Genomic DNA, 55,574 nt, shown 5'->3' with positions numbered 1-55,574 from the left:
CGGCATCGCCTACAGCGCCGGGCAGTTCCTGCTGTCGTCCGGGACGCCCGGCAAGCGCCGCGCGATGCCGCACGCCCGCGTGCTGATGCACCAGGGCTCCGCCGGCATCGGCGGCGCCGCCGTCGACATCGAACTGCAGGCCAACGACCTGCGCCACACCCGCGACACGGTGCTCGGGCTGATCGCCGAGGACACCGGCCAGCCCCTGGAGCGGGTCTTCGAGGACTCGCTGCACGACCGCTGGTACACCGCGACAGAGGCGCTCGAATACGGGTTCATCGACGCGATCGTCGACGCCTACGACGACGTCGTGCCGCCCCGCCGCCGCCCGGTCGGGCTCGGCGCGCCCTCCGGAGGATCCGCCCGATGAGCAGCTACACCATTCCGAACGTCATCGCGCGGGACTCGCGCGGCGAACGCATCATGGACGTCTACTCGCACCTGCTGACGGAGCGGATCATCTACCTCGGCACCGCCATCGACGCCGGGGTCGCGAACGCGCTCGTCGCACAGCTGATCCACTTGGAGGCGGACAACCCCGACGGCGACATCCAGCTGTACATCAACTGCGAAGGCGGCGACCCGAGCGCGATGCTCGCCGTGTACGACACGCTGCGCTACATCCGCCCGCAGATCGCGACGACCTGCGTGGGGCAGGCCGTCGCCGTCGGCGCGGTGCTCCTCGCCGCGGGCGCGCCCGGCAAGCGCGCCGCGCTGCCGCACACCCGCGTCGTCCTGCACCAGCCGATGGGCCAGGGCCGCGGCGCGATCCCCGACCTCATCCTCCAGGCGGACGAGGTCGTCCGCGTCCGCGCGGACATCGAGGGCATCCTGTCCCGGCACACCGGGCAGGACGTCGCGACGCTGCGCGCCGACACCGACCGCGACCGCGTCTTCACCGCGAAGACGGCGAAGGAGTACGGCCTCATCGACCACGTGATCGAGGAACGGCGGCCGATCCCCGTGTAGCGGCTAGGCCGCCAGGGCGTAGGCGGCCATGCAGGTCGGTCCGGCCGGCGCCGTCCGCACCGGCGCCGGCGCCACGGCCACGAGGCTCGTCGCGACGTCCAGCGCGAGGTCGGCGAGCGTCACGTCCAGGGCGCCGGCGACCGCGGCGATCATCTCGCTCGACGGCTCCTTGATGCCGCGTTCCATCTCGGAGAGGTACTGCGGGGAGACCCCGGCGCGGCGCGCGGTCTCCGTCAGGATCTCGCCGCGCTCGGTGCGCCGGCGCCGCAGGCACCGGCCGAGCGCGTCGCGCCACAGCGGCTCCGCCGGCCGGCGCGGCGCGGTCGGCTCGTGCGGCGTCTCGCCGGCGGGCATGAGCGGTCGGGTCGTCTCGGCCATGCGCACACGGTAACCCGGCGCCGCCGCCGGACACCACGCGTTCCGCCCACCGCAGAAGCGGACAACCCCGGCGCGGCGGACTCAGGGGGAGAAGGCCGGGCCGGTTCCGCCGTCCAGATGGCGGACGACCTGCTCGGCCGTCTCCTGGAGGTCGACGAGCGGACGGCGGACGTAGCGGGTCGCGGACGCCCACCAGCAGAAGTGCCGCCGATGGACCCAGACGTTCAGGCCGGGCAGGGCGACGACCGAGACGCCGCGCTCGTCGCTGCTCCGCGTCCCCCGGAACCCGCGCCGCGTCACGCAGAGCAGGAGGCACTGCGCGGCCGTCCCCGGATGCACCCTGACCGTCCGGCCCGGCCAGGCGAGGGGAAGCGGAAGCAGGAACCAGACGGCCTTGCCCGAGACGGCCCTCTCAGCGACCCGCGACCGCGTCGCCGCACACCCCCACCCGGCGGTGAACTCCTCAAGAATCGCAAGCCCCTTGCCGCGCTCGTCGAGGAGGCCGGCCCCGGACGCATACGGCATTGACGTCCGAGCGCAGTCGAACACCGAGACGACGAGTTGAGGGGACGGGACCATCCGCGCCCACACCCACAGTTCCGGCGGCGCGTGCGGCCGGTCGTGCGGCGCGGGATGCCCGTAACGGAGCGCGTTGGTCGCGGTCTCGGAGACGGCGAGCTTCCCGTCCTCGATCACGTCCCGCCCCAGCCCGAGCCCGGCCAGCGTCCGCTGAAGGTACGCCCGCGCCGCCGCCGGCCCACTCTCATCACTAGGAAGCCGCCAGACACACACCCCGCCCACCCCGAGGTTCGCCGCACCCTCAACCACCATCGGATCCCGCCTTCTGCAGGTTCTACGGTCGCCGACAGCGACCCGAAGTCACTGTCAGTGTCATCTCGGTCACATAGTGCGCTGCTAGCCTCCGTATCCGCAACAGTTTCAGGGAAGAAGTCAGAGATCATTTTGGCGATCTTCCGGCGATCCGCTTGTCGGCCGACTACGGACCGGGCATGCTCGGTCACATGCCAGCCAGGCCCCCGACCATTCGCGAACGCCGCCTCGCCGCTGAGCTGCGCAGGCTGCGAGAGAACACCACGCCGTTGAACCTCGAAGAGGCCGCCGGGCGGCTCGCGTGGAGCAAGACCAAGCTGTCCCGGATCGAGAACGCCCTTCGCCGGGTCACGCCGACCGAGGTGCAGCAGATGCTCGACCTCTACGGGGTGGCCGGTCCACGCTCCGACGCTCTCGTCGGCTTCTCGCGGACGACGCGACAGCGCGGTTGGTGGGACAGCTACGAGAACAGCCTGCCCACCGACTATGCGACGTACATGGGCCTGGAAGCCGAGGCCGAATGGCTCAACTCCTACACGTTGGGCCTGGTCCACGGTCTGATGCAGACCGACGACTACACCTACCACGTGACCAAGTCGATCTTGATGCGCTTCTCTCCTACCTCGGAGGTCGAGAGGCGCGTTTCGGCTCGCATGGCGCGGCAGAAGGCATGGCTGGAGCGCGAGCAGCCCGCCAGGTTGTGGACGATTCTGGACGAGACGGCGCTCACGCGCGCCATGGGCGGCCCCAATGTGATGCGCGCTCAGTACCGTCGCATCATCGAACTGGCCGACCTCCCGCATGTGATGTTCCAGATCATGCCCGTGGCCGCCGGTGGGCACCCCGGTGTCGTGGGCAGCTTCGCGATCATGGGATTTCCTGAACGCTTCACTCCGAACGTCGTCTACGTCGAGAACATGACAAGCGCCCTGTACATCGAGGACGAGAAGGAGGTGCACACCTACTCTTTGGCGTTCGAGCAGATGGGGGCCATGGCTCTGAGCCCGGAGGAGTCACTGGCTATGCTCGAACGGCTTGCACGGCAATAGGTATCAGGAGGGGCATAGTGTCCGATCTCCCCCTCGACCGGGCGATCTTTCGGAAGAGCAGTCACAGCGAAGGAGCCAACGGCTGTGTCGAGGCGTGCGTTTCCGGCTCTCACCGCCTCGTCCGGGACTCCAAGAACCCCGACGGCGGCTTTCTCAGCCTGGGGCCGGGTGCGTGGGCGGCCTTGGTGTCGGAGATCAAGCAGGGGACGTACGACTTCGACGAAGCGCGCTGAGACGAGCATCAGATCGCCGAGCTGTGGCGGCTGGGCGTTCGTCCACCGGACGCCTGGTGGCGGCGACGACCGGAGCCGCGCCTGTTGAACGCCGGCCTGGTGTCTAGGGGGCCGGGGTTGTGCGGCGGTGCAGGTGAAGGGTCAGGGCGAGCAGGCCGAGCGGGGTGCCCACGGCCAGGGCGCCGACCGCCTTGTGCTCCCGGGCGGAGACCGCCGCGGCGCATCCGGACGTGCCGAGTTCGTCGGGTCCGGCGTCGGAGCCGTACTGCCGCTTGTTGAACGCCTCCCGGTCGAAGAGCGCGGGTACACCGCACGACATCGGCTGCTGGAAGCTTCCGTCGTTGTCGAAGGACGGCGGGAGGAGCATCAGGCCGAGCGCCAGGAGGAAGCCGCCCACCGCCGGAACCGCGCAGACCCAAGCACAAATGAGCAGGTCTCGGTTGGTCCGGGGCATGTTGGTGTCGGTCACGCCGGGAGACGTTATCGCGACGTACGCGAACGGCATCGCGGTGGTCCGGTCTCCCCGTCCAAGACCATGGCTTGAGCTGAACGGCTCCGCCGCCTCACCGAGCGAGACGACGTCTCAGGCGACCTTGGTGATCTTGCATTCGATGCCGCCGTGCCCGATCGGGGCTTGCGCCGCGGTGGTTCCTCTGAAGGCGTTCGTGCCCTGAACCTCGAAGGTCTGAAGGCCGATCCGCTGCCGAGACGCCGCGTCCAGAACCTCGACGGTGACCGAGTAGCGCGTCGCGTTGCCCGTGATCGTGCCGCTGATCGTCACCGTGCTCTTCGAACCGGTCGTGTTCACCTGGCATTCGACGTGGGTGCTGTAGCTCTTCGGGCCAAGGCTGGACTGGGCGCTCCCCTTTTGCGCACCGGTCAGGTAGAGAACGGCGAGCAGTCCCAGGAGCCCTGCCGAACCCAAGGCGATGAACAAGAAGGTCTTCCACCTGGGGCGCCGACGCGGGCCGTAGTCGTCATCGGCCATGGTCCACTCGTGAGTCGGCATCGCTGTCCCGTCACCCTGATCGATCCTGCTGCGCGAAGTCTGCGCAGGTCAGCATATAGGTCAGTACGTGTGACTTGATCTTGTTGGTCCGGTATCCGGCGCTGGTGGCCGCGTCACCGTGGCCCGCCCAAGGACGGCGCCCAAGTGTTGTTCATCTTTGCGGCCTGCCTCGCCGTGAGCGTCGTGGGCGTCGGCGGATACCTCGTTTTCCGGGCCGTGAACAAGCCCGCGCACAACGGCCTGATCGCGGCCATCCTGGATCCGAGCGACTCGCCATCGACGAAAGCCGAAATCCAACGGCGCGTGGTGTCGATGCCGCAGGTCGCAGTGGACTACGACGCTTCACCCGAGGAACTGCCTCGGTGGTTCAAGGGCCGGCACCCGTGGGGCGACATGCACCCTGAGGCGTATCTGGTGAAACTGCGCCCGGGCGCCGATCGCGACACCCTCAAGGCGCACCTCCGCGAATTGCCCGGCGTCTACATGGTCACGGACGTCCCCGACACTGGCCGAACCATCGGCGTCTGAGCACAGCGCCTGCCGGAGGAGTCGGTCAGGTACAGAACGATCTCGTCGGTTCTTCGGTGGTCGGGGGTCCTCGCTGAAGGTGTGGGCGATCGGTCATCGGGCCGACTTATCTCGTGTGGCATGACCGCCGAACGGTGGGTCAGGGGGCTGAATATGAGGTGGGTCGATTGCCTGGCGGGGGTGTCGTGCGAGGATCGTTTGTTCTTCCGGGTGGTGGGTTGGGCATTGTTCTTTCGTGGCTCTATCTGCGGCCCCTGAATGATGGTTTTTTGGTGCCGTAATGCCTGGTCGGGGTAGGGGGCGCTGGTGGAGCGGCCAGATTTTCGTGGCATTTCGGTGATGTTGGGAAAGGGGATCCGGGGCGACGATCGGCATGGCAGAAATCTCCCGATGCGTCACCTTTGGGGTAGCCGTGCAGAAGCTTCCGGAATTCCCGTTCCCGGCCGATCATGCCCTCCGGCCGTCGCCGCTGCTCGCGGACGTGCGGGCCGGTGGTGCGCCCGTCCGGGTCCGGCTCGGGTACGGGGCTCCGGCGTGGCTCGTCACGCGGTACGAGGACGCCCGCACCGTCCTGAGCAGTCCCGTGTTCGGACGCGACCACGAGCGCGCCGGCATCCCGGCCGACCGCATCGCCGGGATGACGCCGGCCGACCCGACCAGCCGGACGCTGCTCAGCGAGGACCCGCCCGACCACACCCGGCTGCGCCGGTTCGTGTACCGGACGTTCACGCCGCGAAGGGTGGAGGAGCTGCGGCCGGGCACCGAGCGGATCGCCGCGCGGCTGCTCGACGCGATGATCGCGGCGGGCTCTCCGGCGGACCTCGTCGAGGGGTTCGGGCTGCCGCTGCCGATCCAGGTCATCTGCGACCTGCTCGGCGTCCCGGTCGCCGACCGGGCCCGGTTCACCGCATGGGCGGACTCGCTGCTCAGCACCGCCGACCGGCCCGTGGCGGAGATCGGCGCCGACATCGACGAGATGAACGGCTACCTGGCGGAGCTGGCGGCGGAGCGGGAGCGGCATCCGACGGGCGACCTGATCGGGTCGCTGGTGCGCGAGCGGATCGAGGGCGACCGCCTCAGCGAGGAGGAGGTGAACAACCTCGTCCGCGCCATGCTGATCGCCGGGTTCGAGACGACCGCCTCGCAGGTCCCGAACTTCGTCTTCCTGCTGCTGGAGAGCGGCGACTACGCGCGGATCGCGGCCGATCCGGGGCTGGTGCCCACGGCGGTCGAGGAGCTGCTGCGGTGCGTGCCGCTGATCGCCCAGGGGTCGCTGACGCGGTTCGTCCTGGAGGAGGTCGAGCTCGGCGGCGTCCTGCTGAAGCCGGGGGACCAGGTCCTGGTGGAGCTGGCCGCCGCCAACCGGGACGCGGCGGCGTTCCCCGAGGCCGACACGATGGACATCGCGCGCGAGGGCAACCCGCACATCGCGTTCGGGCACGGGCTGCACCGGTGCCTGGGCGCGGCGCTCGCCAGGATGGAACTGCAGGTCGCGCTGTCCGCGCTGGTCACGCGGCTGCCCGGGTTGCGTCTCGCGGTGCCGGCCGGAGAGGTGCCGTGGCATGCCGAGCGGTTCGTCCGGCGGCCGAAGGAGCTGCCCGTCGGCTGGTGAGCCTCAGCGGCGGCCCGGGGTCGTCGGGTTCTTGGTCTCGGCGCCGTGGGCGAAGCCGCCGGAGTCGTCGGCCGTCCGGTGCGGAGGCGGCTGGGTGTTGAGCCGGGGAAGCGCGCGGCGCAGCTGGTCCAGCAGCAGGTCGGCGAGGTCGTGGCTGAAGCCGTTGCGGACGACGATGCGCAGCACGGCGAGGTCCTGCCGGTTCGCCGGGAAGGTGTAGGCGGGGACGAGCCAGCCGTGCTCGCGGAGCGCGGCGGAGACGTCGAAGACGTTGAACTCGGCGCCGTCCCCGGCCCGCACGGCGAAGACCGGGATGTCGGACCCGTCGGTGAGCAGCTCGAACGGCCCGAGCTTGGCGATCTCCGCGGCGAGCCGCTTGGCGACGTCGCGGCAGGTCTGCTGGACGCGGCGGTACCCCTCGAAGCCGAGCCGCAGGAAGTTGTAGTACTGCGCGATGACCTGCGCGCCGGGGCGGGAGAAGTTCAGCGCGAACGTCGGCATGTCGCCGCCGAGGTAGTTGACGTGGAAGACCAGGTCGTCCGGGAGGGCTTCCCGGTCGCGCCACAGGGCCCAGCCGACGCCCGGCATGACCAGGCCGTACTTGTGCCCGGACGTGTTGATCGACGCGACGCGGGGCAGCCGGAAGTCCCAGGTCAGGTCCGGGTCGAGGAACGGGGCGATCATCCCTCCGGACGCCCCGTCCACATGGACGGGGACGTCGATCCCGGTGCGCTCGTGCAGGTCGTCGAGCGCCGCGCAGATCTCGGCGACCGGCTCGTAGCTGCCGTCGAACGTGGACCCGAGGATGGCGACGACCCCGATGGTGTTCTCGTCGCACAGCGCAACGGCCTCGGCGGCGCCGAGGTGGTAGCGGTCGCCCTCCATCGGCACGTAGCGGGGCTCGACCTCGAAGTAGTCGGCGAACTTCTCCCAGCAGATCTGGACGTTGATCCCCATCACGATGTTGGGCCGGCCCTTCAGGCCCTTCTTCTGCCAGCGGCGCTTCAGGGCGAGGCCGCCGAGCATCGCCGCCTCGCTGGACCCCGTCGTGGAGCAGCCGACGGCGTGCTTGGGGTCCGGGGCGTGCCATAGCCGGGCGAGCATGTGGACGCAGCGCATCTCCAGCTCCGCCGTCTGCGGGTACTCGTCCTTGTCGATCATGTTCTTCTCGGCGCACTCGGCCATCAGCCGCAGCGCCTCCGGCTCGGCCCACGTGGAGACGAACGTGGCGAGGTTCAGCCGCGCGTTGCCGTCCAGCATCAGCTCGTCGTGGACGAGCTGGTAGGCGGTGCCGGGCTCCATCTCGCGGCGCGGCAGCGCGTACCGGGGCACGTTGACGGGCTCCCGGCTGAAGATGGGGTTGACCTGCAGGTCACGGTCGCCGCGGCCGTCGTGCCGGGGATGTTCGAGCGCCATGGTCGCCTCCTCTCCGAGCCGTCCTCGGGAGGCGGTACCCGCCCGCCCCGGGACCACACCGGGGCGGGCCGCGGGCGCTAGGTGTTGAGGCCGTTCTCCAGGATCTCGAAGGCCTTGTCGACGGTCTCCGCCAGCGAGCCGAACGCGCCGGCGTGCCGCCGGGCGACGTCGGCGGCGGCCTGGAAGCCGCAGGTGGCGGCGGACGCGATCACGTGCGGGCGCATGTCGGTGGCGGGGTCCAGGTCCATCCGCTCGGCGATGATCGCGGTGAGCAGCTGCTGCTTCTTCTGCGCGTGCTCCAGGCTGCCCGCCATCAGGGCCGGGCTGTCGCTCATCATGCTGAACATGCACTGGAAGCGCTCGGGGTCGAAGCCGAGCTCGCCGCGCTCGCAGGCGCTGGCGATCTCCACCACGGTGCGCCGCAGCGCGGTCATGATCGGCTCGTCCGGGGGGCGCTCGGCCAGCGCCGCCATCACGGCGCGGGTCTGCTCCTCCTGGAAGGTGAGCGCGACGTCCTCTTTCGAGGCGAAGTAGCGGAAGAACGTGCGGGACGAGACGTCCACGGCGTCGGCGATCTCCTCGACGGTGGTCGCGTCGAACCCCTTCTCGGCGAAGAGGGTGAACGCGGCGTCGACGAGCGCCTCACGGGTGCGCTGCTTCTTGCGTTCGCGCCGGCCCGGGGGCTGGGGTCCGGGGCCCGCGGGGGCGGTGCCCGGGCGGGTCTCGGGGGCGGTCGCGGTCATGTGCGAAGTGTAACGACGCGCGGACCCGACGCCAAGTGACGGCGGCCGACTGTTGTCGTGATCTGAATCATGTCCGTGTATGACCAGAGGCATTTGACGACAAGTGTCATCCCATGACAGTTTGGAGCCCTCAACGTCGCTACGGAGGCCCGTCCATGTCCCAGCCCCACGGCGCCGAGGTGCTCGACCCCGGCGCGTCCCGCCGCATCCGGCCCCGCGACCAGGCGCGCGGCCGCCCCGCCCGCCCCGGCCACGGGCATCCCTGGCTCACCCTCGTCGCCGTCGCGCTCGGCGTGATGATGGTCGGCCTGGACGCCACCGTCGTCTCCATCGCCAACCCCGCGATCGCCAAGGACCTCGGCGCGTCGCTGTCCGGCCTGCAGTGGGTGACCAACGCCTACCTGCTCGCCCTCGCCGTCACGCTGATCCCGGCCGGCAAGATCGCCGACCGGTTCGGCCGCAAGCGCACCTTCCTCGCCGGCGTGGTCGGCTTCGCCGTCGCCTCGCTGGCGATCGGGCTGTCCGGCGGGCTCGGCATGGTGATCTTCTGGCGGGTCGTGCAGGGCTTCGCGGGGGCGCTCCTGCAGCCCGCGAGCCTCGCCATCCTGCGCAACACCTTCCCCGCCGACAGGCTCAACGCCGCCATCGGCATCTGGGGCTCCACCGTCGGCATCTCCATCGCGGGCGGCCCGATCGTCGCCGGCCTGCTCGTCGAGAACGTCAACTGGGAGTCGGTGTTCTTCCTCAACGCCCCGCTCGGCCTGGTCGCGCTGCTGGTCGGCCTGTGGGTGATCCGCGAGTCCAAGGCCGAGGAGGCGTCCGGCTCCTTCGACCTGCCCGGCGTCGCACTGCTGACCGGCGCGCTGTTCGCGCTGGTCTGGGGCCTGATCAAGGCCGGCGAGCACGGGTTCGGGCACGCCACCCCGCTGGTGTCGTTCGCCGTGTCCGTCGTGCTGTTCGCCGCGTTCGTCTGGAACGAGCTGCGCGTCGAGCGCCCGCTGCTGCCGCTGTCGCTGTTCCGCTCGGTGTCGCTGTCGGCCGCGACCGGGCTGATCGTCCTCGGCTTCTTCGGGATGTTCGGGACGATCTTCTTCATCACCCTCTACCTGCAGCAGGTGCACGGGATGAGCCCGGTCGAGGCCGGCGTCCGGATGCTGCCGATGACCGGGATCTTCATCGTCGCCTCGCCGATCGCGGGCGCGCTCACCAGCCGGTTCGGGCCGCGGCTGCCCCTCGCCCTCGGCATGGGGTTCACCGCGGCCGCGCTGTTCGGCCTGTCCCGCGTCGGCGTGGACGCCCCGTACGTGCAGCTGTGGCCGTGGTTCGTCCTCGTCGGGCTGGCGTTCGGGATGGTCATCGTCGCCGGCACCGAGGCCATCGTCGGCAACGCCCCGGCGCACCTCGCCGGCGTCGCCGGCGGCCTCCAGCAGACCGCGTCGCAGCTCGGCGGCGTCCTCGGCACCTCCGTCCTCGGCGTCCTGCTGTCGACGAAGGTCGGGGACGTCCTGGTCGGGCGGCTCACCGAGTCCGGCGTCCCCGGCGGCGCCGCGCAGAAGCTGTCCGGCACCGGCGGGCTGGTCGCCCAGGGCGTCGCGCCCGTCCCGCCCGGCACGCCGGAGCCCGCCGCGAAGGCCATCACCACCGGCAGCCACCTGGCGTTCATGGACGGCTTCCAGACCTCGCTGACGGTCGCCGGCGCGGTCGCCGTCGTCGCGGTGCTCGCGGCCCTGCTCGTCCGCCGCGGCAGCACCCCGGTGGACGCTGCCGCCGCCGTCTGACCTGCACCGATGACCCGCGGTGCGCCGTCCCACCTGTCGCCCAGGGACGGCGCACCGCGTCGCCGTGCCGAACCCCGGCGCCCTCGCGGGCATCGAACCAGGTGCCCGCGGCGCCCGTACCCGCGGGCAAGGAGGGACCTTGGAGAAGCCGTCGTTTTCCTGTGAGCTTCAGGGGTATCGGGCCGCTGACACCACTGGAGCACCTAGGCTTGCCGGGATGATGGGCGGGTTTATCAAGCGGTATCCGATGCCGTTGACGTTCCTGGGCCTGTTCGCGGCGATGTGGCTGGTGCAGGTCTTCCTGCTGCCGCCCGCGGCCCAGCGCGCCGTCGTGGCCTGGACCAGCACCAACCTGTCGAACCTCGCGGTCGACCCGGTCGGCACGATGGTCGCCTCGGCGTTCGTCGCCGAGGGGTCGCAGGCCGCGCTGCTGGTCGTCGCGGTCCTCGGGCTGTTCCCGGTGGTCCGCCGGTTCGGCAACCTGCGCGCGATCGTGCTGGTCGCGGTCTCGCACGTCACCGGCACGCTGATCAGCCAGGGCATCGCGTTCGTGCGGCTGGAGGCCGGCCTGCTGTCGGACTCGGTCCGGACGATCTCCGACGTCGGCCCGTCCTATGTGCTGTGCGCCGCGCTCGTCGCGGCGATCCTCTACGGCCGGGGCCGGATCCGCCGGCTGCTGGCCTTCGCCGCCTGGGCGTCGCTGCTGCCGTTCCTGTTCGAGGGCCTGTTCTCGCTGGAGGTCGCCGCCGTCGGGCACCTGGTGGCCATGCTGAGCGGCGCGCTCATCGGCGGCGTCCTGCTGCTGCGCGAACGGCGGCGCACCGTCGGGATCACGCCCGTCGCCGACGTCATCGAGGCCGCCGAGGCGAAGGCCGTGCATGCCGTCCAGGACGTCCAGGACTCCCTCAAACCGAACCCCGCCCCGTCCGAGGCCTGACGGAGCAGAAGCTCCGTTACGGCGTGGCGGCGTCCGGCGCAACGGACGTCCGCGCGGCCGCGGCAAGCGCGGCGAGCCCGAGCAGATCCGCGACGGCCCACACCGCGGCCCGCGGCAGGAGCCGGTGCTTGGTGCCGAGGAGGGGACGGGCCACGTCGCCCGCGTCGTGCGGCAGGTAGACCATCGCGATCCGGGTCCCGCCGGACGCCGGGCAGGCGCCGGTGGCGCGCAGTTCGCCACTGGTGCCGTCGGGCTTGATCACATAGCACTGCAGGTAGCGGGTGCCGTGCGTGCCGGTCTGCTCGTCCTGGTAGTCGACGCTCCCGGTGCCCTGCCTGCCGAGGACGAGCATCCCGGCGTAGGCGGCGCCCAGAGCGCCCACGACCAGCAGGGCCCATCCGCCGACGAACAGCCGCCGGGTCGTCCGGGCGACCGCGCGCCCGCCCAGCGCCATCCGGCGCAGCAGCAGCCAGTAGGCGAGCGCCAGCGCGAGCGCGCCGGCGACCATGCCCAGCCCGACGTCGAAGAAGGCCAGGCCGGTCGTGGTGCCGATGGCCAGCACGAACGTCAGCGTCCAGGCGAGTCGCCGCAGCGCCCTGCCGGGCGGCGGCGCCGGCTCCGTGCCCTCCACCGGCGGCGCGGGTCAGCCCTGGCCGGGGTCGGGCGTCGGGTTGGACGTGGGGCTCGGCGCGGGCGTGCCGGTCGAGGGCGGGTCGGACGGGGTGGCCGGCGGCGTGGTCGGGTCCGTCGAGCCGTCGTCCGGCGGGGTCGTCGGGCTGCCGCCGGTGTCCGGGGGAGTGGTCGGGGTGCCCGAGTCCGGCGGTGTCGTCGGCGACGAGTCGCCGGGCTTGGACGGCGTGCCGGTCCCCGGAGCGCCGTCATGCGACGGCGAGGTGTCCGCGGGCGTCTTGCCGGGAGTGCCCGGCGCGGCCGGGGTGCCGGGCGTGCTGCCGTGCCCGGGGGTGCCGTCGGCGGGCTGCGGCGTGCCGTCGAACGCGCCGGTCACCGGGTTCTTCGACGAGCCGGGGGTGTTGTCGCCGGTCGAGCGCTCGGTGCCGGTGAGGCCGGGCGGCGGGTTCTCGGACACCTTGGTCGTCTTCGCCGACGCCGGGTCGGTGCGTCCGCTGCCCGCGGTGGGCACGAGCGAGGCGGCGCCGCCGCCCTTCGCGGCGGGCCAGGACACCAGCAGGCCGATGACGGCGGCCGCGGACGCGGCGACGCCCGCGACCGCGCCGAGGCCCTTGGACCACACGCCGCGCTTCGGCCGCGGCCTGAGGTCGGCGTCGCCGATGACGACGAGCGGGCTCGGGGCCGCGACGGTCGGCAGCGGCCGGTCGGCCTCCGCCTCGCACGCGGCGAGCACCTGGTCGCGCAGCCAGCCGGGCGCGTGCGCCGGGGCGCGCTTGGCGAGCAGCTGCGGCAGCCGGCCCTTCTCGAACGCGGCGATGAGCTCCAGCTCCGGACCGGCGGCGCCGCGCATCAGCGTGTCGAGGACGGCGCGCTCCAGCCGGGACCGGGCGGCGTTCACCAGCTGGACGACGGTGTCGGGCGCGAGGCCGAGGAGGCGCGCGATGTCGCGGACCTCCAGCCACTCGCCGGCCCACAGCAGCAGGGCCTCGCGGTGGTCGGTGCGCAGGCCGCCCGCGGCGCGCAGCAGCGGGTCGGGGTCGGCGTAGGGCAGCCCGCCGGACGGGGCGGCGAAGGCGCCGCGCTCCGCGCAGGCCGTGCGGGACAGGGAGTAGAGCCAGAGCACGCTGTCGCCCCGCGGCGGCTGGTGCACCGCCGCGGCGAAGGTGTCGCCGACCGCCGCCGCCGCGAGCTGGTCGCCGACGAGCGACCAGCAGTAGGCGTACAGGCGGGCGGCGTGCGCGTCATAGAGCGAGCCCAGGTCGCCGCGCATGTGACCTCCCGGTCGTCTCGCTGCTGGCACCGGCCTGCACGAATCCGTGCATACCGGTAGGTAGCGGGACTCTAGCGCCTCCCGTCAACCGGTGAGAAGCCAGGGTGTGAAACATCATGTCGAATAGTACGGAAAGTAATCACTTTGATGGCGGACGGTCATGTTCACCCAGATTTAAGGAAGTTCCCGAAAATTCGCGGATTCCTGATCCGGTTCAGCAGGGAAGGATTCGAACCCGTGATCGAATTCTGTCGGGGAGGTCGCGTGCCACGGCTCACCGAGGACGGCGTCTACCAGCACATTTACGGCGTCTGCTTCAAGACCGGCCCGCCCGGGACGGTCGGCGCGGAGACGGAGTGGTTCGTCGTCGACGCCGCCGACCGCGCCGCGCACGTTCCCGCGCGGCGGGTCCGGATGCTCGTCGACGAGGCCGGGCCGCCGCCCGGCGGGAGCGCCGTCACCTACGAGCCCGGCGGGCAGCTGGAATTGAGCTCGGCGCCGTTCCACGGCGTTTCCGAACTGCATTCGGCGCTCGCCGGGGACATCGCGCACGTGCGGGACGCGCTCGCGCCGGCCGGGCTGGACCTGGTCGGCCACGGCGTCGACCCCGTCCGGCGGCCCCGCTTTCAGGCCGAGCACCCCCGCTACGGGTGCATGCGCGACTACTTCAGCGCGGGCGGTTTCGCCGACGCCGGGCTGGCGATGATGTGCTCGACCGCGTCCGTCCAGGTCTGCCTCGACATCGGGGCCGACCGCGCCGACGCGGCCCGCCGCTGGCGGCTCACGCACGCGCTCGGGCCCGTGCTGATCGCCGCGTTCGCCAACTCGCCGGTCAAGGCCGGCCGACGCACCGGCCTGCGCTCGTCCCGGCAGGCCATCTGGACCGAGCTGGACCCGTGCCGCACCCTGCCGGTGCTGCGCGACGGCGCGGACGGCGACCCCGCCGAGGCGTGGACGCGGTACGCGCTGGACGCCCGGGTCATGCTGGTCAAGACCGCGTCCGGCGAATGGGTCTCCGACCCGGGCATGTCCTTCAAGGAGTGGCTCGACAAGGGCGAGCCCGGCCAGGCGGACCTCGACTACCACCTGTCCACGCTGTTCCCGCCGGTCCGGCCGCGCGGCTGGCTGGAACTGCGGATGATCGACGCGCTGCCGGCCCGGTACTGGCCGGTGCCCGTCGCCGTCACGGCCGCGCTGCTGGACGACCCGGCCGCGTCCCGCACCGCCGAGGAGGCGGCCGAACCGGTGGCCCGGCTGTGGGCGGAGGCGGCCCGCGACGGGCTCGCCGACGCCTCGCTGGCCGCCGCCGCGCGCGCCTGCTTCACCGCGGCGCTGGACGCGCTGCCGCGGATGGGCGCGGCCGGGCTCGTCCCGCTGGTGGAGGAGTACGCGCGCCGCTACGTCGAGCGCGGGCGCACCCCCGCCGACGACGGCCCCGTGCACGACACGGCCCTGCACGACATGGCCGTGCACGGCGCTCCCACCACGACGTCCGAGGAGGACCCGACATGGCCCCGCTGAGCTCCCCGGGCCCGCTCGCCGAACAGGGCGAGGACGCGCTGAAGGACCTGATCGCCGACGAGCTCGGCGGGGTCCGCGCCCGCAGTTTCGGCCTGACGACCGACGTCCTCGACGGGGACGGCCTCACCTCGCAGGTGTCGCCGCTGATGTCGCCGCTGGTCTGGGACCTGGCGCACGTCGGCAACTACGAGGAGCTGTGGCTGCTGCGGGCCGCCGCGGGCGCCGAGCCGATGCGCCCGGAGATCGACGGCCTGTACGACGCGTTCGAGCATCCGCGCGCCGAGCGGCCGTCGCTGCCGCTGCTGCCGCCGGACGAGGCGCGCGCCTACATCGGCGCGGTGCGCGCCAAGGTGCTTGACGCGCTCCCGTCCGTGCGGTTCGACACCGCGAACCCGCTCACGTCGGGCGGGTTCGTATACGGGATGGTCGTCCAGCACGAGCACATGCACGACGAGACGATGCTGGCGACGCATCAGCTCCGCAAGGGTGCTCCGGCCTTGCTCGACCCTGTGGCGGAGCCTCTGCAGAAGCCCGCCGCGGCGGACGGACGCGACGAGGTGCTCATTCCTGCCGGCCCGTTCGAGATGGGCACGTCGGACGACCCATGGGCCTACGACAACGAGCGTCCGGGCCACATGGTCGACGTGCCCGCCTACTACATCGACGTGGAGCCCGTCACCAACGCCGCCTATCTCGCCTTCATGGAGGCGGGCGGATACGACGAACCGCGCTGGTGGACCCCGGCGGGCTGGGAATGGCGCAGCACCACCGGCAAGCGCGCGCCCGCGTTCTGGACGAAGGAAGGAGGGCAGTGGCTGCGGCGCAGGTTCGGGCGTACCGAGCCCGTTCCGCCGCACGAACCCGTCCAGCATGTGTGCTGGTACGAGGCGGACGCCTACGCGCGATGGGCCGGCAAGCGCCTCCCCACGGAAGCCGAGTGGGAGAAGGCCGCGCGCTGGGACCCGGTCCTACAGCGCTCCAGGGCGTTCCCCTGGGGCGACGTCTATGAGGAGGGCCGCGCCAACCTCGGTCAGCGGATGCTGCGCCCGTCCGATGCGGGCTCCTACCCGTCCGGTGCGTCGGCCTACGGGGTCCGGCGGCTCATCGGCGACGTGTGGGAGTGGACGTCGTCGGACTTCCACGGCTACCCGGGCTTCCGCTCGTTCCCCTACAAGGAGTACTCCGAAGTGTTCTTCGGTCCCGACTACAAGGTTCTGCGGGGCGGCTCGTGGGCGACGCACCCGCTCGCCATACGCGGCTCCTTCCGCAACTGGGACTATCCCATACGGCGGCAGATCTTCTCCGGGTTCCGCTGCGCGCGTTCCGCGGTTGCCGGGGGGCGTGGGGGGGGCGTCCCCCCACAGGGCGCATGTGGGTGAGGTCTGAGTGTGCCGCCATCTCGGTTACATCGGCCCCGAGCGGACGCTGCACTCGCTCGTCTACGAGGGGGAGTACTCCCTTGAGCACCAGGCGTACGCGCCGCGCATGACGCAGGGGAACCTGCTGAACGCCGACGGGTACGGCGCCGGCTGGTACCAGGACGGCGCGCCCGTCCGGTTCCGGCGGGCCCAGCCGCTCTGGACCGACCAGTCGTTCCGCGAGATCGCGGGCGCCGTCCGCGCGTCCTGCGCCGTCGCGGCGATCCGCTCGGCGACCATCGGGTTCCCCGTGGACGAGTCGTGCGCGCAGCCGTTCCGCGAAGGCCCCTGGCTGTTCAGCCACAACGGCAAGGTCGAGGGGTTCGCCGGCGTGGAGGCCAAGCTCCGCGAGCTGGCCGGGGACCTCGCCGGCGTCCCCGACGCCCGCGCCCCGCTCGACTCGGCGCCGCTGTTCGCGCTCGCCGTCCGGAACTGGCGCGGCGGCGCGTCCCTCGGCGACGGCCTCGCCGCCGTCGTCGGCGCCGTCACCGGCCTCACCGGCGGCCGCTACAACCTGCTCGCCTCCGACGGGACGGCGCTCGCCGCCACCACCTGGGGCGACTCGCTGTTCGTCCGCGAGGACGCGGACGCCATCCGGATCGTCTCCGAACCGCTGGACGACCGTCCCGGCTGGCGGCCCGTCCCGGACCGCTCGCTCGTCACCGCCGGACCGCAGTCCGGCGTTCGTATAGACCCGCTGTAGGAGGACCACGTGGACCGGTTCCTGACCGCCGACGACCTCGCCAAGACGCTCCGACAGGACGTCCGGGAGGGGCTCACCGGCACGCCGAAGACCCTGCCGCCCAAGTGGTTCTACGACGAGCGCGGCAGCGCGCTCTTCGAAGAGATCACCAAGCTGGAGGAGTACTACCCGACCCGCCGCGAGCGCGAGATCCTCACCGCGCGCGCGCCCGAGATCGCCGCCGTCACCGGAGCCCGCACGCTGCTGGAGCTGGGCGCCGGGTCGGGGGAGAAGACCCGGCTGCTGCTCGGCGCCCTCGACAAGACGCTGCGCGCCTACGTCCCGGTGGACGTCAGCGGCGACTTCCTGGAGGAGGCCGCCGCCGGGATCGCCGCCGACCATCCCGGCCTCACCGTCCGGACGGTCGTTGCCGACTACGAGCAGCACCTGCACCTGCTGCCCGCCGGAGAGCGCCGGCTGATCGCCTTCCTCGGCGGGACGATCGGCAACATGCCGCCCGCCGCCCGCATCGGCTTCCTCGGCGGGCTGCGCGCCACCATGGACGACGGCGACTTCCTGCTGCTCGGCGCCGACCTCGTCAAGGACCCCGGGCGGCTCGTCCGCGCCTACGACGACGCGGCGGGCGTCACCGCCGAGTTCGACAAGAACGTCCTGCACGTCATCGACCGGGAGCTGGACGCCGACTTCGACGCGGACGCGTTCGAGCACGTCGCGGTCTGGAACGGGGCCGAGGAGTGGATCGAGATGCGGCTGCGCTCCACCCGCGACCAGGACGTCCGCGTCGGCGGCCTCGACCTGGACGTGCACTTCGCGGCGGGCGAGGAGATGCGCACCGAGATCTCCGCGAAGTTCCGCCGCGAGCGGCTCGCGTCGGAACTGGGCGCCGCCGGGATGGAGATCGCCGAGTTCTGGACCGACGAGGCGGGCGACTTCTCCCTGACGCTCGCACGTCCGGCCCGATGACGATCGGTGCCCCTGTGGGGGGACGGCCCCCCACAGGCCCGGTCAGGCGGACTTGCGGAGCGGGTGCGCGAGGCCGAGGCGCTTGACGTCCGCGGCGAGGCGGGTCGCCACGTAGCGGTGGCCCGCCTCGTCCGGGTGCGTCCCGTCGCGCTTGATGTACTGCGGCGCGTTGCCGCGGTGCGTCAGCCGGTTCCCGGTGATCCACCGCTCCGCCAGCGGGTCGATGAACGGGACCGCCATCTGCGTCGCCAGGTTCCGCAGCGCGTTGCGGACGCCGAGCTCGTTGGGCGGCGGCGTGTCGTTGCCCCACAGCGGGCCCATCAGCACGATGTGCGTGCCGGGCCAGCGCTGCCGCGCCCGCTCCAGCAGCGTCCGCGCCGCCGCCGCGACCCGGGGCGGCGGCACCCGCCAGTCGTTGTGCCCGCCCGACACGATCAGCAGGTCGGGCGCCGGCCGCCAGCCGAGCTGGCTCTCGAACAGCTGGAGGAACGCCTCCCCGCCGACGGTCTTGACGAACCCGGTGCCGGCCCGGCCCTCCACGACGACCTGCCAGCCCATCAGCCGGCCGGTCGCCGACGCGTACGTCGTCTCCGGCTGGACGCCGCGGTCGCCGACCGTGTAGCTGTCGCCGAGGAAGAACACCACCGACGCCCGCTGGGCCGCGTTCTGCGGGCCCTTCTGGGGCCCCGCCTTCTGGGGGGCCGCCTTCGGCGCCGGGGCGTCCGCGCGGGCCTCCCGGTTCCCGGGCCCGGCCGTGCCGCCGCATCCGGCCAGCAGGGGCACGCCGAGCAGGCCAAGGCACAGCAGAAGGGTCGCCGCGCCGCGTCGGGCGCGGCGAGATGTCATGGAGGACCACCAAAAGTCGGGTGAGATGCACCGGTATCTTACTGACCCCCTCCTTCCCCGTGCGCCCGTCGCGCGCAATCCGCCCGCCCCGCGGCCGCATCCGCCGTTCACCCCGCCCTCACGCGGACCTCACGCCGCGTCCGGCGCCGCGCAACCCGTCCCCGAGAGGGTTCCGCGGTGACCCGACACCGGCGGCTCCGCGAACTCGACCTGCTCCGCTTCCTGGCGGCGGCTGCCGTCGTGCTGTACCACTTCACGGGGTTCGGCGGGGCGGGCCCGTGGCCGGAGCACGCGCGCGAGGTGTTCCCCGCGCTCGGCGCGGTCACCCGGTACGGGTACCTCGGCGTCGACCTGTTCTTCGTCATCAGCGGGTTCGTGATCCTGATGAGCGCGTGGGGGCGCTCGCCGGGCGAGTTCGGCGTGTCCCGGCTGGTGCGGCTCATGCCCGCGTACTGGGCGAGCGTCCTGCTCGGCGCGGTCGTGTACACGGTGTTCCGGCAGGGGCACGGCGTCCCGGGCCTGGTGGTGCCGAACCTGACGATGCTCCAGGGCGGCCTCGGCGTCCAGAACGTGGACGCCGTCTACTGGACGCTCTGGGTGGAGATGCACTTCTACGTGCTGGCGGCGGTGCTGGCCTGGATCGGCATCACCTACCGGTCCTGCCTGGTGTTCATGGCGGTCTGGCTGTTCGGCGGGGTCTTCGCCGACGAGGCCGGCAGCAAGCTGCTGCAGATCATGCTGGTGCCGACGTGGAGCCCGTACTTCATCGCGGGCATGGCGCTGTTCATGATCCACCGGTTCGGGCCGACGCTGCTGCTGTGGGGATACGTCGCGGTGTCGTACCTGCTGGCGCTGCACTGGGGCGGGTGGCGCGCGGACGGCGCGTTCAAGGGCTCGGCCCACCTGCCCGTCGCGGCGGCCGTCACCGGCATCTTCGTGGTGATGATCCTCGTCGCGACGGGCCGGCTGCACTGGGTGCGGTGGCGCGGGCTGACCGTCCTGGGGGCGCTGACGTACCCGCTCTACCTCGTCCATTCGCAGCTCGCGCTGCCGTTGCTGGACGCGCTCTATCCAAGGGTGAACCGGTGGGTCGCGCTCGCGGCAGTCATCGCGGCGTCCCTGGCGCTCGCGTACGCGGTGCACCGCCTCGTGGAACGGCCCGGTGCGGCGTGGATGCGGGCGAAGCTGATGGCGTCGCTGGAGCCGATGCGGGCCGCCAAGCCTGGTTCGGCTGCGGACGCGGCGGCCGCCGACGTGCCCGCCCCGCGCGCCCCCGAAGCAGAGCCGGAACTCGCCACCCGCTGATCATTCGGCACCAACGGGCCCTATCTTGGTCGGTCATGGCCATAGGGGTGGACGCCGCGGTGGTGCTGACGACTGCGATCGGCCTTGCGTTCGTACCGCGGCTGGTGCGGAGCGGCGATTCGGGCGGAGGAGCGGGGCGCGCCTGGGCCCGTCCAGAGGTGTTCCTCTGCCTGGTGGTACTGCTCGTCTACCTCAACCAGGTGCTCTTCACCGTGTACATACTGCGCGTGCACGCCGGGGGCACCTCGTTCATAGCGCGGTACGTGCCCGAAGGATGGTTCGCGCTCGCGGACGGGTCGGCCATGCGTTCCCTGGCCGCGCACTTCCCGCACCCCGAACTTCTGGCGCCGTCCATGCTGCGCGTGCCGGCCTTTCTTGAACTGCCGTTCGGGCTGCTCTCCTACGTGACGGTGCTGCGCTGGCTCGATCGCGGGCTCTACAAGCGCGTCGCCACCTCATGGACGGTGTGGGCCGCGTCCCTCTCCTACACGTTCGCCTTCTGCGCGGTGGAGTGGATCCTGGACACCCCTTACGCAGTGGACGACATCGTCATCCGCGCATGCACCGGCCTGGTGACGCCACTGCTCATCCGATGGCTCGCCCGCCAGGACACCGACGCGCCCGCCATCGCGTCGTTCGCGCAAATGCTGCTCTTCGCCGTCTCGGTATGGGCACTGGGCCAACTGGTGCTGACCGTCTACGACACCGCCCTCCTCTACAACCTCGGGCATCTCGGCGGACGCCTCCCCGGCGCGGTGGTCACGGCGGCGATCCTGGTGGCGGCCCGTTGGCAGGCCGCACGCACGTCCCCAGGCGGTGCGTCCGGTCTCGCGCTGAACAGCATCGGCACCGGGCTGCGCTGGGCGCTCGCCCTGTTCTTCGTCGCGGCACTGCCCATCCGGTACGGCGTGAACTTCGGTACACCGCTCATCGCGGGCGTGGCGGGCCTGCTCATCTGCGTGGCGGCCGGCGTGCACGCGCTCCGGGAAGGGCTGGCCGGTGCCGGGACGCGCCGCACGATCCTCTGGGCACTCCAGATCGCCGCGGCACTGCCCGCCGGGGGAGCGGCCGGGGTCGCGGCCGTCTGGCTGGTCACGGACACCTACTACGAAGCCGGTGTGCTCCGCGCCGCCGCGCTCTGCTTCGCCGTCGCCGTCGCCGTGTGCGCGCTGACCGACCGGTGGATCGACCGCCGCGTCGTGACGTCTCCGGAAACCGCCGCACCCGAGGTGTGACGTTTCCGGAGCCGGGTGCGCTGAAGGGAATGTGGGTGGCCGTCCGATGTGAGCGGGCATCGGACGGCCACCCTCCTCCGGCGGGCCCGCTTCCCCCGATCGGGCCCGCCGGGGCTGTATTTATGCAATCCCGGCCCAGAGGGCTCGCCTGGCGGCTCGCCCTCTGACCGTGCTTGGGCGAGCGCGACCTCGCTTCGCGAGCTTCCCGTCGGGGGCTCGCCTTCGGCTTCGCCCCCGACGGTCAGATAACGCGCTCGCGTGACGGCTCAGGTAGGTGAGCCGGTTCCAAAGTGGTGATTCCGGCTGACGGCGCGTGTGTGATGGCTCAGGCCGGGGCGTCTTGGGGGCGTAGTTCGTCTGTGTAGCCGACGGGGAGGCGGCGCATGACGCCGGAGTCGTCGATGGAGTACTGGCCCATCCGGCTCAGCGGCGGCGAGTAGGCGTGGATGGAGACGCTGGCGTCCGCAACCCCGGTGAGCCGGTGGATGTGGTCCGGGCCGAAGCAGAACGAGGGGCCTTCGGCGACGACGGTGCTGGCGTGCGCGCCGCCGATGCGCGGGTTGCTCTCCTCGATCGCCCCGCTGACGACCCGGACCGCGCCCGAGGACACGTCGTGGTCGTGCCAGCCGGTGTCGTCGTCCGGCGTCCAGCACAGCACCCAGACGTCGACGTGCTCGTCCCGGTGGAGCGAGGCGTAGTGCCGGCGGCCGTCGCCGGGGAACTCGACGTGCCGCCGCCACAGGTCGGGCCGCTCCGCGAGGTCGTCCACGAGCGCGCGCAGCTCGCGCTTGCCGAGGGTGCGGGCGGGCAGGTCCGCGAAGCCGGGGGTGCGGGGCACGACAGCGTGGGACACGGGTCGCTCCTCTCCTTTTCGTGACGGGGCCGGGACGGTCCGGTGAGCAGGGGTGACGTTCCACTGAACCGCATCAGTTAACCGTTTCAGTGAAACGGTTCAGCAACCGTCCCGTCAAGTGGGGTCCCCCGTTCTGTCAGCGGGGCGGTCTAGGGTTGGAGAGATGTCGGAGAGGCGCAAACGCGCGACCATCCGTGAAGTGGCCCAGGCGACCGGCCTGTCGCCCGCCGCCGTCTCGTACGCGCTGCGCGGCATCCAGACCTCGGAGGAGACCCAGGAGCGGGTCAGGGCGGCCGCCGAGGAGCTCGGCTACGAGGCGCACCCCATCGCCCGCGCGCTGGCCAGCGGCCGCACCGACCAGGTCGGGCTGCTGTGCGGCTCGCTGGAGGACTACTGGCAGCAGTCCCTCGCCACCGGCATCGGCCGGGCGCTGCTCGCCCGCGACCGCTACGCGCTGATCGTCGACGCCGGCGGCGACCCCGAGCGGGAGCTGGCGCTCGCCCGCCGGCTGCGCGACCAGCGGGTCGACGGGCTGATCGTGCAGCCGCTCGACCCGTCCGCGCCGTTCTGGGCGGAGCTGTCGGAGACGGTGCCGGTGGTGTCGATCGGCGACGCCCTGCACGGCGGGCGGTCGCAGGGCGAGGTCGTGTTCGACAACCGGCGCGGCGTCACGCTCGCGCTGGAGCACCTGCGCGGCCTCGGCCACGAGCGCGTCACCGTGTTCACCCCGACCGCCGCGAGCACCCCCGACCGGCCCGCCGACGTGCACGTCAACGCCGAGGCCGAGCGGCTCGGACTGCGCGTCGACGTGGTCGTGGTGCCGCAGTCGCTCGCCGAGTCCACCGAGGTCGCGCTGCGCGTGCTCGGCGGCCCCGACCGCCCGTCGGCGGTGTTCTCCTTCGCCGACTCCATCGCCTACGGGGTGTACGCCGCCACCCGCGAGCTGGGCCTCGACGTCCCGGGCGACGTCGCGGTCTGCGGCTACGACGACCATCCGATGTCGGCGCTGCTCACGCCGCCGCTGACGTCCGTCGACTGGGACATCGACGGCATCGTGCACGCGGCGGTCCGGCTGGTCGTCGACGTCATCGACGGCAAGCCGCGCAAGCGCCGCGTGGTGCGCGAGCCGTCGCTGCGCGTCCGCACCTCCACCGGCGGCCCGCCCTCCTAGGGATGCAGGGACGCCAGCCTGGGGAGCAGGTCGGCGGCTACGGCGATGTCGGCGTCCAGCGGGCGGTCCTCCACGCGCGGGTCCAGGACGGCCTCGGCCAGGTCGAGCGCCGACCGCAGCGGCCCGCCGGAGGGGGCGCGGCCCTGCATCCGCAGCGCCCGGACGGCCGCGACCAGCTCGCAGCCGAGGCCGAGCCGGTAGGCGGCGACGGCGTCGGTGGTCGCGCGCGCCGACTGGGTGGAGAAGCCGGCGTGCTCCTCGACGCCGCGCGACAGCACGGCGCTGCCGAGCGCGGCGGGGGTGGCGAGCCGGCGCACGTCGGCGAGGCACGAGTGCGCGACGTACTCCAGGATCATGATCCCTGAGGACGCCTCGGTCGCGCCCTGGAAGGGGTAGAGGCCGGTGAACGACGGCTCGGCGAGGGTGCCGAGCCGCGCGGCGGCGAGCGCCATCGTCTGGAACAGTGCGGCGCGGGCGGCGTCGAGTGCGAGCCCGACGTAGGCGGTGTGGAAGTTGCCGTTGTGCCAGACCGTCCGCCCGGCGACGTCCACGAGGGGGTTCTCGGCGGCCGCGTTGATCTCCCGCGTGACGACCTGCTCGGCGTACCCGGCGGCCTCCAGCGCCGGGCCGTGGACCTGCGGGAACGCCCGGTACCCGTACGGGTCCTGGATGCGCATCGGGGCGGGCCGGTCGAAGGCGAGCAGGGTGCGCATCGCGTCGGCGGCCTCGCGCTGGCCGGGGTGCGGGCACGCGTCCTGCACGGGCGGCGCGTACGGCTCCTCCGACGCCCGGACGGCGAAGTGCGACAGCGCGGCGACGACCGTCGAGGCGCGCAGCATCCGCCGCAGGTCCGCCACCGCGAGGGCGGCCTCGCCGAGCGTCGCGGCGTTGGAGCTGATGAAGGCGAGGGCGTCGGCGGACTGGAGCCGGTAGCCGGGGCCGCGTTCGGGCACCCCGTCCGGTCCGGCCAGCCAGGACCGCTCGCCGAGCAGGCAGAGGGCGGTCGACGCCAGCGCGGTCAGGTCGCCGGTGCCGATCGCCCCGTACACCGGGACGGGCGGGAGGAGCCCCAGGTTGAGGACGTCCGCCAGCGCCTGGAGCGCTCCAGGCTCGACGCCCGAGCCGCCCGCGGCGATCTGGTTCAGCCGGACGGTCAGCATCGCGCGGACGATCTCCGGCGCGACCAGCGGCCCCGCCCCGGCCGCGTGGCTGCGCAGCAGCCGCAGCCCGTGCGCGTCGGCGTCCTCCCACTCCACGTCCACGACGCGGTTGGCGCCGACCCCGGTGGTGCGCCCGTAGACCGGCTGCGCGCCGGCGACCTCGCGGGCCACCTTCCAGGCCGCGCGAGCCCGCTCGGCCCCCTCCGGGGCTATGGCGACCATCACATCCTCGCGGGCCGCGACCGCCACCTGGGGACAGGTCAGCGAGGCGCCGTCGATAACGATTCGGCTGTGCTCCACGGGGCTACGCTACTTTCCCCAGATTTCAGGTAGTTATCCTCAAGAACCGACGTTCCGGGCAAGGCGGGACTCTGACGAGACGGTACACATTGGTTACGGTTGGGGAGAAGGCGGAAGTCGATCATCGGCGTTGCGACGCCCAACGAGGACGTGAATCGTTTGATCACCTTTGAGGGCGTGACCAAGCGCTACCCGGACGGCACCGTCGCCCTGGACGACGTGAGCCTGGAGTGCCCGACCGGCCGCATCACCGTGTTCGTGGGCACCTCCGGCGGCGGCAAGACCACCGCGCTGCGCACCATCAACCGCATGGTCGAGCCCACCGGCGGGCGCGTGCTCATCGACGGCGGCGACGTCCGCGAGCGCAGGCCCGCCGAGCTGCGGCGCGGCATCGGCTACGTCATCCAGCACGCCGGGCTGTTCCCGCACCGCACCATCGAGGACAACATCGCCACCGTCCCGTACCTGCTGCGCTGGAACAAGAAGAAGGCCCGCGCCACCGCGCACGAGCTGATGGAGCGCGTCGGCCTCGACCCGTCGATGGCCCGCCGCTACCCGTTCCAGCTGTCCGGCGGCCAGCAGCAGCGCGTCGGCGTCGCCCGCGCGCTCGCCGCCGACCCGCCGATCATGCTGATGGACGAGCCGTTCAGCGCCGTCGACCCGGTCGTGCGCGGCGAGCTGCAGGACGAGTTCCTGCGGCTGCAGGACGAGCTGCACAAGACCATCGTGTTCGTCACGCACGACATCGACGAGGCGATCAAGCTCGGCGACCGCGTCGCGGTGTTCCAGACGGGCGGGAAGCTCGTCCAGGTCGACGCGCCCGAAGACCTCCTGGCCCGGCCCGCCGACGACTTCGTCGCCGGGTTCATCGGGCACGACCGCGGCATCCGGCGGCTGTCGTTCGTCCCCGCGTCCGGCGCGCCGCTCACCGAGCGCGACGTGCTGGCCGCCGACGCCCCCGTCGAGCGCGCGCGCGAAGCCGGCGACGGCTGGGTCCTGGTCGTCGACGGCGACCGGCGCCCGCTCGGCTGGGCCGCGACCGGCGTGCTGCCGTCCTCCGGCACCGTCGGCGATGCGGCGCTCGCGCCGATCGGGCACACCTTCACCGTCGAGAGCGACTCCGTCCGGGCCGCGCTCGACGCCGCGATCCTGTCCCCGTCCGGCCGCGCGGTCGGCGTGGACGGCGACGGCCGCCTCGTCGGCGTCGCCGACCAGCACGACCTGACCGCCGCCATCGCCACCTCCGGCGCCGGCGTAGCCGCCGAACCCGCCGACACGCCGCCGGCGGAGCCGGTGAAGGGCGGTGCCGGCGACTGATGGACATCGACTGGGGCTGGATCGGCGACCACACCGGCACCCTCGGCGACCACGCCGTCATCCACATCCGGCTGGCGCTGCTCCCGGTGCTGTTCGGGCTGCTCATCTCGCTGCCGCTCGGCGTGCTGTGCCGGCGCTGGCAGTGGATGTTCCCGCCCGTGCTGACCGTCGCGAACATCCTGTACGCGATCCCGTCGCTCGCCCTCTACATGGTGTTCGTCCAGTACACCGGGCTGACCGAGGCGACGGTGATGATCCCGCTGACGCTCTACAGCCTGTCGGTGCTCGTCCCGAACGTGGTGGACGGCCTCGGCTCGGTGTCCGAGCCGGTCCGGCAGGCGGCCACCGCGATGGGCTTCGGCCCGCTGCGCCGGCTGCTGCAGGTCGAGCTGCCGATCGCGGTGCCGATCGTCATCGCCGGCGTCCGCGTCGCGGCGGTGTCCTCGATCAGCCTCGTCGCCGTCGGCCAGCTCATCGGCCAGGGCGGGCTCGGCTACGACATCCTGCGCGGCTACCAGCTGACCTTCCAGACCCAGATGGTCGCCGCGTCCGTGCTGATCGTCCTGCTGGCACTGGTCACCGACGCCGTCCTGGTCGTCGTCCAGCGGCTGCTCACCCCGTGGGCCCGGGCGCGAGGAGCCTCATGAACAAGCTGTGGAACCAGATCGACCTGTCCTGGACGTGGCTGACCGCGTCCGCGCACTGGCACGGCGACGAGGGCATCACGCACCGGCTGCTCCAGCACCTGTTCTACAGCTTCGTGCCGCTGCTGGCCGCGGCGCTGATCGGCCTCGCCTTCGGCCTGATCGCCGGGCACACCGGCCGCGGCGGCTTCGTCGCGATCAGCCTCGCCAACGTCGCCCGCGCGATCCCCACCCTCGGCCTGGTGCTGATCCTCGCCGTGGTCGAGTTCAGCATCGTGCCCGTGCTGATCGCGCTGGTGGCGCTGGCGATCCCGCCGATCCTGGTCAACACCTACGAGGGCGTCCGCAACGTCGACGAGGACGCCAAGGACGCCGCCCGCGGCATGGGCATGACCGGCTGGGGTGTGCTGTGGCGCGCCGAGGTGCCGATGGCGCTGCCGCTGATCCTGCTGGGCCTGCGGACCGCGGCGATCCAGGTCGTCGCCACCGCCACCATCGCGGCCATCCCGGGGTACGGCGGCCTCGGCCGGTTCATCGTCGACGGCCTGGCCCGCAACGACTACCAGCTGGTCGTCGGCGGGACCGTCCTGGTGGTGCTGCTCGCGCTGATCGTCCAGGTCGTCTTCGCGGCGCTGCGCCGCCTCGTCGTCTCACCGGGCCTGCTCGGCTCCGCCCGTTCCTCCTGACCCTTTCAACAGAAGGAAATCCCACCATGAAGCACATCATCCGTGGCGCGGCCGTCGGCCTCGTGGCCGCACTGGCGCTGTCCGCCTGCGGCGGCGGGGGCGGCGACGACAAGAACCCGCTGTCCGGCGGCGGCGGCGGTAAGGGCACCATCACCGTCGGCGGCGCGAACTTCCCCGAGAGCGGCCTCATCGGCGAGATCTACGCGCAGGCGCTGGAGGCCAAGGGCCTCAAGGTGACCCGCAAGTTCAACATCGGCGCCCGCGAGGTCTACTACGACCAGGTCGTCAAGGGCGGCATCGGCGTGATGCCCGAGTACAACGGCGCGCTGCTGACCACCTCGGTCGACAAGACCAGCACCGCCTCCACGACCGACGAGGTCAACGCCGCCCTCAAGGCAAAGCTGCCCTCCTCGGTGGAGATCCTGAACTCGGCGCAGGCGGAGGACAAGGACTCGGTCACCGTCAACCCGCAGACCGCGTCCAAGTACCACCTGAAGAGCATCGCCGACCTCAAGCCGGTCGCGAAGCAGCTGACGATCGCCGGCCCGTCGGAGTTCAAGACCCGCCAGCAGGGCCTCGTCGGCCTGCAGAAGGTCTACGGCCTGGAGTTCAAGAAGTTCCAGCCGTTCGACGCGGGCGCGCAGGCGACCCTGGTCAAGCTGCTCACCGAGGACAAGGTGCAGGCCGCCGACCTGTTCACCACCGACCCGACCATCGTGCAGAAGAAGCTCGTCGTGCTGGAGGACCCGCAGCACGTCTTCAGCGCGCAGAACGTGACGCCGCTGGTCAACAAGTCGGCGATGAACGCGCAGGCGACGGCGGCGCTCAACGGCGTCTCCGCGAAGCTCACCACCCAGGACCTCCTGGACATGATGAAGCGCATCGCCATCGACAAGGACGACCAGGAGAAGGTCGCCAAGGACTGGCTGACCAAGAACGGCCTCGCCTGACCCTCGTGGAACGCGCCGCGCCCCGGACGAGCACGTCGTCCGGGGCGCGGCGCGTTCACCGGGCGGCAGGCGCCGCCCGCACGCTCAGATCGACGTCTTCCGGCACTCGTTGGAGGAGAAGTTCGACACGCACACCTCGCCGATCGGGCCGGCGGTCATCTTGGAGACGTAGCCGGGCGTCCATTTCTTCCACCGGGAGATCTTGCCGCAGCCGCTCGAATTCGTGAACGTCTTGTGGCCCAGCCCCGGGACCGTGATGGTCATCTTGACGCTGTGCGCGTCGCAGCCGGTGTCCTTCAGCCCGATGTTGGTGATGTAGAAGTACTTGCGGCCCCAGTTCAGGTCGCCCCACCCGTGCACGGTGTTGTGACCGGTCTTCAGCGGGTCGGCGTAGAGGTCGAAGTGCCTGGTGTAGGCGTTGGCGACCCCCGACATGAGCGCGATCCCGAGAACCGCCGTCCCCGCTGCTCCGGCCGCGCGCATTCCCCATCGTGACATCTCGTTCTCCTTTGAGACGGGATAACCGATGGGTGGAGAGTGCCATTCGGCGGTACATTTTCGGTATATCGGGAAGTGCTGGCGCCAATTCCTGAATCAGCCGGCGGCGGCGGGCCGGAGGCGGGCGAGCACCTCGCGGCGGCCCCGGGCGGTCAACCCCAGCGCGGTGGCGGCGTCGATGCCGATCACTCCGGTGAGCAGGCCCAGGACGGCGCGCGGCGGCCCCTCCAGGACGAGATCGGGATCGGCGGCGCGGCCCGCGCGGGCGCGGACCTCCCCGCCGCCGATCTCGATCACGGCCTGCTCGCCGGACGCGACGAGCTGGACGACCGCCGGCGGCGCGCCGGGGTCGGCGTCGGCGGCGAACCAGGCGGAGGCGCAGGCGAGCCAGCGCGCCTGGAACGCGTCGTCCGGGCGTTCGGCGTCCATGAGCCGCAGCCCCCACTGCCCGAGCGCCTTCAGCACCGGCTCCAGCGCGAGGCCGTCGCCGGTCAGCGAGTACAGGACGGTCGCGATGGGCGGCGGCGCGTCCTCGCGGCCGATCAGCCCGGCTTCCTCGAGGTCCTTGAGGCGGGCCGACAGGAGGTTGGTCGCGACGCCGGGCAGCCCGTTCTTGAGGTCGGTGAACCGGCACGGGCCTTGCAGGAGCAGTTCGCGGACGATCAGCAGCGTCCAGCGGTCTCCGATGACGTCGAGGGCCCGGGCGATCGAGCAGTACTGGCCATAGCTGCGCACCCGCCGAGCCTAACGCAGCCTGGTTTACTCTAGAAACCAGCGAGTTGAAAATTTAAACTAGCGAGATGACCTACGACGAGACCGGCGTCGAGCGGACGATCGCCCGCCTCCGGCGCGAGCACCCCGGCGCGGCGGGCGACCTCGACCAGTTCCACATCGGCGGCGCCGACGCGGTCGGCATGCTCATCGACGGCCTCGCCCTCACCGAGGGCGACACCGTCCTGGACGTCGGTTCGGGACTCGGCGGCCCGGCCCGGCAGATCGCCCGCCGCACCGGAAGCCACGTGACCGGCATCGACATCACCCCCGCGTACGTCGCCACCGCCCGCGACCTGACCGCCGGCACCGGGCTGGACGACCTCGTCCGGTTCGAGGCCGGCGACATCGCCGCGTTCGCCCCTGACCGCCCCTTCCGAGCCGCGATCACCATGCACGTCCAGATGAACATCGAGGACAAGACGGAGTGGTTCTCCCACATCGCCCGCTGCCTCGCCCCCGGCGCGCGCCTGGCCGTCTGGGAGGTCTGCGGATCGGCGGACCTGCCCTGGCCGATGCCGTGGTCGCTCGACGGCACCGACAGCTTCGTGGTCCCGGCCGACGCGCTGCACGCGTCGATCGAGCAGGCCGGCTTCACCACCACCGCATGGACCGACGAGACACCCTGGGTCCGGGCCTGGATCGAGAAGACCTTCGCCGACGGCCCGCCCGACGGCCCGTCGTTGCCGATGCTCCTGCACGACGGCTACACCCGCGTCATCAACTTCGCCGCCGCGCTCACCGACGGCACCCTCGAAATCCGGCGAGGCACCTTCACCCGTGCCGCCTGACCCGTGCCGCTTGACCAGGGCCGGCGGGTCACGCCGGGGCGTGCCGTCGCCGTCCGGTCAGGAGGGCGCCGATGACGACGAGGGCCAGGCCGCATCCCGCGGCGACCAGCGGGAGGTTCGTCGGGATGCCCAGGTAGGTGGTGATTCCGAGGATGCGCGACAGGCCCCAGGGCAGCAGCGCCATCTGGTCGTTCCAGAGCGTCAGGGCGCGTTCCAGGCCGAGGGCGGCGACGAGCGCGCCGAGGACCGTCAGCGGGGCGCCGGCGCCGATCAGCGTCACGCCGGCCGCGCGGCGCCGGGGCAGGCCGCTGCCGCGGGCGGTGAGCAGCGCGACCGTGAGCACCCACAGGAACGCGGCGAACGCGACGGTGATGTAGAACGAGCGCGGTCCCGGTTCGGCCCAGAAGTCGTACCAGTACCGTCCCGGGCCGCGTCCGGCGAGCGCGAGCAGCAGGATCACCGTCCGCAGCAGCGCGGCGCCGCCGACCGCCGCGCTCAGCGCGAACCGGTCGCGGCGGCGGGTGAGGAACCGCAGCGCGGCGGCGTACAGCGCCCAGGCGCCGAGGACGAGGACGAGGTGGGCGGGCGCCGCGAACCAGGTGTAGGCGGCGCGGCTGAGCACGAGCGCGGCGGTGGGCAGGAGCCAGACCAGGGCGCGGTCCGTCCGTCCCGCCGGGACGACGTCGCCGGCCCGCCATGGACGCGTCATTCCGAGCCAGAGTGCGCGCAGGGCCGCCGAACCGGGGGCGCCGCGCAGCAGCCGCTGACCGGGCGACGTGCCAAGCGCGAACGCGAGCAGGAGGGCGAGGAGCAGCGCGCGCGCGAGCCACGCCATCGCGGGGTCGCGGTCCGCGCGGTGCATGCCGATGTCCGCCGCGGTGAAGTTGTACGCGGGGAGGGCGACGTCGTGGCCGTAGCGCCGCTGGTGGGCGCGCGCGTCGTGGCGGAACTGCTTCTCCGCCGCCTTCCAGCGGGCCTTCGCCGTGCCGGAGCCGGTGTCGAGCCATTGGACGTGCCGCAGCGCCATCGTCCGGTACGAGCCGAGCGTGGTGAACAGGTCGGCCTCGTAGGCCAGCGCGTCGGCGAACCGCTGCCGCAGCGCGGGGTCCCGCCAGGACGACGGGGGAGTGGCGTCGATGAGCGCCCGCATCCGGTGCGCCGTCTCGACGGCGGTCCGGCCCTCGGCGATCGCCGTCTCGAGCCGGGGCCGGGCGACCCGGTAGATCGTGTCGAGCGCCGCGCCGTCGCCGGTGACGATGTCCCACTCGAAGATCCACATCATCGGGGGCGGTTCGAGCCCGAGCGCCTTGACCCTGTGGTCGGCGTAGGGGCCGATGTAGAGGCCGTTCGTCACCGCGCTCCGCGACGACGCCATGACCTGCCCGATCGCCGCGACGGTCGCCGGGTCGCCGGAGAAGGTCCGCCGGATCCAGTCGCGGGTGGCCGCCGCCGTGTCGGTGTCCGGGTCCCATGCCAGGCGCGCGGTCACGTAGACGTTGACGTCCCACATCTGCCAGAACCCGGTGCGCAGGTAGAGGGTCATGGGGCCCGCGTGCAGCGGGCCGCCGTCCTGCGTCCAGTCCCAGACGCCGACGATGTTCGGGTTCGCGGCGAGCAGCGTCCGCAAGGCCCGCTGTTCGAGGTCGCCGAGATCGTTCGGCAGCGCGCCGAAGCCCTCGAACTCCCGCCGCGACTGGAACTCCACGATCCGCCGCTGGCCCCCGGTCGCGAGCGTCGTGTTGAACGGCAGCCCGCTGTAGAAGTCGCCCAGGCTGTACTTGGTGGAGACGATCAGGTGCCGGTCGTCGATGCCGTCCAGGACCTTGTGGTATGAGGCCGGGTTGGTGTGCATGTCGCCGACGGCGCCGACCCCGACGCTCCAGGTACGGAAGACGATGTCGCGGCCGTCGGCGTCCGCCTGGCCGAGCAGCGCCTTGAGCATCGCGCGGACCTGCGGGACGGTGGTCACCTCGATCTCCGAGCGGTAGTCCCAGCCGGCGAGCTTGTAGTCGCCGCCGCCCTCGCCGATCCTGATCATCACGCCGTCCGCGTACGGCAGCCCGGTGAACAGCTCGTGCAGGCCCGCCCGGTACACCGACCACAGCCGGGGACTCGCGGTGTCGATATGGCCGAGATAGCGCTTCAACGGTGGTGACAGCGCCAGCATGTCGGTCTGGAAATACACTTTCATGCCCATGTCGTGGGCGTACCGCCAGACCGGCCCGAAAGCCGCCCGCATCGCCTGCGCCCGGGCGATGTGCGAATCGCCCGCGCGGTACACGGCGTGCCCGCCGCCCACCCCGCTGAAGGTGACGTACTCCAGGAAACCCGGGACGACGACACCGTTGTAGCCGTACGCCGGCGCGTGGTCGACGAATTGGCGGAACTGCGCGCCGATGCGCTGGGCCGCCGCGGCGTCCACCCACGGCGCGCCTTTCAGCAGGGCCGGCCCGACCGCGTCGGTGTTCAGCCCGTAATCGGTGCCCTTCGCGAACGCGGCGCGGCCGGCCTCCAGGCCCACCGCGCCGTGGTCGGTCAGCCGCAGCGGCAGCCTCGGCGCGACGACGCGCCCGTCGTCGCCGGCGGGCAGCACGTCCGTGCCGGAACGGATCCGGTCGGCGACCGCGTACAGGCCGTTGGCCGCTCCGGCGGCGTCCGCCGCGTCCAGCGACAGCCCGCCGCCGCGGCTCCGCAGCCGGAACGCCTGGTCCCGGACGGCGTCCGCCGCGCCGGGCAGCGAGCGGACGATGCCCACCGCGAGGACCGCGCCACCGCCGGCTCTCCCGCCGATGCGCGGTTCCGGGAGCCCGCGTCCGGCCAGGGCCGTCGCCACCGAATCGGCGGCGAGCGCCAGGCGCTTGCGTTCGATGCCGGTTCCGGCGGTCGGCAGCGACAGCGCGTCCAGTCTCGGCGCCGCGGCGAGCCCGGCCCGCGGCGCGGCGTGCGCGCCTTCCGCCGGCGCCGCCGCGGGCACGGCCTTCAACCCGAGCGCGCCGCCGACCGCCGCCGCGACGAGCGCGCCGACGACGAGGACGACCAGCGCCGCCGCCAGGAAGGGCCACCGCAGGGCCCGTACGTCGACACCCTCAGCCGGCACGCCGCAATCGTAGATCAATCACCCGAGGCCGGGGCGATTCCCGGTGCCTCCGGTCGGACTCGAACCGACACTTCGACTCTTTTAAGGAGTTCGCCTCTACCTTTGGGCTACGGAGGCCGGGCCATGCCGAATGGCGCCTCCGTCCGCCGACGGCTGCACCGGGTGCCCGCGCAATTGCGCACCGTCGTCGGCAAGGCTCCTTTCTGCGGATTTCCGGTCGAGCATGGAAATCGACATGCCCTATGGCTCGGTAATACTACGCATATTCGCCATGGGGCAGAAAGGGATTGGCGCGGGCCGGGCCCGGCCGCTCGTGGTCAGCCCGCGACCTTGTCCAGGAAGGCGTGCAGGTTGGCCTGCGTGCGGGCGACCTTCTCGTCCAGGGTCAGGGACTCGTCGAGGCCGCCGCCCACCGCGGCCTGCTTCTTCCCGCGCACGTAGAGCGAGCAGGCGAGGTCGGTGCACAGGTACCGGCCGACGGTGTTGCCCTGCTTTCCGGCCTCGCCCGTCCGGCGCGCGGTCATCAGCGCGACGCCGCCGCCGGTCCGCGTGGTCAGGCACAGCGAGCACAGGCTCCGCGAGGTGAAGCCGCGCGGTGCGCCGCCGGACGTGCCGCGCAGCGCGATCCCGACGGGCCGGCCGCCGCGTTCGGCGACCAGGTAGGCGCGCTCGGGCGCCCCGGGATCTCGCCAGCCGAGGAAGTCCAGATCGTCCCAGGTGAGGTCGGCGAGGTCCTTGGGCAGGCCGAGCCGCTTGGCCTCGCCCTTGGAGCAGTTGATGAAGGACGTGCGGATGTCGTGGTCGGTGAGGGGTCCCATCCTCGCGACGCTAGCTTCCCTAGAGCTATTAGGCAAATCCTTAATCCTCCTAGGCCGACTGCCGCCGGCCGGGCCCGGCGCGCGGCCGGGCGGATATGATCGGAGTAGATCGTGAGCGTGGCTAAGCATCTTGGGGGGAACGCGAACTGCTGTCGGACAACGCGCGGACGAACGGCACGGGCCTGCTGCGGCGGCTGGAGCGGCGGGCACTGGCGAAGGATCTCGGGCTGGCGCGCCTGCAGGCGGCGCGGCGCATGCTGGTGGGCCTTCCGGCGGGCATGGCCGCCGGATACGGCGTCGCGGGCGCCCTCGGTGAACCGGCGTTCATCGGGCTGATGCTCGGCGCGCTGCCCGCCATGCTGACCTCGCTGCTGATCGCCGACAACGGCGCCGCGCGCGCGACGATCAGGTCCGTGGTGGTCTATGCGCCGTTCATCGCCGCGCTCTACCTGAGCATGACCCTGCACCCGCACCGGTTCCTGGGCCTGGCGGCCCTCGTCCCGGTGCTGTTCGCGCAGTTCTACGCGGCGCGCTTCGCGCCGTGGGGCAACGACGCGGGCGCCGTCCTGTTCGCCGGGTACCTGTGCGGGCTGCTGCTGCCGATGCCGCTCACCGAGTTCGGGCCGATGGCCGCGATCGCCGCGGCGGGCCTGGCCGCGGCGACCGCCGCCCGGCTCGCGCTGTGCCGCCCCGCGCCCGCCAAGGCGCTAGCGCGGATCCAGCGGGCGTTCCTCGCCTGCGCCGCCGACGTCACCTCCGCCGCCGCGGACCTGCTGGACGCCGGCGCCGGCACCGGGCCGGAGCGGGAGCGCGCGCTGCGCCGGCTCCGCCGCCGCCAGGCCCGGCTGAACGAGGCCGCGCTGGTCGCCGACGGGCTGCTCGCCCAGCCCGGCACCACCGGAGAGGCCGAGCGCCTGCACCGGCTGCTGTTCGAGACGGAACTGGTGGTGCAGGCCGTCGCCCGGGCCGTCCGCGAGCTGGACGGGCACGCCCCGCCCGGCGACCTGCGCCGCCGCGTCACCGGCGCGCTCCGCGCCCACGCCATGGGAGGCCCGGGCGCGGAGTTCGACGAGCGCGCCCCCCGCGACCTGGTCGGCTGGCTCGACCGGCGGCGGGCGAGCGGCCCGCCCGCCGACGTCGGGACGTCCTCGCTCGTCCACCACCTGGCCGTGCTGCTGACCGACCTGTCCCGGACGTCCCGCACCTGGGTGGACGCCGGACGGGCCGCGCCGGGCAAGGGAGACGGGGCGCCGTTCCAGTCGCCGGTCGTGCTGAGCGCCGGGCACGCCGTGCTCGGCTCCGGGCCGGTGGCGGAGCGGATCCTCGCCTCCGGCGGGGCGTGGCGCCGGCTCCGGGTCTCCCCGCACCTGCGGACCGCCCTGCAGGTGGCGGTCGCGATCTCGATCGCGGTGCCGGTCGGCGACCTGATCAGCGGCCGGCGCTTCTACTGGGCCGCGATCGGCGTCATGATCATCTTCACCGGGACCAACACCACCTACGAGCGGGTCCGCAAGACCGGGCAGCGCGCGCTCGGCACCGTCGCCGGCGGCGCGCTCGGCATCGCGTCCTTCGAGCTGCTCGGCGCCGCGCACCCGTGGATCAGCCTGCTGCTGGTCGTCGCCGGGCTGACCGTCGGCGCCTACTCGATCGCCTCGCACTACACGTGGTGGGTGATCGGGCTGGTCGTCGCGCTCGTCCAGCTGTACGCGTTCACGACCGGCTTCCACACCTCGCTGATCCTGCTGCGCCTCGCCGAGAACATGGTCGGCGCCCTCACGGCCGTGCTGGTCGGGCTGGTGCTGCTGCCCGTCGGCACCCGCAGCATGATCGACGAGGCGGTCCGCGGGCACCTGTCCGCCGTCCGCGACCTGGTCGCGGACGCGGGCGCCCCGCCGCCGGACGCCGCGGACGTCCGGCTGAGCAGTGCCTCCCGCGCCGTCGACCAGGCGCTGTTCCGGCTGAACGCGGTCCTGCGGCCGATCGTCCGCCGCCCGACCGGCGGGTCCGGGCACGCGGACGCCGAGACGCTGATGACGCTGACCACCGTCACCGGCTACGCCCGCGAGATCGCCGCCGCCGCCGTGGCCATGCCGCCGGAGGCCGAGCGGACCCTGCAGGCGGTCACCGCCCGGATGGCGCTCTCGCTGGAGGCCCTCATCGGCGCGTTCGCGGGCGAGACCGGCGGCGTGTGGCGCCGCTCGGTCGAGGCCATCGACCGCCTCGACCAGGCCCTCGTCCACGATCTCGACGCCGTCGCCCTGCGGCAGCGCCTGCAGTTCCTCGCCCTGGCCGACGACGCCCTCGCGACGCTCGCCGAGCACCGCGGCATGCGCGTCATGGGCATGGAGTACGCGAAGGTCGCCCCGGAGCGCCGCCTCCAGCTCGCCTCGCTCCGCTCCCGCCACCGCCTCGCCACCGCCTCGCGGCCGCCGGCTGACCCGGCCCCGGCGGCTGCCGGCCGGGCCGCGGCGTCCGGCGCTGTAAGCGGCCTGTAATCGCATGATCGTAATCTTCCGCCCGGAGCGCGGAACGGCCGCGCGGCGGCGGCGAAGGGCGGGAGTGCCGGGTGGCGGAGGCGGCGGAGAGCAAGAAGGGCGGCGACGACCTGCCGGACACGCCGTCGGCGAAGGGCCTGCAGGTCCTGATGGGGATCTGCGCCCTGGTGGGCGGGCTGCCCGCCCTCGTCGGGCTCGGCGGCCTGATCTTCACGTTCTTCTTCGGGCACGACTTCTACCGGTGGCTGGTCCTCTTCCTCGGCGGGATGATCGGCGTCGTGGCCGCCATGGGCCTGCAAGGGCAGGCCACCACCGCGGTGCCCACGCATGCGTGGCGCGAACCGGGCGGTGCGGTCCCGCTCGTCCTGCGGAGGGTCACGGCGCTGGCCGCGATCGTCCTGGCGGCCGCGGGGCCGTCGCTGTTCCTCCTGAAGCTCGTCGGCTGGCTGAGCACCGACACGAGCGACGCCTACTACCACGCGCCGGTCGTGACGGTGTCGATCAGCGGCGAGTGCAGCACGAGAGTCGGCGGTTCGCCGCAGGACTTCACCGACAAGGTGTCCTGCGGCTCGGCGAGCTGGACCGTCGGCGGGAAGCAGGTCAACGGGAAGATCGAGGGCACGGTGCTGGAGATCGTGGGGAAGGTCGGACTGGACGGGGCGACGCACAAGGACTCGGCGAAGGCGCACGTGCGGGGGACGATCGCCTACACGCTCCACGCCGTCCACAAGCCGCATTCGTGCGCGCGGCTCGACGGGCTCCCTGCCTGGGCGTGGGCGGGGCTTCCGGTGGGCGTCCTGGGCTTCATCGGCATCGGCAGGATGCGCTGGTCGCCCGAGGCGCCGCACGGGCCGTTCGAGGACTGAGTCAGGAGGGCGGGCGGCCGGTCAGCCGGGTGGTGAGGGCGGCGGCCGCCGTCCGGGCCTGGGACGCGAGGTCGGGCCAGGCCTCGGGCGGGTGCCGGTCGCGGCGGAACGTCAGCGCGACCGCGGCGGTGGGGTGGCCGGTGTGGTCGAACGCGCAGGCGGCGATGCTGGCGAAGCCCTCGGTGATGTAGCCGTCCTCGGCCGACCAGCCGCGCCGGGCGTCCTCGGCGAGCACGCTGCGCAGCTCGCGCAGCGAGGCGGGGCCGCGGCCCGTGCGGTTCACGAACCGGCCCGGGAACAGGGCCCTGACCTGCGCCGGAGGCAGGTGCGCCAGCAGTGAAAGGCCGCTGGCGGTGAGGTGGGCGGGCATCCGGACGCCGACGTCGGTGACGAGGGTGGCGTGCCGGGGCGGCTGCTCCTTGAGCAGGTAGAGGGTCTCGGCGCCGTGCAGGACGCCGAGCTGGGCGATCTCGCCGACGCGGTCGACGAGCCGGCGCAGCAGCGGGCGGGCGAGGCGCTCCAGGGGCTCGTGCCGCAGATAGGCGGAGCCGATCTCGAAGGCGGCGACGCCGAGGCCCCAGCGGCGCTCCTCGGGGATCGAGGTGACGAAGCCGTCCTCGGCCATCGCGGTGAGCAGGTGGTAGGTGCTGGAGCGGGGCAGGTCCAGGGCGCGGGCGATCGCGGAGGCGGGCAGCGGGCCGGGCGCGGCGGCCAGCAGGCGCAGCACCGCGAGGGCGCGGCGCGCGGCGGGGACCTGGCTCATCCTCGGATTGTCTCGTATCCGAGACAGATGCGGCCGACCGGCCCTGTCCCCGGCGGGCCCGGCCGGGTGGAATCGTGGGTATGGGTTTCGTCATGGGAGACACGAGTGTTCGGGTCGGTCCGGATCCGCTGTCGTTCGAGCAGGTCGTGGCGGTGGCGCGGGACGGCGCGGCGGTCTCGCTGACGGACGAGGCGCTGGAGCTGATCGGGGAGTCGCGGGCGCACATCGAGGAGCTGGCGTCCCGGCCGCTGCCGGTCTACGGGGTGTCGACCGGGTTCGGGGCGCTCGCGACCCGGCACATTCCGCCGGAGATGCGGGCGCAGCTGCAGCTCAACATCGTGCGGTCGCACGCCGCCGGGTCGGGGATGGAGGTCGAGCGGGAGGTCGTCCGGGCGCTGATGCTGCTGCGCCTGCACACCCTCGCGACCGGGCGGACGGGCGTGCAGCCCGTCACCGCGCGGACGCTCGCCGCGCTGCTGAACGCGGGGATCACGCCGCAGGTGTTCGAGCACGGCAGCCTCGGCTGCTCCGGCGACCTCGCGCCGCTCGCGCACGTCGCGCTCGCGCTGATCGGCGAGGGGCAGGTCCGGGACGCGGCCGGCGAGCTGCGGCCGGCGGCCGAGGTGCTCGCCGAGAACGGCATCGCCCCGGTCATGCTGGGCGCCAAGGAGGGCCTCGCCCTGCTGAACGGCACCGACGGCATGCTCGGCATGCTCGTCCTCGCCATCCGCGACCTGCACAAGCTGCTGACCGCCGCCGACGTGGCCGCCGCCATGAGCGTCGAGGCGCTGCTCGGCACCGACCGGGTGTTCGCCGCCGACCTGCAGGAGATGCGGCCGCATCCCGGGCAGGGCGCGTCCGCGGCCAACCTGCGGGCGCTGCTCGCCGCCTCGCAGATCATGGAGTCGCACCGCGGCCCCGACTGCACCCGCGTGCAGGACGCCTACTCGCTGCGCTGCTCGCCGCAGGTGAACGGCGCCGCCCGCGACACCCTCGCGCACGCCGAGCTGGTCGCCGGCCGGGAGCTGGCGTCCGCCGTCGACAACCCGGTGGTGCTGCCGGACGGCCGGGTCGAGTCCAACGGCAACTTCCACGGCGCCCCCATCGCCTACGTGCTGGACTTCCTCGCCATCCCCACCGCGGACGTCGCGTCGATGTCGGAGCGGCGCACCGACCGGATGCTCGACAAGGCCCGCTCGTCCGGGCTGCCCGCGTTCCTCGCCGACGACCCCGGCGTCGACTCCGGCCACATGATCGCCCAGTACACGCAGGCCGCGATCGTCTCCGAGCTGAAGCGGCTGGCCGCCCCCGCGTCCGCCGACTCCATCCCGAGCTCGGCGATGCAGGAGGACCACGTGTCCATGGGCTGGAACTCCGCGCGCAAGCTGCGCCGCGCCGTCGACGGCCTGACGCAGGTCGTCGCGATCGAGATCCTCACCGCCGCGCGGGCCCTGGACCTGCGCAGCCCGCTGCGCCCGGGGCCCGCGACCGCCGCCGTCGTCGCGAAGCTGCGCGAGGCCGTCCCGCCGCCCGGCCCCGACCGCTACCTCGCGCCCGAGATCGCCGCCGCGACCGCCATGGTCGCGGACGGCTCGCTCGTCGCCGCCGCCGAATCCGTCACCGGCCCCCTCTCCTAAGGAGCCCGCCCCATGTCCGGACCCCGTCCCGTCCGCGCGCCGCGCGGCACGAAGCTCACCGCCGCGAAGGGCTGGCCGCAGGAGGCCGCCCTCCGGATGATCCAGAACAACCTCGACCCGGAGGTCGCCGAGCACCCCGACGACCTGGTCGTCTACGGCGGGTCCGGGCGCGCCGCCCGCAGCTGGGACGCCTTCGACGGCATCGTCCGGTCGCTGGCGGACCTGGAGGGCGACGAGACGCTGCTCGTCCAGTCGGGCAAGCCGGTCGGGATCTTCCGGACGCACGAGTGGGCGCCGCGCGTGCTGATCGCCAACTCCAACCTGGTGCCGCAGTGGGCGACGTGGGAGGAGTTCCGCCGGCTGGAGTCGCTCGGGCTGACGATGTTCGGGCAGATGACCGCCGGGTCGTGGATCTACATCGGCACGCAGGGCATCCTGCAGGGCACCTACGAGACGTTCGCGGCCGTCGCCGAGAAGCGGTTCGGCGGGACGCTCGCCGGGACGATCACGCTGACCGCCGGGCTCGGCGGGATGGGCGGCGCGCAGCCGCTCGCCGTGACGATGAACGGCGGCGTCGCGATCTGCGTCGAGTGCGACCCGTCCCGCATCGAGCGGCGCGTCGAGCACCGGTACTGCGACGTCAAGGCCGACTCGCTCGACGACGCGCTGCGCCTCGCCGAGGAGGCGCGGGAGGCGCGGCGGCCGCTGTCGATCGCGGTGCTCGGCAACGCCGCCGACATCGTCCCCGAGCTGCTGCGGCGCGGCGCGCCGATCGACATCGTCACCGACCAGACCAGCGCGCACGACCCGCTGATGTACCTGCCGAGCGGCGTCGCGTTCGACGACATGGCCGCCGAGCGCGACAAGGACCCGGAGGGCTTCACCGCCAAGGCCCGCGCGTCGATGGCGACGCACGTCGAGGCGATGGTCGGGTTCCAGGACGCGGGCGCCGAGGTGTTCGACTACGGCAACTCGATCCGCGGCGAGGCGCAGCTCGCCGGGTACGCGCGCGCGTTCGAGTTCCCCGGGTTCGTCCCGGCCTACATCCGGCCGCTGTTCTGCGAGGGCAAGGGCCCGTTCCGGTGGGCGGCGCTGTCCGGCGACCCGAAGGACATCGCCCGCACCGACAAGGCGATCCTCGACCTGTTCCCCGACAACGAGCCGCTGACCCGGTGGATCCGGATGGCCGGGGAGAAGGTGCACTTCCAGGGCCTGCCGTCGCGGATCTGCTGGCTCGGCTACGGCGAGCGCGACAAGGCCGGCGAGGTCTTCAACGACCTCGTCGCGCGCGGCGAGATCAGCGCGCCGATCGTCCTCGGCCGCGACCACCTCGACTGCGGCTCCGTCGCCAGCCCGTACCGGGAGACCGAGGGCATGAAGGACGGCTCCGACGCGATCGCCGACTGGCCGCTGCTGAACGCGATGCTGAACACCTCGTCCGGCGCGACGTGGGTGTCGATCCACCACGGCGGCGGCGTCGGCATCGGCCGCTCGATCCACGCCGGGCAGGTCTGCGTCGCCGACGGGACGGCCCTCGCGGGCGAGAAGCTCCAGCGCGTCCTGACCAACGACCCCGGCACCGGCGTGATGCGCCACGTCGACGCCGGCTACGACCGGGCCGCCGAGGTCGCCGCCGAGCGCGGCGTCCGCATCCCCCTCCGTTGACTTGCGGCGTGTCGTCCTTAAAACCGCGTTCTTAAGGACGACACGCCGCAAGTGAACGGGGTTCGGTTCGGGGCGAGGAGGGGTGTTGGGGTTCGAGGCGATGTGGCGGGAGCTGCTGCCCGTCGGGCGGGACGCCGGCGGCGGCGGGTATCACCGGTTCGCGTGGACGCCGCCGGAGCTGGAGTGCCGCGCCTGGTTCGCGGACGAGGCGCGCCGGCGCGGCATGCCGCTGGAGCACGACCGCAACGGCAACATGATCGCCTGGTGGCTTCCCGCGGGGTGGACGTGGCGCGACGGCCGCCCGCACCGCGACCAGGGCGCCGCACCGGGCGACGCCGGCGCGGAGAGCGCCGTGCTGACGGGCAGCCACCTGGACTCGGTGCCCGGCGGCGGCGCGTTCGACGGGCCGCTCGGCATCGTCTCCGCGTTCGCCGCAGTGGACCTGCTGCGCGAGCGCGGCGCGGTGCTCCGGCGGCCCATCGGGATCGCGGCGTTCGCCGAGGAGGAGGGCGCCCGGTTCGGGGTGGCGTGCCTCGGATCGCGGCTGCTCGCCGGAGCGATCGACCCGGCTCGGGCGCGAGGGCTCAAGGACGGCGACGGGCGCACCTTCGCCGAGGTGCTGCACGGTGCGGGGCTCGATCCCGAAGCGATCGGGCCGGACGAGGAGTTGCTCGGACGCGTCGGCTGCTACGTCGAACTCCACGTCGAGCAGGGGCGGGCGCTCGCGGAGCCGGTCGGCGTGGCGAGCTCGATCGTCCCGCACGGGCGGTGGCGGTTCGGGTTCGCGGGCGAGGGCAACCACGCCGGGACGACCGCGCTCGCCGACCGCCGCGACCCGATGATCCCGTTCGCCGGGATGGTCCTCGCCGCGCGCGACGCCGCCGAACGCAACGGGACGGTCGCGACGGTCGGGAAGGTCCGGGTCGTCCCGGGCGGCGTCAACGCGATCGCCTCGTCCGTCACCGCCTGGCTCGACGCGCGCGGCCCCGCCGACGACGCCGTCCGCAGGACCGTGGACGAGGTCGGCGCGGCGGCGCGCGAGGCGGCCCGCCCGCACCGGGTGGCGGTCGAGTTCGCCGAGGAGTCCTACACCGAGATCGTCGACTTCAACCGGGCCCTGCGCGACCGCCTGGTCGGGACGCTCGGCGGCGCGCCCGTCCTGCCGACCGGCGCGGGCCACGACGCGGGCGTCCTGTCGGCCAGGGTGCCGACCGCGATGCTGTTCGTCCGCAACCCGACGGGGGTGTCGCACGCGCCCGCAGAGCACGCCGAGACCGCCGACTGCCTCGCCGGGGTGGACGCCCTCGCGGCGGTACTGGACGACCTGGCCCGCGGGTAGGGATCCCGATATGCAATGGCATGCCCAGTACGCCTGGCTCGGCGACGGCGTCGCCGCCGACGTCCTCATCGAGGCCGACGGCGAGCGGATCACGAGCCTCGCGCGCGGCGTCCCCGCCCCGCCGCACGCCCAGCACCTGCCCGGCCTCACCCTGCCGGGCCTCGCGAACGCGCACTCCCACGCGTTCCACCGCGCCCTGCGCTCCCGCGTCCAGACGAACCGCGGCACGTTCTGGACCTGGCGCGAGCAGATGTACCAGGTCGCCGACCGGCTCGACCCCGACTCCTACCGGGCGCTGGCCAGGGCGGTGTTCGCCGAGATGGCGCTCGCCGGGATCAGCTGCGCCGGCGAGTTCCACTACCTGCACCACCGTCCCGGCGGCGCCCCCTACGACGCGCCGAACGCGATGGGCGAGGCGCTGATCGCGGCCGCCGCCGACGCGGGCATCCGGATCACGCTGCTCGACACCTGCTACCTCACCGGCGGCATCGGGCAGCCGCTCAAGGGCCCGCAGCTGCGCTTCGGCGACGGCACCGCCGGGAACTGGGCGCGCCGCGTCGACAGCCTCTACGAGCAGACCGACAAGGCGGGCGGGCTGCACGCCCGCGTCGGCGCCGCGATCCACTCCGTCCGCGCCGTGCCCCGCGAGCAGGTGCGGGCCGTCGCGGCTTGGGCGAAGGAGCACCGCGCGCCGCTGCACGTCCACCTGTCCGAGCAGCCCGCCGAGAACACCGCGTGCCTCGACGCCTACGGCATGACGCCCGCGCGGCTGCTCGCCGAGGCGGGCGCGCTCGGCCCGCTGACCACCGCCGTCCACGCCACCCACCTCACCGACGACGACATCGGCCTGCTCGGCGCGACGACGACCGGGGTCTGCATGTGCCCGACGACCGAACGCGACCTCGCCGACGGCATCGGGCCCGCCCGCGGCCTCGCCGACGCCGGCGCCCCGATCTGCCTCGGCTCCGACCAGCACGCCGTCATCGACCTGTTCGAGGAGGCCCGCGCCGTCGAGCTCGACGAGCGCCTGCGCACCCGCGTCCGCGGCCACTGGACCGCCGGCGGGCTGCTCGCCGCCGCCACGTCCAACGGCCACCACGCGCTCGGCTGGCCCGAGGCGGGCCGCCTCGAACCCGGCGCCTACGCCGACCTCGTCACCGTCGCGCTCGACTCCGTCCGCACCGCGGGCGCCGGGGCAGCGCACGCCGCCGAGGCCGCCGTGTTCGCCGCCACCGCCGCCGACGTCCGGCACGTCGTCGTCTCCGGCCGCCAGATCGTGCACGACGGCCGCCACCTGCTCGTCGATGACGTGCCCGGCGCGCTCGCGACCGCCATCGAGTCCGCCACCAGCGAGGAGCCCGGTTGAGCACCGCCATCACCAACATCGGGGAACTGGTCACCAACGACCCCGGACGGGGCGGCGGGCCGCTCGGCATCGTCCGGGACGCCGCGTTGGTGATCGAGGACGGCGCCGTCGCCTGGACCGGGCCCGCTGCCGAGGCCCCCGCCGCCGACGAGGTGTTCGACGCCGCCGGACGCGCCGTCCTCCCCGGGTTCGTCGACTCCCACGCCCACCTCGTCTTCGCCGGCGAGCGTGCCGAGGAGTTCGCCGCCCGGATGAGCGGGCGGCCCTACGCCGCCGGAGGCATCCGCACGACCGTCGAGCGCACCCGCGCCGCGTCCGACGACGACCTGCGCGCGAACCTGCGCCGCCTGGTGGAGGAGATGGCGCGGCAGGGGACGACGACCGTCGAGTGCAAGTCCGGCTACGGCCTCACGGTCGAGCAGGAGGAGCGCGCCGTCCGCATCGCCGCCGAGATCGCCGACGAGGTCACGTACCTGGGCGCGCACGTCGTCCCGTCCGAGTACGCCGATGACGCCGCCGGCTACACGCGCCTCGCCGCCACCGACATGCTCGCCGCGTGCGCGCCGCACGCCCGCTGGGTGGACGTGTTCTGCGAGCGGGGCGCGTTCGACGCCGACCAGGCCCGCGAGGTCCTGCAGGCCGGGATCAAGGCGGGGCTGACGCCGCGCCTGCACGCCAACCAGCTCACCGAAGGCCCCGCCGTCCGCCTCGCCGTCGAGCTGGACGCCGCGTCCGCCGACCACTGCACGTTCCTGAGCAGCGCCGACGTGGACGCGCTCGCCTCGTCCCGCACCGTCGCGACCCTGCTGCCGGGCGTCGAGTTCTCCACCCGCCAGCCCTATCCGGACGCCCGCCGCCTCCTGGACGCGGGCGCCACCGTGGCCCTCGCCACCGACTGCAACCCCGGCTCCTGCTACAGCTCCAGCATGGCGTTCTGCATCGCCGTGGCCGTCCGCGACATGCACATGACGCCCGCCGAAGCCGTCTGGGCCGCCACCGCCGGCGGCGCCCGCGCCCTACGCCGTACCGACGTCGGCCACCTCGCCGTCGGCGCGCGCGCGGACGTCCTCGTGCTGGACGCCCCGTCGCACATCCACCTCGCCTACCGTCCCGGCGTCCCGCAGACGGCCGCCGTATGGAAGCACGGCAGCCGGGTCGTCGGCTGAGGCGTCAGGACGGGGCGAGGTAGCGGCGGTTGACCCTGATCAGGGGCTGCCGGTCGCGGGCGACGTAGTCCGTGGCGAGGACCTCGGCGGCGAAGAGCACGTGGTCGCCCGCCTCGACGCACTGGCGCGTCTCGCACTCGAACGCGGTGAGGCCGGACTCGGGGACGAGCGCGCCGGACAGCTCACCGCGGTGGTGCGGCTCGCTCGCGAGCAGCAGGCGGGCGCTCGGACGGCCCTCGGCGGCGAAACGCCCGGCGAGGGCGCGCTGCCCCGCGCCGAGGACCGTCGCCGCCCACCGGTCGGCGCGCGACAGCACCTCCGCCAGGTAGGACGAGGACGCCACCCCGGCCAGCACCATCGGCGGCTCCAGCGACACCGACATGAACGAGGTCACCGTCGTGCCGAGGTCGTCGCGGCCGTCCCGGACGGTCAGCACGACGACCCCGGTGGCGAACCCCGCGACGGCCTCGACGAAGTCGGCGCTCAGCGGATCTCCCAGGCGCCCGGCAGCGTGAGCGGGCCGGCGGACGGGAGGCCGAGGCGGGCGGCGAGCCCGCCGAGCGAGCCCCAGCCGTCGAACCGGGCGGACGCGGCGGTGCGGTCCTCGCTGGACTCCGGCGGCCGCAGCCGCTCCAGCGGCGAGGTGTGCGGGTAGGACCGGACGGGCGCGTCGGCGGCCAGCCCGGCCTTCTTGCGGGCCAGGTCGAGTGCCCGGTCGATGCCGCCGAGCTCGTCGACGAGCCCGTTGTCGCGGGCGTCGGCGCCCGTCCACACCCGGCCGCGGGCCAGCTCGTGGACCCGCTCGCGGGACAGCTCGCGGCCCTCGGCGACCTTCGCGGTGAAGTCGTCGTAGATCGTGTCGAGGGAGGCGTTGATCCGCTCCCACTCGGAGTCGCTGAAGTCCTTGGTGGCGCTGAACATCCGCGCGTGGTCGCCGTCGGCGACGGAGCCGAGGCCGACCCCGATCCGCTCCAGCAGGTCGTTCACCACGGCCTTGCCGACGACGACGCCGATCGAGCCGGTGATGGTGCCGGGCTGCGCGACGATCGTGTCGGCGGCCATCGAGACGTAGTAGCCGCCGGACGCGGCGACGTTCCCCATCGACACGACCACCGGCTTGCCGGCGCGGCGGGCGAGCACGACCTCCCGCCAGATCGCGTCGGACGCGACCGCGGACCCGCCGGGGCTGTTGACGCGGAACACGATCGCCTTGACCCGGTCGTCCTTCACCGCGGCGCGGAACGCGGCGCCGACGGTGTCGGAGCCCATCGCGGGACCGGAGTTCGGCAGCGGGCCGCCGCGGCCGCTGCGGCCGAGCCGGATCGGGCCCTGCCCGTTGATCAGCGCGACGACGTCCTGCCTGCCCGGCTGCGGGATGCGGCGGGCGAGCCCGTGCGTGCGGTTGTAGCGGGACACGTAGCGCAGCTGCGCCTCCGCGCCGAACTCCTTGCGCAGGAAGCCGTAGACCTCGTCGCGGTAGCCGAGGTGGTCGACCAGCCCCTCTTCCAGGGCCTCGCCGGCGAGCAGCGGGCCCCGGTTCGTCAGGTCGCGGACCTTGTCCTCGGGCAGGTCGCGGGCGGCGGCGATGCCCGCGGTGATCTGCTCGCCGAGGGAGGTGACGAGCCGCTGCGACGACTCCTCGTGCTCGGGCGTGTACGCCTTCTCCATGAAGGTGTTCGCCATGGTCTTGTACTCGTACCGCTTGGCGAACCGGGGCCGCACGCCCGCCTTCTCCAGCGCGCCCGCGAAGAACGGCTCCTCCAGCGCGACGCCGGTCAGCCCGACCTCGCCGGTCGGCTGCAGGTACACCTTGTCGAACCCGGTGGCCAGGTAGAACGGGACGGTGCCGTGCCCGCCCTCGCCGAACGTCTCGGCCCACGCGACGGTGAGCTTGCCGGCCTCGCGCAGCGCGCCGACGGCCTCGCGCAGCTCCTGCGCGAGCGCCAGCCCGACGCCGCCGGTCACCTTCACCACCAGCGCCTTCACCCGGTGGTCGGCGCGGGCGCGGCGCAGGCCGTCCAGCACGTCGCGCAGGTTCGTCCGGCGCATGGACATGATCGCCGAGATGGGGTCCGCGGGCGCGGTCTCCACGATGCCCTCGGTGAGGTCCAGCTCCAGGATCAGCGGTGCCGTCCGCCGGTCCCGGGCCTGCTTGATGACGTTGACGACGGTTCCGGGATCCACCATGGGGCCAGCCTATGCGCTCGCCCGCGGGCGGCCCGTCCGCCCCGGGTCCCGCGCGCCCTCCGCCGCAAGGAGGAGCGGCGGCCCCCGCTCACGCGCCCCTACTCGCGCGCGAACGCCTTGTTGGGCAGGACGCTCGCGGACGCCTGCGCGACGGGACGGCCCTGCGCGTCGCTGATGACGGCGTTGGCGACCATCCGGGTGCTGCCGGGGTGCACGCACGTCCCGGCGACCGTGTAGGTCTCGCCGGCGCGGACGGCGCGCAGGTAGTCGACGTTGAGGTTGAGCGTCAGCATCGGCATGAAGTGCTCACAGGTGCTGCTGCCCGCGAGGCAGACGGCGTTGTCGAGGATCATGGCGATGTAGCCGCCGTGCACGATCCCGCCGGGGTTGCAGAGCTTCTCGGCGGGCGTCCAGGAGACGCCGACGCGGCCGGGCTCGGCGGACGTGATGACCTGCCCGATGTGGTCGTTGATGTCGGAGATCTGCGGGAACCGGCCGTCGGCCATGGCCTGGATCAGCTCGGCGCCCGTCAGGGCGTCCCACATCCGCGCGGTCTCCTCGAAGGCCGCCTCGCCCGCCTCGACGCTCAACTCGTGCTCCCTGATCAGGCGACGTCTCGCACCGAATGGTATTCGGTGCGCGGCCCGCGAGGCACTGTGCCCTTCGTCACCGAGCGGATATCGTCGGCCCATGGGCGATGGGGACGGCTGGGCCGATTGCGACCTGGGGCACACGCACTGGGGACGGTTCGGCGCGGCGGGCCTGCTGGCCTACCACCGCGACGCGGACGGCCAGATGTGGATCCTGCTGCAGCAGCGCGCCTGGTGGGGGCTCGGCGGCGGCACCTGGGGGATGTTCGGCGGCGCCACGCACAGCCATGAGGACGGGGTGACGGGCGCCCTGCGCGAGACCGCCGAGGAGTGCACGCTCGACACCGGCCTCGTGCGCGTGCGCGGCACCCGGGTCGAGGACCACGGCGGCTGGGCGTTCACGTCGGTGATCGGTGCGCTCGACGAGAAGGTGGACGTCAAGCCCGCCTCGCGGGAGACGCGCCGAGCCGAATGGGTCCGCTTGGAGGAGGTCGAGGACCGCAAGCTGTTCGCGCCGTTCGAGCGGTCGTGGCCGCTGCTGCGCGACACGATGAAGGGCCTGGTGCTCGTCGTGGACGGCGCCAACGTCGTCGGATCCAGGCCGGACGGCTGGTGGAAGGACCGCGCGGGCGCGAACGCCCGGCTCCGCGACTCGCTCGCGGCATTGAACGAGGGCGTCCGCGGCGTGCCGCCCGGCCCCGTCGCGTTCGACCGCTGCTTCCCCGAGATCGTCCTGGTCGTCGAGGGCGCGGCCCGCCCCGTCGCGGACGAGCAGGTGGACGGCGTGCGGGTGGTGGCGGCGCCGGGCAGCGGCGACGACCACATCGCCGGCATCGTCCGGAACGCCGAGCCCGACACCGAGTACCTGGTCGTGACCGCCGACCGGGAGCTGCGCGCGCGCTGCGAGGAGGCCGGCGCGCACGTCGCCGGCCCCCGCTGGCTCACCGACCGGCTCGAGCGTCGCTGACGGTGTGGCCGGCGTCGCGGAGGGACCGCGCCGCGTCCTTCAGGCGGTGGTCGGGGACCAGGACGAGGTCGGCGTGGTAGGTGGAGGCGACGAACACCGGCACGCCCGCGTCCGCGAGCGGCCCGACGACGGCGGCGAGCATGCCGGGCAGGTCGAGGCCGTGGCCGGCGGCGCCGTAGAAGCCGACCCAGCGCTCCGCCTCCGCGAACGGCGGCGCCTCCCGCACGACGGTGAGGCCCTCGGGCGCGCGGACCAGCGCGATCCACTCGTCGTCCTCGGGGAACGTCGTGTTCGGCAGGTGCTCGACCATGAACTCGGACGGGACGATGTGCAGGTGCTGCGCGGCGCTCATGCCGCCACTCTACGAGCGCGTCACTCCGGGACGAGCCACACGGCGCCGAGCGGCGGGACCCGCATCACCGCGGACGCGGGCAGCCCGTGCCACGGCTCGGCGGACGCCTCGAGGCGCCCGAGGTTCCCCACGCCGCTGCCGCCGTACTCGTAGGCGTCGGTGTTGACGACCTCCCGCCACGCCCCCTCCTTGGGCAGCCCCACGCGGTAGTCCTCGTGCGGGTTGCCGGCGAAGTTGACGACGCAGGCCATCACGGGCACCTCGGCGCCGTCCTCGGCCGTCCCGTACCGCAGGTAGGACAGGGTGTTGCCGCCCGCGTCGTTGCCGTCGATCCAGCGGAAGCCCTCGTGGTCGCTGTCGCGCGACCACAGCGCGGGCTCGTCGCGGTAGGCGCGGTTGAGCTCGCGGACGAGCTTCTGCAGCCCGACGTGCAGGGCGCCCTCGGCGGCGTTCTCCAGCAGCCACCAGTCGAGCGGCCGCTCCTCCGCCCACTCGGCGCCCTGGCCGAACTCCTGGCCCATGAACAGCAGCTGCTTGCCGGGATGCGACCACATGTAGGCGAGCAGGGCGCGCAGCCCCGCGAACTGCTGCCAGGTGTCGCCCGGCATCTTGCTGAGCAGCGACCCCTTCCCGTGGACGACCTCGTCGTGCGAGAGCGGCAGGACGTAGTTCTCCGAGAACGCGTACACCAGCGAGAACGTGATCTCGTTGTGGTGGTAGTTCCGGAACACCGGCTCGTGCCGCAGGTATTCGAGGGTGTCGTGCATCCAGCCCATGTTCCATTTGAAGCCGAAGCCGAGGCCGCCGAGATGGGTGGGGCGGGACACGCCGGGCCAGGCCGTCGACTCCTCCGCGACCGTCACGACGCCCGGGTTGCGCTTGTAGACCGTCGCGTTCATCTCCTGGAGGAACGAAATGGCCTCCAGGTTCTCGCGGCCGCCGTACACGTTCGGGGTCCACTCGCCCTCGTTGCGCGAGTAGTCCAGGTACAGCATCGAGGCGACCGCGTCCACGCGGAGCCCGTCGACGTGGAACTCCTCGATCCAGAACGACGCGTTCGCCACCAGGAAGTTGCGGACCTCGGCGCGCCCGAAGTTGAACACCAGCGTGCCCCAGTCGGGATGCTCGCCGCGGGCCGGATCCTCGTGCTCGTACAGCGCGGTGCCGTCGAAGCGCGCCAGCGCCCACTCGTCCTTGGGGAAGTGCGCCGGAACCCAGTCGATGATGACGCCGATACCGGCCTGGTGCAGCTTGTCGACGAGGTACCGGAAGTCGTCCGGGGTACCGAAGCGGGACGTCGGCGCGTAGTAGGACGTCACCTGGTAGCCCCAGGAGGGCCCATAGGGATGCTCCGCCACCGGCAGGAACTCCACATGGGTGAACCCCATGTCCTTCACGTACGAGGTCAGTTCCTCCGCCAGTTCCCGGTAGCCGAGCCCGGGCCGCCACGAACCGAGGTGCACCTCATAGGCGCTCATCGGCTCGCGCACCCACTCGTGCTCCTTGCGGCGGTCCATCCACTCGCCGTCGGCCCACTCGTAGGCCGAGGTGTAGATGCGCGACGCCGTCGCCGGGGGACGCTCGGTGTACTGCGCCATGGGGTCGGCCTTGGCGCGCCACTGCCCGTCCGCGCCGAGGATCTCGAACTTGTAGCGCGTGCCGTCGCCGACGCCCGGGACGAACAGCTCCCACACGCCCGTCGACCCGAGCGACCGCATCGGATGCGCGCGGCCGTCCCAGTGGTTGAAGTCGCCGACCACGCGCACACCGCGCGCCGTGGGCGCCCACACCGCGAACCCCGTGCCCGACACCGGCCCGAACGCGGACGCGTAGGTCCGCACGCGCGCCCCCAGCGCACGCCACAGCTCCTCGTGCCTGCCCTCGCTGATCAGATGCAGGTCGAGTTCGCCGAGCGTCGGCAGGTGCCGGTACGGGTCGTCCTGCACGGTCTCGATGCCGTCCCCGTACGTCACCGCCAGCCGGTAGTCGGGGACCGCGAGCGGCGCCTTCTCCTTGTCGTCGCCGGCCAGCGACGCCGACGCCGGCAGCGTCCCGGCGAACACGCCCTCGTGGAAGTGCCGCAGCGGGTGCCGGTCCCCGTTCGGCAGCACCACCTCGACCTTCTCCGCAAGCGGGCGCAGCGCCCGGACGGTCACCCCGTCCCGGCCGGGATGCGCCCCGAGGACGCCGTGCGGATCGTGGTGGTCGCCTCCGACGAGCCGGTCGATCTCCGCGCGCGTCACCCGTGCCATGAGCTCATGGCCTCCTCGTCCGACGTCCGGGGTCCGGGGCCGTCCCCGGGAACAACACTGATGCCGTTTCCCTGTAGGAGTGCCCGGAGATCCGCCGGACTCACATGGCGGAAGGAGCTGTTTCACCGGAGATTGCGGTTTGTTCAGCGGTTCGGGTGATCTAGCCGGTCCGCGCCCTGCGCCCGATCTCACCGGGAGGCCGCGGCGGAGGAATGTGCGACCGCACGGACGGCACGACACTTCGTCGGGGGTCGCGCCGAATGCGCCGTCCATGCGGTCACGTCTGCCTGGCCCCAGGGGTGACACCGACCCCGCCGCCCTGGGATCCATTCCTGTGTCACCTGAGCGACACAGGTACCTTCCGTACCGGAGCGTTCCGGCCCGGTCCGCCCCCGCCCGCGGACCGGGCCGCGCCGCTCCCCGCGACGCCTCATCGCGGCCGCCTCACCCGTCCCCGCGCGCCTGCTCCAGGAGCAGTCCGCGCAGCCCCGCCGGATCGTCCGCGGCCACCGTCATCGCACATCCCGCCTGCAGTTGCGCGTCGGTCAGATCGCCGCTCCGGGTGGCGTACCAGCGCCCGGCGTCGCTGCGCCAGACCTGCCAGCCCGGAAACTCCCCCTCGATGGCCGCCTTCAGATCCTCGAAGTCGCCCATCAAGGTCGTCCTTTCCCCGAGGCGCTCTTCTGTATACAAAAGTCTTACTCGGTCTGAGAGGTGTCAAGCTGTCCGTAAGCGGACCATGCCCCCGCGGATAGCGGCCCGCTAGGTATGAGTGACGGGAGGGGAGGGGCGATATCGAACGCCGCATCGAACGACCGCCGCGTCGACTGACCGGGGGCGCGCCCGAACGAAGGGGAGGTGACGCCGGTGCCGGACCGTCCCGCCTACCTGCGCATCGCCGACACGCTGCGAGAGGGGATCCGGGACGGCGGCCTTCCGCCGGGGACCAGGCTGCCGACCATGGCGGAGCTGTGCGCCGAGCACGGCGTCTCGGAGATCGTCGTGCGCCAGGCCGTCGCGCTGCTGCGCACCGAGGGGCTCGTCGAGACGCGCCGCGGCGGCGGCACGGTGGTCCGGGTCGTGCCGCCGGCCCGCCGCGTCGCGATGGAGCGCTACCGCGCGGTGACCAGGCCGCTCGCGGTGCCCGAGACCACCTTCACCCGCGACCAGAAGATCAGCTGGCAGGAGTACCGGCTCGACAAGGAGTTCACCCGTGTGCGCGCGGACGACGCGCTCGGCGCGCTGTTCGAGCTGCCCACCGGGACCGAGCTGCTGCGGCGCCGGTTCGTGTTCTACGCCCGCGGCGAGCCGCAGCAGATCTCCGTCAACTACCTGCCCTGGGACCTCGTCGGCGGCACCCCGGTCGCCGACCCCGAGCGCGAGCCGTGGCCCGGCGGCACGCTCGCCCAGCTGGCCTATCTCGGCCACCCGCCGACCCGCGTCGAGGAGTCCGTCCGGTCCCGCATGCCCACCCCCGAGGAGGCGGAGGCGCTGCGGATGGGCGGCGGCGTCCCCGTCCTCGCCATCACCCGCCGGATGCTGTCGCGCGCCTCGGTCATGGAGGTCTGCCGCGACATCGTGCTGCCCGCCGACCGCGTCGTCCTCGACTACTCCATCGACCTGTAGAACCCGCCGCGCCGGCCGTGGCCCCGCAGGCCCCCGGGCCGCGTCAGCCGGCCAGATGCTCCAGCGAGCGCAGCGGCACCGGCAGCCAGGACGGCCGGTTCCGCGCCTCGTACCGGATCTCGTAGACCGCCTTGTCCAGCTCGAACGCCCGCACCAGCGCCGCGTGCGCGGCCGGGTCGGGGCCGCCCGCCGCCGCGTACCCGGCGCAGAACGCGTCCCGGTTCCGCCGCGCCCAGGCGCGGGCGCGCAGCTCCAGCACGTCCGCCGCGTCGGGCGCGAGGCTCACGTCGGAGGCGATCAGGAACCGCGCCGCGTACTCGAACGAGCGCAGCATCCCGGCGACGTCGCGGAGCGGGTGCGCGGGCGCGCGCCGCTCGGCGGGCGTCCGCGCGGGCTCGCCCTCGAAGTCCAGCAGCACCCAGCCGGTGTCGGTGCGCATCACCTGCCCGAGGTGGTAGTCGCCGTGGACGCGCTGGAAAGGCAGCCCCTCGCCGGACGCCGCGACCTCGCCGAACACCGCGCGGATGGCGCCGGCGTGCGGGCGCAGCTGCGGGACGTCCGCGGCGACCGCGTCGAGCTGCTCGTTCATCCCGGCGGCCAGCTCCCGCAGCCGCGCCGCGGGCGCCGTCGTCACGCCGAACGCGCGGGCGAGGTCGCGGTGCACCTGCGCGGTCGCGGCGCCGAGCCGCTCGGCCTCGGCGGCGAAGTCGCCGCCCGCCGCGCCCGCGTCGTCCGGGGTGGGCGCGGCCGGCGGGCCGGCCGGAGTCGGCTGGGCGAACCAGTCGCGGACGCTGGTGAGCGCGAGCTGCCAGCCGTCGGTCGCGCTGCGCAGGAACTGCGACAGCAGCGCGAGCGTGACGGGTTCGCCGCCCGCGCCGTCGCCGCCGGGGGCGAGTTCGATCCAGCCGTGGACGGCGGGGACGTGCTCGCAGCCGGCGCGGGTCAGCGCGAGGTTGACCTCCAGGTCGGGGTTCACGCCGGGCGCCAGCTTGCGGAACAGCTTGCACATGTACGCGTCGCCGAAGACGAGCGAGGTGTTGCTCTGCTCGGCGGTGGACGGCGCGCCGTCCAGCCCGGTGCGGATGCCCGTGCCGGGGGTGCGGCGGAACCGCAGCGGCCCGATGACCGACTCGCCCGCCATGTGGGCGAGCAGCGGCCGGGTCAGCTCGGGGTCGTGGGCGGCGTCGTAGGCGTGGCCGCTGATCCCGGCCGTCCCGGCGAGCACCCCGATCTCGTGGGGGCGCAGCCGCTCGGGCAGGTCGCGGCGGACGCCGAGCAGGACCTGGTAGTGCTCGGTCGCGCCGTTCTGGCGGACGTCGAGGACGAGGTGGTGCAGGCCGGGCTCGCCGGTCCGCAGTTCGGTGGCGGTTCCGATGGACAGGTCCTCGATGGGGCTGCCCTTCCCGCCGAACCACCGCTGCCGCGGCAGCCAGCCGGCCAGCAGCCGGACGAGCGACAGGTCGCCGCCCTGCCCACTTGAACCGCCCGGCACGGCTACATCACCCTCTCGTCGTCCGCGTCGCCGGGCGGCGGCGGGAGCAGGAACCAGTAGAAGCCGTGGCCGGGCAGGGTGAGCAGGTAGGGGAGTTCGCCGATGGCGGGGAACTGCACGCCGCCCATGCACTCGATCGGCGTCGAGCCGCGGAACCGCCGCAGGTCCAGCTCCACGGGCTGCGGGAAGCGCGACAGGTTGTTCACGCACAGGACCGTGTCGCTGCCGCCCCACTGGTTGGAGTCGCCGCCGTTGATCTCGCGGGTGAAGGCGAGGACGGAGGGGTTGGAGGCGGAGAGTTCGACGTAGGTGCCGACGCCGAAGACGGGGTGGCGTTGCCGGATCTCGATCATTTTGCGGGTCCAGTGCAGGAGTGATCCG

General features: G+C 72.9%; 53 protein-coding genes and 1 tRNA gene (1 of these 54 running past the window's edge). 29 read left to right on the top strand and 25 right to left on the bottom strand.

Translation table 11 applies throughout. The annotated features are described in order from the left end of the window. Both J4709_RS15135 and J4709_RS15130 read left to right on the top strand, forming a co-directional pair. Positions 1-370 carry the 3' portion of a ClpP family protease gene (locus J4709_RS15135; RefSeq protein WP_208241140.1) on the top strand. 260 nt of this gene lie to the left of the window's left edge, so only the last 370 of its 630 coding nucleotides appear in the window; its start codon lies off the left edge, out of view; it ends in the stop codon at positions 368-370. Next, a complete protein-coding gene (locus J4709_RS15130) occupies positions 367-969 on the top strand; it encodes a ClpP family protease (protein WP_208241139.1) in 603 nt (200 codons plus the stop codon). Before J4709_RS15135 ends, J4709_RS15130 begins: the two co-directional genes overlap by 4 nt. Before the next feature lie 3 nt (positions 970-972). On the opposite strand, the gene J4709_RS15125 is transcribed toward J4709_RS15130, so the two are convergent. Together J4709_RS15125 and J4709_RS15120 are read right to left on the bottom strand one after the other, a co-directional pair. Continuing rightward, positions 973-1,347: a helix-turn-helix domain-containing protein gene (locus J4709_RS15125; RefSeq protein ID WP_208241138.1), complete on the bottom strand. Its 375-nt coding sequence runs from the start codon at positions 1,345-1,347 to the stop codon at positions 973-975. Between the two features lie 81 nt (positions 1,348-1,428). Then, a complete protein-coding gene (locus J4709_RS15120; protein ID WP_208241137.1) occupies positions 1,429-2,178 on the bottom strand; it encodes an ATP-binding protein in 750 nt (249 codons plus the stop codon). Positions 2,179-2,369: 191 nt separating this feature from the next. On the opposite strand from J4709_RS15120, the gene J4709_RS15115 reads away from it, so the two are divergent. Beyond that, complete coding sequence (locus J4709_RS15115; protein ID WP_208241136.1) at positions 2,370-3,227, top strand: helix-turn-helix domain-containing protein; 858 nt, start codon at positions 2,370-2,372, stop codon at positions 3,225-3,227. A 17-nt stretch (positions 3,228-3,244) separates the two neighbouring features. Next, a complete protein-coding gene (locus J4709_RS15110; protein WP_208241135.1) occupies positions 3,245-3,460 on the top strand; it encodes a DUF397 domain-containing protein in 216 nt (71 codons plus the stop codon). Positions 3,461-3,563: 103 nt separating this feature from the next. On the opposite strand, the gene J4709_RS15105 is transcribed toward J4709_RS15110, so the two are convergent. Together J4709_RS15105 and J4709_RS15100 are read right to left on the bottom strand one after the other, a co-directional pair. After that, positions 3,564-3,929, bottom strand: a complete 366-nt coding sequence (locus J4709_RS15105; RefSeq protein ID WP_208241134.1) for a hypothetical protein — start codon at positions 3,927-3,929, stop codon at positions 3,564-3,566. Between the two features lie 114 nt (positions 3,930-4,043). After that, the gene (locus tag J4709_RS15100) at positions 4,044-4,448 is read right to left on the bottom strand and encodes a hypothetical protein (RefSeq protein ID WP_208241133.1); all 405 of its coding nucleotides are present in this window, start codon (positions 4,446-4,448) and stop codon (positions 4,044-4,046) included. A gap of 165 nt (positions 4,449-4,613) precedes the next feature. On the opposite strand from J4709_RS15100, the gene J4709_RS15095 reads away from it, so the two are divergent. Further along, positions 4,614-4,997 carry a hypothetical protein gene (locus tag J4709_RS15095; RefSeq protein ID WP_208241132.1) on the top strand — a complete coding sequence of 128 codons (384 nt, stop codon included), beginning with the start codon at positions 4,614-4,616 and terminating at the stop codon, positions 4,995-4,997. A 412-nt stretch (positions 4,998-5,409) separates the two neighbouring features. Beyond that, positions 5,410-6,609 carry a cytochrome P450 gene (locus J4709_RS15090; protein ID WP_307801254.1) on the top strand — a complete coding sequence of 400 codons (1,200 nt, stop codon included), beginning with the start codon at positions 5,410-5,412 and terminating at the stop codon, positions 6,607-6,609. Positions 6,610-6,612: 3 nt separating this feature from the next. On the opposite strand, the gene gad is transcribed toward J4709_RS15090, so the two are convergent. Both gad and J4709_RS15080 read right to left on the bottom strand, forming a co-directional pair. After that, a complete protein-coding gene (gad, locus tag J4709_RS15085; RefSeq protein WP_208241130.1) occupies positions 6,613-8,025 on the bottom strand; it encodes a glutamate decarboxylase in 1,413 nt (470 codons plus the stop codon). Between the two features lie 77 nt (positions 8,026-8,102). Beyond that, entirely contained in the window at positions 8,103-8,768 is a 666-nt protein-coding gene (locus J4709_RS15080) for a TetR family transcriptional regulator (RefSeq protein ID WP_208241129.1), read from the bottom strand. 155 nt (positions 8,769-8,923) lie between these two features. On the opposite strand from J4709_RS15080, the gene J4709_RS15075 reads away from it, so the two are divergent. Together J4709_RS15075 and J4709_RS15070 are read left to right on the top strand one after the other, a co-directional pair. Continuing rightward, a complete protein-coding gene (locus J4709_RS15075; RefSeq protein WP_208241128.1) occupies positions 8,924-10,546 on the top strand; it encodes an MFS transporter in 1,623 nt (540 codons plus the stop codon). Positions 10,547-10,763: 217 nt separating this feature from the next. Further along, the gene (locus J4709_RS15070) at positions 10,764-11,483 is read left to right on the top strand and encodes a rhomboid-like protein (RefSeq protein WP_208241127.1); all 720 of its coding nucleotides are present in this window, start codon (positions 10,764-10,766) and stop codon (positions 11,481-11,483) included. Positions 11,484-11,499: 16 nt separating this feature from the next. On the opposite strand, the gene J4709_RS15065 is transcribed toward J4709_RS15070, so the two are convergent. Further along, positions 11,500-12,114, bottom strand: coding sequence for a hypothetical protein (locus J4709_RS15065; protein WP_208241126.1), 615 nt, complete (start codon positions 12,112-12,114; stop codon positions 11,500-11,502). Positions 12,115-12,126: 12 nt separating this feature from the next. After that, positions 12,127-13,383 carry a hypothetical protein gene (locus J4709_RS15060; protein WP_208241125.1) on the bottom strand — a complete coding sequence of 419 codons (1,257 nt, stop codon included), beginning with the start codon at positions 13,381-13,383 and terminating at the stop codon, positions 12,127-12,129. Positions 13,384-13,647: 264 nt separating this feature from the next. Between J4709_RS15060 and egtA the strand changes: the two genes are divergently transcribed. From egtA to egtD, 4 genes are read left to right on the top strand one after another with little or no spacing between them, the layout of a single operon-like run. Then, the gene (gene egtA, locus J4709_RS15055; protein ID WP_208241124.1) at positions 13,648-14,904 is read left to right on the top strand and encodes an ergothioneine biosynthesis glutamate--cysteine ligase EgtA; all 1,257 of its coding nucleotides are present in this window, start codon (positions 13,648-13,650) and stop codon (positions 14,902-14,904) included. Further along, entirely contained in the window at positions 14,892-16,283 is a 1,392-nt protein-coding gene (gene egtB, locus J4709_RS15050; protein ID WP_208241123.1) for an ergothioneine biosynthesis protein EgtB, read from the top strand. Before egtA ends, egtB begins: the two co-directional genes overlap by 13 nt. 7 nt (positions 16,284-16,290) lie before the next feature. Next, positions 16,291-17,025, top strand: a complete 735-nt coding sequence (gene egtC / locus J4709_RS15045; RefSeq protein WP_208241122.1) for an ergothioneine biosynthesis protein EgtC — start codon at positions 16,291-16,293, stop codon at positions 17,023-17,025. A gap of 9 nt (positions 17,026-17,034) precedes the next feature. Further along, positions 17,035-17,988, top strand: coding sequence for an L-histidine N(alpha)-methyltransferase (egtD, locus tag J4709_RS15040; RefSeq protein WP_208241121.1), 954 nt, complete (start codon positions 17,035-17,037; stop codon positions 17,986-17,988). A 42-nt stretch (positions 17,989-18,030) separates the two neighbouring features. Here the strand turns inward: egtD and J4709_RS15035 are convergent, their stop codons facing one another. After that, a complete protein-coding gene (locus tag J4709_RS15035) occupies positions 18,031-18,834 on the bottom strand; it encodes an SGNH/GDSL hydrolase family protein (protein ID WP_208241120.1) in 804 nt (267 codons plus the stop codon). 177 nt (positions 18,835-19,011) lie between these two features. Here J4709_RS15035 and J4709_RS15030 point away from each other — a divergent pair, with 177 nt between their 5' ends. Together J4709_RS15030 and J4709_RS15025 are read left to right on the top strand one after the other, a co-directional pair. Next, the gene (locus tag J4709_RS15030; protein ID WP_208241119.1) at positions 19,012-20,139 is read left to right on the top strand and encodes an acyltransferase family protein; all 1,128 of its coding nucleotides are present in this window, start codon (positions 19,012-19,014) and stop codon (positions 20,137-20,139) included. Between the two features lie 35 nt (positions 20,140-20,174). Next, positions 20,175-21,374 (top strand): hypothetical protein, encoded by a 1,200-nt coding sequence (locus J4709_RS15025; protein WP_208241118.1) that lies wholly within the window; start codon positions 20,175-20,177, stop codon positions 21,372-21,374. A gap of 325 nt (positions 21,375-21,699) precedes the next feature. Here the strand turns inward: J4709_RS15025 and J4709_RS15020 are convergent, their stop codons facing one another. Continuing rightward, the gene (locus J4709_RS15020) at positions 21,700-22,227 is read right to left on the bottom strand and encodes a cysteine dioxygenase (RefSeq protein WP_208241117.1); all 528 of its coding nucleotides are present in this window, start codon (positions 22,225-22,227) and stop codon (positions 21,700-21,702) included. A gap of 199 nt (positions 22,228-22,426) precedes the next feature. Here J4709_RS15020 and J4709_RS15015 point away from each other — a divergent pair, with 199 nt between their 5' ends. Beyond that, entirely contained in the window at positions 22,427-23,398 is a 972-nt protein-coding gene (locus J4709_RS15015) for a LacI family DNA-binding transcriptional regulator (protein WP_307801251.1), read from the top strand. Here J4709_RS15015 and J4709_RS15010 read toward each other — a convergent pair. After that, complete coding sequence (locus J4709_RS15010) at positions 23,395-24,858, bottom strand: aromatic amino acid ammonia-lyase (RefSeq protein ID WP_208241115.1); 1,464 nt, start codon at positions 24,856-24,858, stop codon at positions 23,395-23,397. The genes J4709_RS15015 and J4709_RS15010 overlap by 4 nt on opposite strands. A 159-nt stretch (positions 24,859-25,017) precedes the next feature. On the opposite strand from J4709_RS15010, the gene J4709_RS15005 reads away from it, so the two are divergent. The 4 genes from J4709_RS15005 to J4709_RS14990 are packed head-to-tail and all read left to right on the top strand — an operon-like array spanning position 25,018 to position 28,455. After that, complete coding sequence (locus J4709_RS15005) at positions 25,018-26,175, top strand: ABC transporter ATP-binding protein (protein ID WP_208241114.1); 1,158 nt, start codon at positions 25,018-25,020, stop codon at positions 26,173-26,175. Next, positions 26,175-26,822, top strand: coding sequence for an ABC transporter permease (locus tag J4709_RS15000; RefSeq protein ID WP_208241113.1), 648 nt, complete (start codon positions 26,175-26,177; stop codon positions 26,820-26,822). Before J4709_RS15005 ends, J4709_RS15000 begins: the two co-directional genes overlap by 1 nt. Next, positions 26,819-27,505: an ABC transporter permease gene (locus J4709_RS14995; protein WP_208241112.1), complete on the top strand. Its 687-nt coding sequence runs from the start codon at positions 26,819-26,821 to the stop codon at positions 27,503-27,505. The genes J4709_RS15000 and J4709_RS14995 overlap by 4 nt, the downstream gene beginning before the upstream one ends. Before the next feature lie 26 nt (positions 27,506-27,531). Then, positions 27,532-28,455, top strand: coding sequence for an ABC transporter substrate-binding protein (locus J4709_RS14990; protein WP_208241111.1), 924 nt, complete (start codon positions 27,532-27,534; stop codon positions 28,453-28,455). An 84-nt stretch (positions 28,456-28,539) separates the two neighbouring features. Here J4709_RS14990 and J4709_RS14985 read toward each other — a convergent pair whose 3' ends face one another. Together J4709_RS14985 and J4709_RS14980 are read right to left on the bottom strand one after the other, a co-directional pair. Then, on the bottom strand, positions 28,540-28,953 hold the full coding sequence (locus tag J4709_RS14985) for a hypothetical protein (protein WP_208241110.1): 414 nt from the start codon (positions 28,951-28,953) through the stop codon (positions 28,540-28,542). A gap of 96 nt (positions 28,954-29,049) precedes the next feature. Next, entirely contained in the window at positions 29,050-29,688 is a 639-nt protein-coding gene (locus tag J4709_RS14980; protein ID WP_208241109.1) for a winged helix-turn-helix transcriptional regulator, read from the bottom strand. Between the two features lie 65 nt (positions 29,689-29,753). On the opposite strand from J4709_RS14980, the gene J4709_RS14975 reads away from it, so the two are divergent. Further along, complete coding sequence (locus tag J4709_RS14975; RefSeq protein ID WP_208241108.1) at positions 29,754-30,515, top strand: SAM-dependent methyltransferase; 762 nt, start codon at positions 29,754-29,756, stop codon at positions 30,513-30,515. 28 nt (positions 30,516-30,543) lie between these two features. Here the strand turns inward: J4709_RS14975 and J4709_RS55585 are convergent, their stop codons facing one another. The 3 genes from J4709_RS55585 to J4709_RS14960 all read right to left on the bottom strand — a co-directional run bounded on the left by J4709_RS55585 (position 30,544) and on the right by J4709_RS14960 (position 34,430). After that, positions 30,544-33,612: a hypothetical protein gene (locus tag J4709_RS55585; RefSeq protein ID WP_208241107.1), complete on the bottom strand. Its 3,069-nt coding sequence runs from the start codon at positions 33,610-33,612 to the stop codon at positions 30,544-30,546. Between the two features lie 44 nt (positions 33,613-33,656). Then, positions 33,657-33,729 (bottom strand) — tRNA-Leu (locus J4709_RS14965). A 200-nt stretch (positions 33,730-33,929) separates the two neighbouring features. After that, positions 33,930-34,430: an FBP domain-containing protein gene (locus J4709_RS14960; protein WP_208241106.1), complete on the bottom strand. Its 501-nt coding sequence runs from the start codon at positions 34,428-34,430 to the stop codon at positions 33,930-33,932. A 254-nt stretch (positions 34,431-34,684) separates the two neighbouring features. Here J4709_RS14960 and J4709_RS14955 point away from each other — a divergent pair, with 254 nt between their 5' ends. Both J4709_RS14955 and J4709_RS14950 read left to right on the top strand, forming a co-directional pair. Further along, complete coding sequence (locus J4709_RS14955) at positions 34,685-36,925, top strand: FUSC family protein (RefSeq protein ID WP_208241105.1); 2,241 nt, start codon at positions 34,685-34,687, stop codon at positions 36,923-36,925. Between the two features lie 71 nt (positions 36,926-36,996). Then, positions 36,997-37,791 (top strand): hypothetical protein, encoded by a 795-nt coding sequence (locus J4709_RS14950; protein WP_208241104.1) that lies wholly within the window; start codon positions 36,997-36,999, stop codon positions 37,789-37,791. 1 nt (position 37,792) lies between these two features. Here the strand turns inward: J4709_RS14950 and J4709_RS14945 are convergent, their stop codons facing one another. Beyond that, entirely contained in the window at positions 37,793-38,554 is a 762-nt protein-coding gene (locus J4709_RS14945; RefSeq protein WP_208241103.1) for an IclR family transcriptional regulator, read from the bottom strand. 92 nt (positions 38,555-38,646) lie between these two features. Between J4709_RS14945 and hutH the strand changes: the two genes are divergently transcribed. The 5 genes from hutH to hutI all read left to right on the top strand — a co-directional run bounded on the left by hutH (position 38,647) and on the right by hutI (position 45,727). Beyond that, positions 38,647-40,191: a histidine ammonia-lyase gene (hutH, locus tag J4709_RS14940; protein ID WP_208241102.1), complete on the top strand. Its 1,545-nt coding sequence runs from the start codon at positions 38,647-38,649 to the stop codon at positions 40,189-40,191. A gap of 12 nt (positions 40,192-40,203) precedes the next feature. Then, the gene (gene hutU, locus J4709_RS14935; protein ID WP_208241101.1) at positions 40,204-41,856 is read left to right on the top strand and encodes a urocanate hydratase; all 1,653 of its coding nucleotides are present in this window, start codon (positions 40,204-40,206) and stop codon (positions 41,854-41,856) included. An 85-nt stretch (positions 41,857-41,941) separates the two neighbouring features. Continuing rightward, complete coding sequence (locus tag J4709_RS14930; protein WP_232383525.1) at positions 41,942-43,195, top strand: allantoate amidohydrolase; 1,254 nt, start codon at positions 41,942-41,944, stop codon at positions 43,193-43,195. Positions 43,196-43,205: 10 nt separating this feature from the next. Next, positions 43,206-44,561 (top strand): formimidoylglutamate deiminase, encoded by a 1,356-nt coding sequence (locus tag J4709_RS14925; protein WP_208241100.1) that lies wholly within the window; start codon positions 43,206-43,208, stop codon positions 44,559-44,561. Beyond that, complete coding sequence (gene hutI, locus J4709_RS14920; RefSeq protein ID WP_208241099.1) at positions 44,558-45,727, top strand: imidazolonepropionase; 1,170 nt, start codon at positions 44,558-44,560, stop codon at positions 45,725-45,727. The genes J4709_RS14925 and hutI overlap by 4 nt, the downstream gene beginning before the upstream one ends. Before the next feature lie 4 nt (positions 45,728-45,731). Here the strand turns inward: hutI and J4709_RS14915 are convergent, their stop codons facing one another. The 3 genes from J4709_RS14915 to J4709_RS14905 all read right to left on the bottom strand — a co-directional run bounded on the left by J4709_RS14915 (position 45,732) and on the right by J4709_RS14905 (position 48,504). Further along, positions 45,732-46,226 (bottom strand): flavin reductase family protein, encoded by a 495-nt coding sequence (locus tag J4709_RS14915; protein ID WP_208241546.1) that lies wholly within the window; start codon positions 46,224-46,226, stop codon positions 45,732-45,734. After that, positions 46,211-47,914, bottom strand: coding sequence for a signal peptide peptidase SppA (gene sppA / locus J4709_RS14910; protein WP_208241098.1), 1,704 nt, complete (start codon positions 47,912-47,914; stop codon positions 46,211-46,213). Before sppA ends, J4709_RS14915 begins: the two co-directional genes overlap by 16 nt. 98 nt (positions 47,915-48,012) lie before the next feature. Next, complete coding sequence (locus tag J4709_RS14905) at positions 48,013-48,504, bottom strand: PaaI family thioesterase (RefSeq protein WP_232383524.1); 492 nt, start codon at positions 48,502-48,504, stop codon at positions 48,013-48,015. A gap of 100 nt (positions 48,505-48,604) precedes the next feature. On the opposite strand from J4709_RS14905, the gene J4709_RS14900 reads away from it, so the two are divergent. Then, a complete protein-coding gene (locus J4709_RS14900) occupies positions 48,605-49,471 on the top strand; it encodes an NUDIX domain-containing protein (RefSeq protein ID WP_208241096.1) in 867 nt (288 codons plus the stop codon). Here J4709_RS14900 and J4709_RS14895 read toward each other — a convergent pair. From J4709_RS14895 to J4709_RS14885, 3 genes are all read right to left on the bottom strand, one after another. Further along, on the bottom strand, positions 49,446-49,823 hold the full coding sequence (locus tag J4709_RS14895) for an ACT domain-containing protein (RefSeq protein WP_208241095.1): 378 nt from the start codon (positions 49,821-49,823) through the stop codon (positions 49,446-49,448). The two genes, J4709_RS14900 and J4709_RS14895, sit on opposite strands and share 26 nt — an antisense overlap. 20 nt (positions 49,824-49,843) lie before the next feature. Beyond that, positions 49,844-52,075, bottom strand: a complete 2,232-nt coding sequence (gene glgB, locus J4709_RS14890; RefSeq protein ID WP_208241094.1) for a 1,4-alpha-glucan branching protein GlgB — start codon at positions 52,073-52,075, stop codon at positions 49,844-49,846. Between the two features lie 444 nt (positions 52,076-52,519). After that, positions 52,520-52,729 (bottom strand): hypothetical protein, encoded by a 210-nt coding sequence (locus J4709_RS14885; RefSeq protein WP_173099404.1) that lies wholly within the window; start codon positions 52,727-52,729, stop codon positions 52,520-52,522. A 213-nt stretch (positions 52,730-52,942) separates the two neighbouring features. Between J4709_RS14885 and J4709_RS14880 the strand changes: the two genes are divergently transcribed. Beyond that, positions 52,943-53,701 carry a GntR family transcriptional regulator gene (locus J4709_RS14880; protein ID WP_173099405.1) on the top strand — a complete coding sequence of 253 codons (759 nt, stop codon included), beginning with the start codon at positions 52,943-52,945 and terminating at the stop codon, positions 53,699-53,701. Between the two features lie 43 nt (positions 53,702-53,744). On the opposite strand, the gene J4709_RS14875 is transcribed toward J4709_RS14880, so the two are convergent. Beyond that, positions 53,745-55,193, bottom strand: coding sequence for a maltokinase N-terminal cap-like domain-containing protein (locus J4709_RS14875; protein ID WP_307801247.1), 1,449 nt, complete (start codon positions 55,191-55,193; stop codon positions 53,745-53,747). A 2-nt stretch (positions 55,194-55,195) separates the two neighbouring features. Continuing rightward, positions 55,196-55,574 (bottom strand): alpha-glucosidase C-terminal domain-containing protein (locus J4709_RS14870; RefSeq protein WP_208241093.1); only part of this gene is annotated, 379 nt, incomplete at its 5' end.

Origin of the sequence: Actinomadura violacea (assembly GCF_017573465.1) — a bacterium.
Classification (GTDB): domain Bacteria; phylum Actinomycetota; class Actinomycetes; order Streptosporangiales; family Streptosporangiaceae; genus Spirillospora; species Spirillospora violacea.
Note: the sequence above shows the minus strand (reverse complement) of the source record. Positions and strands in the feature narration are given on the sequence as shown.

What these genes read in the sequence shown, in the direction of transcription:
- J4709_RS15080 (WP_208241129.1), bottom strand. Translation starts at nt 8,768, where the DNA reads ATGACCGCGACCGCCCCCGAGACCCGCCCGGGCACCGCCCCCGCGGGC.
- J4709_RS14975 (WP_208241108.1), top strand. Translation starts at nt 29,754, where the DNA reads ATGACCTACGACGAGACCGGCGTCGAGCGGACGATCGCCCGCCTCCGG.
- gad (WP_208241130.1), bottom strand. Translation starts at nt 8,025, where the DNA reads ATGGCGCTCGAACATCCCCGGCACGACGGCCGCGGCGACCGTGACCTG.
- J4709_RS15025 (WP_208241118.1), top strand. Translation starts at nt 20,175, where the DNA reads ATGGCCATAGGGGTGGACGCCGCGGTGGTGCTGACGACTGCGATCGGC.
- sppA (WP_208241098.1), bottom strand. Translation starts at nt 47,914, where the DNA reads ATGGTGGATCCCGGAACCGTCGTCAACGTCATCAAGCAGGCCCGGGAC.
- hutH (WP_208241102.1), top strand. Translation starts at nt 38,647, where the DNA reads ATGGGAGACACGAGTGTTCGGGTCGGTCCGGATCCGCTGTCGTTCGAG.
- J4709_RS15070 (WP_208241127.1), top strand. Translation starts at nt 10,764, where the DNA reads ATGATGGGCGGGTTTATCAAGCGGTATCCGATGCCGTTGACGTTCCTG.
- glgB (WP_208241094.1), bottom strand. Translation starts at nt 52,075, where the DNA reads ATGGCACGGGTGACGCGCGCGGAGATCGACCGGCTCGTCGGAGGCGAC.
- J4709_RS14945 (WP_208241103.1), bottom strand. Translation starts at nt 38,554, where the DNA reads ATGAGCCAGGTCCCCGCCGCGCGCCGCGCCCTCGCGGTGCTGCGCCTG.
- J4709_RS15120 (WP_208241137.1), bottom strand. Translation starts at nt 2,178, where the DNA reads ATGGTGGTTGAGGGTGCGGCGAACCTCGGGGTGGGCGGGGTGTGTGTC.
- J4709_RS14925 (WP_208241100.1), top strand. Translation starts at nt 43,206, where the DNA reads ATGCAATGGCATGCCCAGTACGCCTGGCTCGGCGACGGCGTCGCCGCC.
- J4709_RS14955 (WP_208241105.1), top strand. Translation starts at nt 34,685, where the DNA reads ATGCTGGTGGGCCTTCCGGCGGGCATGGCCGCCGGATACGGCGTCGCG.
- J4709_RS15115 (WP_208241136.1), top strand. Translation starts at nt 2,370, where the DNA reads ATGCCAGCCAGGCCCCCGACCATTCGCGAACGCCGCCTCGCCGCTGAG.
- egtB (WP_208241123.1), top strand. Translation starts at nt 14,892, where the DNA reads ATGGCCCCGCTGAGCTCCCCGGGCCCGCTCGCCGAACAGGGCGAGGAC.
- J4709_RS14990 (WP_208241111.1), top strand. Translation starts at nt 27,532, where the DNA reads ATGAAGCACATCATCCGTGGCGCGGCCGTCGGCCTCGTGGCCGCACTG.
- J4709_RS14885 (WP_173099404.1), bottom strand. Translation starts at nt 52,729, where the DNA reads ATGGGCGACTTCGAGGATCTGAAGGCGGCCATCGAGGGGGAGTTTCCG.
- J4709_RS15075 (WP_208241128.1), top strand. Translation starts at nt 8,924, where the DNA reads ATGTCCCAGCCCCACGGCGCCGAGGTGCTCGACCCCGGCGCGTCCCGC.
- J4709_RS14985 (WP_208241110.1), bottom strand. Translation starts at nt 28,953, where the DNA reads ATGTCACGATGGGGAATGCGCGCGGCCGGAGCAGCGGGGACGGCGGTT.
- J4709_RS14895 (WP_208241095.1), bottom strand. Translation starts at nt 49,823, where the DNA reads ATGAGCGCCGCGCAGCACCTGCACATCGTCCCGTCCGAGTTCATGGTC.
- J4709_RS15000 (WP_208241113.1), top strand. Translation starts at nt 26,175, where the DNA reads ATGGACATCGACTGGGGCTGGATCGGCGACCACACCGGCACCCTCGGC.
- J4709_RS14960 (WP_208241106.1), bottom strand. Translation starts at nt 34,430, where the DNA reads ATGGGACCCCTCACCGACCACGACATCCGCACGTCCTTCATCAACTGC.
- J4709_RS15130 (WP_208241139.1), top strand. Translation starts at nt 367, where the DNA reads ATGAGCAGCTACACCATTCCGAACGTCATCGCGCGGGACTCGCGCGGC.
- J4709_RS14900 (WP_208241096.1), top strand. Translation starts at nt 48,605, where the DNA reads ATGGGCGATGGGGACGGCTGGGCCGATTGCGACCTGGGGCACACGCAC.
- J4709_RS15100 (WP_208241133.1), bottom strand. Translation starts at nt 4,448, where the DNA reads ATGGCCGATGACGACTACGGCCCGCGTCGGCGCCCCAGGTGGAAGACC.
- J4709_RS15035 (WP_208241120.1), bottom strand. Translation starts at nt 18,834, where the DNA reads ATGACATCTCGCCGCGCCCGACGCGGCGCGGCGACCCTTCTGCTGTGC.
- J4709_RS15060 (WP_208241125.1), bottom strand. Translation starts at nt 13,383, where the DNA reads ATGCGCGGCGACCTGGGCTCGCTCTATGACGCGCACGCCGCCCGCCTG.
- J4709_RS14995 (WP_208241112.1), top strand. Translation starts at nt 26,819, where the DNA reads ATGAACAAGCTGTGGAACCAGATCGACCTGTCCTGGACGTGGCTGACC.
- J4709_RS15125 (WP_208241138.1), bottom strand. Translation starts at nt 1,347, where the DNA reads ATGGCCGAGACGACCCGACCGCTCATGCCCGCCGGCGAGACGCCGCAC.
- hutU (WP_208241101.1), top strand. Translation starts at nt 40,204, where the DNA reads ATGTCCGGACCCCGTCCCGTCCGCGCGCCGCGCGGCACGAAGCTCACC.